Origin of the sequence: Janthinobacterium paucivorans, assembly GCF_051380805.1 — a bacterium.
Lineage (GTDB): Bacteria > Pseudomonadota > Gammaproteobacteria > Burkholderiales > Burkholderiaceae_D > Janthinobacterium > Janthinobacterium lividum_D.
Genome location: NZ_JBNYXR010000013.1, coordinates 114,285 through 164,265 on the forward strand (window position 1 = coordinate 114,285; position 49,981 = coordinate 164,265).

Below are 49,981 nucleotides of genomic sequence, written 5' to 3' on the forward strand. Positions count from 1 at the left end.
TTTGTGTTTTCCGTTTTACATATTCATTTTCGTGGCAAGGTGCGCCTGCCGTTTCGCCGCCAGATTTTCGATCACTCCTCGTTCATGGCGCCGCTGAACCTGTTCATGCATACTTTTTCCAAGGTGCCGGCGACGCCTTATCTTTCCGTGGATCAATTCCCGGAACTGGCGCCCTTGCAGCAGAACTGGCAAATCATCCGCGATGAAGCGCTGCGCATGCAGGAAATGAAAAAGATCAAGGCAGCTGAAAAAAACAATGACGTGGGTTTCAATTCCTTCTTCAAGTATGGCTGGAAGCGTTTCTACCTGAAATGGTATGACGCGAACCACCCGTCGGCACAGCAGATGTGCCCGCAAACCTATGCGCTGCTGCAATCGATTCCCTCGATCAAGGCGGCCATGTTCGCGGAACTGCCGCAAGGCGGCAAGCTCAACCCGCACCGCGACCCATTCGCTGGCTCCTTGCGCTACCACCTGGGCTTGCAGACGCCCAACGACGACCGCTGCTTCATCGACGTCGATGGCGAGCGCCACAGCTGGCGCGATGGCCAGGCCGTGATGTTTGATGAAACGTATATCCACTGGGCCCGCAACGATGCCGACAGCGACCGCGTCATCCTGTTCTGCGACATCGAACGCCCGATGCGCTACCGCTGGGCGCAAGCGCTGAACCGCTGGCTGGGTCGCACCCTGATGACGGCCGCCGCCTCGCCCAACGAACTGGGCGACCAGGTCGGCGGCGTGAGCAAGCTGTTCCAGATTTCCTGGACCATGGGCCAGTACCGCCGCCGCTTCAAGGCGTGGAACAAGACTGCGTATCAAATCACCCGCGTGGCACTCGTGGTGGGCGTGGCCGCGCTGATCTACTTTATTTAGCTTATTTAGTTGCTGCACTGTCTCGCATACAAAAAAACGCCTTAGGGCTAATGCCGTTCAGTTAAGGGTTTTGGCGTGATTGATGAGCGCCAGTAAATTCGCTAACCCCAGAGGCAAAGAGCTGGGGTCGGACCCTCAGGGTCCGACCCCAGTCCTTGTTCTTGGGCTAAAAATAGCATCACTAACACTAACTTAACGGGATTACCGCCTTAGGGCGGTTTTTTTGTATCGAGAATACATGTTCGACCAGGGCTGGGGCTGGGGCTGGCAGCACTATGCTTGCCTCGCCCCGGAAAAATGGAGCGCCTGCAACGGCCCGGTCGACGCTGTACCACGCCAGGCAATAGTCCCCGGCGCGGTTGAATGACTACCCTAGCTGATTACCACATGATCACGCGCTGCTCGGGCGGCAGATACATCGGGTCGCCCGGCTTGATGCCGAACGCTTCATAGAAGCCGGGCTGGTTCTTCACCGTGCCCTTGGCGCGAAATTCGCCCGGCGAATGCGGGTCGCTCTTGATCTGCGCAATCGCCGCTTCGGGACGCAATTTTGCGCGCCATTTCTGCGCAAAGCCGATGTACAGCCGCTGTTCCCCGGTCAGGCCGTCGAGCACGGGCGAGGCCTTGCCACCGAGCGAACGCTGGTAAGCCTTGTAGGTGATCGACAGGCCGGAATTGTCGCCGATGTTTTCACCCAGCGTCAGTTCGCCATTGATGTGGTAGCCAGGCACGGGACTGTAGGCGCCATATTGCTTGACGAGACCGGCGGCCAGTGCTTTGAAGGCCGCGCGGTCCTCAGCCGTCCACCAGTTGCGCAAACGTCCCTTGGCATCATATTGGCTGCCCGAATCGTCGAAGGCATGGCTGATTTCATGGCCGAAGGTAATGCCCAGCAAGCCGTAATTGACGGCATCTTCGGCTTTCACATTGAAAAATGGCGGTTGCAGGATGGCGGCCGGGATGGTGATGGCGTTCAGCGACGGGCTGTAGCTGGCGTTCACCGTTTGCGGCGTCATCGACCATTCATCGCGGTCCACCGACTTGCCCAATTTCTCCAGGTTTTGCTGGCGGCTCCACACGCGCGAAGCGCGCACGTTGGCGATCAGGTCGTTCGGCTGCGTCTGCATGCTGCTGTAGTCGCGCCAGGTGTCCGGATAGGCGATCTTCGGCTTCAAGGCTGCCAGCTTGAGCTGGGCTTCCTTCTTGGTTTCCGGACCCATCCAGTCAAGCTGCTCGATGCCATCCTTGAATGAAGCGACGAAATTGTCGAACATGGCCATCACGCGGGGCCGGGTTTCAGGCGGCAAATACATTGCCACATAACGCTTGCCGACGGCATCGCTGATGGCGTTGTCCGTAAAGCGCAGCGCCAGTTGCCACTGCGGTTCGCTTTGCGGCACGCCGCGCAGCACCGTGGCGTCGAAGGAAAAGCGTTCCTTGACACTAGCGCTGTCCAGATAGGACGCATAACTTTCGATGATGCGCCAGTTCAGATAGCTCTTCCACGATGCCAGCGGCACGGCGGCCACGGTGTCGGAAAAGCCGGTCATGAAACTCGGTTGACGCACCACGGCCGAGGAGGCTTTGGGCGCCAGGCCGGCGGCGGTAAAGTAAGCGTTCCAGTCGAAGGCCGGCGCCAAGGCGGCGAATTTATCGAAATCGACGCGGTTGTACGATTTGACGGGGTCGCGCATTTGCACGCGCGTCCACTGCACGGCCGCCAGGCGCGTTTCGAGGTCGAGGATTTGCGCCGCGTGTTCGGCCGCGCCCTGGTCGCCGCTCATGGCCAGCATGCTCTCGATATGCTTGAGGTATTTGGCGCGCACGGCTTGCAGCTTGGCGTCGTCTTCCTTCAGGTAGTAATCGCGGTCAGGCAAGCCCAGGCCGGACTGGCTGATATTGACCGTATAACGCTCGGGGTCTTGCGCATCGGGCGCCACATAGGCAGAAAACGGCGTCGCGATGCCATTGCCTTGCAAGTAAGCGAACAGCGCCGGCAAGTCTTTTTTGTCTTTCACGCTAGCAACGCGGGCCAGCTCGGCGCGCAAGGGCTTGAAACCGGCCGCATTGCGCGCCTTGTCGTTCATGAAACTCGTGTACAGATCGGCGATCTTGTGCGCTTCGCTGCCGGGCTTGCCGGGGTTCTTGACGCTGGCATCGATCAGGCCGCGCAATTGGCCCTGGGCGATTTCGCGCAACTCAATATACGTGCCCCACACGGATTTGTCGGCCGGGATGTGCGTATTGCGGGTCCAGACGCCGTTGACGTAGCCGTAAAAATCATCGCGGGGGCTAACTGCCGGGTCCAGCGTTTTCAGGTCGATGCCGGAGACCGGCGCGGCGGCGGTAGCACCTTGCTGGGCGTACAGTGAGGGCGAGGATAAGGCGAACAGGGCGCAGCAGGCGGCGCTGATGAGTGAGCGTTTCACGAAGATTCCTTTAATTGTTTTAACTTCATATTGGGGAACATGCTGTGTCCAGGCATGGGAGGCCGGATTATAGTCGGCCTGCCAGTGGGCAACAATAACAGTTAAACAATTCCAGTAATCCGATGGGCGCCTAGGCAAAGCTCAAGCCCGCGTCGCTGGCGGCAGGCTCGATAGTTGTCGATAGTGAGCTAAATAGATACACCAGCCGCACGCCACATTTCTTCTAGCTTACTTTACCGGCTCGAACGTCACGGTCAGCCCATTGCCTGTCGTCCTGATCTGTGTGGGCACGAATTGCACGCCTGCGTAGCGCAATTCATCGGGCTTGAAGGTGTAGATCGGCGTTTCATGCATGAGCTGATCGGCCACCAGGCTGGCCACCTTGGCGAACTGGCGCTGCTGCGCTTCATCCAGGCCGTCGATGCTGACCTTGTCCACGCTCGCTTCACTCAGGTAGACGGCATTGCGCCGGGCGTCGAGCACCAAACGGCCCGACATGGCCAGGCTGCCGCGCCAGCTCTGGCGTATAAACGGCGGCAAGACGCTCGCATCCACGCTCAGAGCGACTCTTTCACGCTCGGGCTGCAGCGACAGTTGCGGGTGGGTCAGCTTGACGTCCAGCACCGACAGCACGCGCTTGTCGATGGGAAAGCGGCGCTCCAAGCCTTGCTGCATCTTGCTCAGCGACACATTCACGTCGCGCGGGCCGATCAGGGTGGAGCACGAAGCCAGCAGCGTGCAGGCCAAAGTGGCAATGGCGAAGGTTTTCAGCAAGGGATGGATAGCAGTCACATTCATGGATAGTCTCGGTGCAAAGATGGCGCCATCTTACACATGCGCCCGCTTCAACACAAACGGCGCCAGCTTGCGGCGGGCGCCGTTTCCTTACGTCAGCTTATGCCTACTCAATGCACGAACAAGGCGACGAGTATGACGATGGGCAATGGAATGCCCAGCAGCAGCAAGAGGATGGAACGCATGGCACTCTCCTAGATTGAAATGGGGGATTTAATACATGCTCACATGGCGCGCAACACGCGCTCATGATCGCGCTGGCGTCCACCGAATGTTGCTGCCAGGCTGGCGACGAAAGCGCCCAACAGCAAGGCGACGAACATCCACAGCGCCGTGTGGGCACCGGCCTTGCGGGCCGTCTCGGCCGCTTGCTGGACACCGGCCTTGGCATCGGCGGCGGCCTTGGCGGCGCGGCCGTAGACGGCGTCGACTCGCGCTTCTGCGTCCCGCTGCGTCAAGCCGGTGCGGCTGGCCACGACCTGGCCCAGGTAGACGCGGTCATCGGCGGCCAGACTGCCCGTAGACAGGCCGCTGGCAAAGATCTTGCCGATTTCCACGCGCCGCTCGGCCAGCGTGACACCAGGGTTCTCTAGCGTAGGCGTGCCAGTCGCAGCAGCGGACACGGGAGCTGCGCGCAGCAGCATGTCCGAGTAGTAATCGAGCGCATTGGCGCTGCTGCCGCCCTCGCCCGCCCTCGCCCGCCTTCGCACCGGCCGCTGCGGCCGGCGACACTGCCGCCGCCACGCCGCTGCCCGCATCGATGGCGCCGCTGAGTACGGCGCGCGTGCCACCGGCCAGGACGGCCACGGTGATCAGGCTGGCCACGGCCCAGGCCAGCAAGCCGTGCGCCGTATCGCGAAAATGCACTTCATCGGTGTGGATGGAACTCCATTTCACGCGCAAACGGCCCGCCATGTAGCCGCCGATACCGGACGCGGCCAGCTGCATGAAGGCCAGCCAGGCGATGCTCGACACGCCGATGGCCGTGGCGTTGAACGACCACGGCGACACGGACGACAGGCCCAGGCCCACGCCGAGGATCAGTAAAATGAAGGATAAGGCGGCCGCTGCGGCGGCGCCGGCCAGCACGGCGCCCCAGGACACGCCAGGATTGTTCAGGTCCGAGACGGACAATTGTGTCGCTTGCATGGAATTCTCCGTTGATTGTTGATTTTTAAGCTGTTCCGGCGGCCATGCCCGTCAGTTGTTCCTTACGCGCGGCCATTTCCTGGCCCAGCGCATCAAGGTCGACGGCCGTATGGCGCACTTTGGGAAACATGTCGCCTTCCTCTTCCTTGACGTGGTGCTCGATCTGCTCGGACAGCACCTTGACCTTGGCGTCGTACAGGTCGTCGGCGGGGTCCATCGCTTCGATTTGCGCAATGAGTTCTTTGGCGCTTGCGTGCTCGACGAGGGCTTCATCCATCAGGTCGCCGTCGTGGATGGGGCGACGCACGGCCGGGTAGAAGATGTCCTCTTCCAGTTGCGTGTGCACGGTCAATTCCTGGCAAATCTGGTCGGCCAGCTTTTTCTTAGTGGCAAATGAGCGGTCGCTCAAGCCTTCATATTGAGCAAACAAGGCTTTGACGGCCTTATGGTCTTGCATTAATAAACTGATCGCATTCATGGCGCCTCCTTGTTGTGGATGAGACAAGGATGCGTCATGGCGGCGCCAGCGTATGTGCGCCGCCATACACAATATTGATTTTTAATACACTCACTTATTTACCTGCCTACTTGATGCCGTGGTGGCCCATCAAGTCGTACAGCGTGGGCCGGCTCACGCCGAGCAACTCGGCGGCGCGGGCGATATTGCCATCGGCCCGCGCCAGTGCGCGCACCATGACCTTGTATTCGGCCACTTCGCGGGCCTGGCGCAGGTTCAGCGGTTCCTCTTGCGGTGCCGCCTGGGCGCTGGCGGGCAAGTCCAGGTCAAGCAGCAAGACGCGCCGCCCCAGCGCAGCCAATTCTGCAGCCAGATTGACTGCCACCGTGGTCTTGCCTGCACCACCCTTGCGGTTCGATACAACGATCGTAACGGGCATCAGAGTGTCCTCAGAAAAGCTCAATCGATGGCCGTTCATTGTTGACGGCGATGGCATAGCCGCCAGCGACAGCGTCATGGGTCGTGTGCTGCGACTGCATGGTGTAACTGACACGCAGCGTTTCGATGACGCCATAAAGGGGCGCAATGTCGAGCGGTACCGTCCAGTCGCCGGCCACACCTTGCTGCGCGTCGCTCATGCACTGGCCGCACATGGCCAGCCCGCTTTGCACATGTTCGATCTGCTGGCGGCTCGCATCTTGGAACTGGGTATGCCCCAGCACGTCGATGACGGCGTTGCGGATCGAACTGACGGCAACATGGGTGTGCCGGGTTACTCCGTCGAGCTCGCTCACCGAGGCCTGGAAGTCGTCGGACAGGCGGCTCATCGTTGAACTAAGCGTCGCCAGCCATCTGGTTTCGTCGTCGTTGCGACGTTGTTCGACCATCGAGACAAATTTATTGCTCACCGTATCGGCGACTTGGCCGATGCTCTTCTCGATCTGCACGGCGGCCGTTTCGATCTGCTTCGAGAGATTGCGGACCTCGGCGGCGACCACAGCGAATCCTTTTCCGGCGGTACCTGCCCGGGCCGCTTCGATGGCGGCATTGAGCGCCAGCAGATTGGTCATCCTGGTGACTTCGCGGATCGCGTGTGTAAACGCTTTCAGTTCCGCAACTTGTGCAACGATGCACTTGATGGCGGCCCCCTCCTCCTCGACACGTTGCACGCGCTGGCCACGGTGAATTTCCATGTCCTTGATGTGCTGCGTGCTCTCGTCGATCAAGCCCCTGGCCTCGCCATACAGCGACGCCGCCCGCAGCTTGCCGGCATCCTGGATAACCAGCAGCCGCGCCGCTTCCGCTTCCACCTCGGTGAGCCCGAGCAGGATCGCCAGTGCAGCCGCTTCGGTGGTACTGTTGGTTACGCCAAGGTGCGCCTGCAAGATGGCGGTCAAATCGGGTACCGAGGCCAGCAGCGCCTGCAGTTGGTCGATATTTTCCTGCGCGATGCGGGCGCCTCTTACCTTGCTGGTCACCAGTGCGCATATGCAGACCATCATCAACACGAGCAAGCTCACGCCGAACGATGTCGTCCATCTCAACACGGCTGGCGCATGGCTGAACAAGGCCACAAAGGCCGAATTGAACCACAGGGTGAGGCCGAACGCGAACAGCGTCAGCCCGATTCCTGCCAGGCAGGTGTACAGATCGCGCAGGGATCGTACGTGGCCGAATCTCATCATCACGCTCCGGGCACCACTTGTTTGATGACCTTGACCAAATCGTGACCTGCAATCGGTTTCACCAGCCAGCCGGTAGCGCCCAGCTTCTTGCCTTCGTCGCGCTTGGATGCCTGGCTTTCCGTCGTCAGCGTCAAGATCGGCGTAAAACGAAAACCGGGCAGTGCCCTGACATGTTTGATCAGTTCAAGCCCGCCCATATTGGGCATATTGATGTCGGTAATGATCAGATCAGGCTTGACCCCTGCTTTCAGCTTGGTCATTGCCTGCATGCCGTCGGCGGCAGTTTCGACTCTAAAACCGCTCATTTCCAGGGTGGCCTTGACGCTCATCAGCATCGTGGTCGAGTCGTCGACAAGCAAGATAGTTTTAGACATGGCAGTTCTTTCTTAATCAAATTTCAAAGCAGCTTCGAGCCAAACGCGCAGTTGCGTGTCGAGCGGCCAAGTGGCGATGCGGCAGCGCGCCGCCATCAGCACTTGCAGGTTGGCCGGGTGCAGGTGGGTGCAGGCGCCTAGATAGACCCGGGCGCGGGGCTTGCCCTGCAGCCATTCAAGCAAACCCTCAGCTTCGTCCACGCTAGCCATGTCGCGAAACAGCGCCTGATTTTTCTTGTATTCGATAGGCATCAGATAATCTCCCTTACATTGAGCATCATGAGCACCGAGCCGTCACCCATGAGGGCCGAGCCTGAATAAACCGACAAGCCCGCCAGCACCCCGGTGAGCGGCTTCTGGATCACGTCCACGGTCTTGCGGAAGTCGTCAACGATCAGGCCGACCGACTCGCCACCCACCCGCGTCACCAGCACCGCCATCTCATCGTAGGCATTGGCGTGCGGCGCGGCGGGAAGGCCGAGCAAGGCGTTGAGCGCTTTCAGCGCGATGATTTTTCCCCGCAGCACGATGCTCTGACTGCGCTTGATCGTGTATATGTCGCTCGAAGGGATGCGCACGGTTTCCACCACATGCTCCATGGGGACGCCAAAAAGCTGCCGGTCCGATTCGACGATCATGACCTGGGTCACCGCCATCGACAGCGGCAGCGAGATGCAAATGCGGGTGCCCTTGCCCACCTCGCTTTCCAGTACGATGCTACCGTTCACCTTCTCCACAGCGGTGCGCACCGCATCCATGCCCACGCCCCGTCCGGATAGATCAGAGACGACTTCGGCGGTGGAAAAACCGGCGGCAAACACTAGGCTCAGCGCATCCCGGTCGCTGATGCGTTCTAGCGTGGCCTCATCGATAATGCCTTTTTCATAGGCCTTGCGCTTGATCACTTCAGGATCGATGCCCTTGCCGTCGTCGATAATCTCGATCAGCACCTGGTCGCCTTGTTGTATGGCGCGGATCGTGAGGCTGCCCTGGACAGGCTTGCCCGCAGCGCGCCGCAGAGCCGGCGTTTCAAGACCGTGGTCAAGACTATTGCGCACGATATGGACCAACGGGTCTGCCAGCGACTCGATGATATTCTTGTCCGCTTCGGTCTCCTCGCCCTCCAGCACCAGTTGTACTTCTTTACCCAGCTTGCGTGAAATATCGCGCACCAGGCGCGGGAAACGCTGGAACACGAAGGAGACCGGCATCATGCGCACCTGCATGATGGCGCTCTGCATTTCCTCGGCGATACGGTTGATGACAGCGTATTGCGCCTTGATCTCGCGCGCCAGTTCGCGCACGCCGAACTGCTCTTCGGCCCGCTGAGCAAGATAGGGCAGCGCATTTTTGGACACCACCATTTCACCGATCAGGTTCATCAGCAGGTCGATCTTGGCCTGGTCGACCTTCAGGCTCTTGGTGCTGAGATTGGCGTCGTCGGCACGGCGGCTTAATTTACCCCCCTCATCGGCCGCTACCAGCGGGGCTTCTGACGACAAGGCCAGCGGCGCCTCGTCACCCGAGTCTGGCGCTGGCCCGTTCGCGCGCCCGTCCAGCCATGCCAGCAATGGCGCGCTACTGCTTGTCGCCAGCGCGAGCTGCAGCGCTGCTGTGACCTGCTCCTGTGCCAGCCGATCATCAGTGGCCTTGCAGCAATTGACCAGCACTGCGCCAACTGCCTTGAGGCGCCCCGCGTGCCAGGCCGGATGGTCGTCCGACATCAGGATTTGACGCTGCGCCGCAAAGATGGCCTCAAGCGCGCCGCCATCTTCTTCACAGAGCCGTGGGAGCGGAAGCGCCACAACGGACAGCGTGCCGGTGTCCGCATCGTGCGCCGGCTGCGGCGGCTTGACGGCGTTCCACTGCGGCGCCGTCAAGGTCAGCAGCGACTCGATGAGGCTGCGCAATGCCGCTTGGTCGTCCGGCGCGCTGTCGATCAGCTGCAATAGCCAGCGCAAGGCCGACGAGAGCCACAAATCGGGGGTGCTCAAGTGCAGCATGGTCAGCGTGGCCTGCTTGAGCGCGGCAAGCTCGCCAGCGTCCAGATAATGCAAGGCATCGGCGACAAAATCGTCATACACCGGCCCGCCGCTAGGATTGCCCTGGGGGATGACGACGCAGCGGGCATCGAGCGCAACGATGTTCACTTGCTCCGGCACGTATCGGTAGTGTTCGGTCAACGCATCGTGCGAAGCGCACGTCAACAGCTCGAACTCCAGCACGCAGCGGTAGGCATCGAGCTCGGCCAGCGGCAGCCAGGCTTCGCGCGCGACGATGCGGCACCATAGGATGTCAGGCGTCTGACGCGCGGTAAAAAAGGGATCGTCGCCCTGGAAGAAGCATGCCTCCAGCGGCCGGTAGGTGATCCAATGCACCGCCTGGCCGTCCATGACGCGCGCATAGGCATTCAGGCGCACCGCTTCGGCTACCTCGGCCAGCGGCAACTGATCCGGCGTCAGGCTTGGCGACGCTGCCTCGTGCGCCGCCGGCGCGCCGTGCGCAGCGTCGACGCAGGCCTCCTGCAGCGCGATCAGCGCCCGCAGCGCCCTCGCCAGCTTGGCCGAATCGGCTGCGCGCGCGGCATCGATACGCCCCGCCGATTCGATCTCATCGCACAGGATGTCGACAAAATCCATGGCATCGAGCAGTTGATCGGCCAATTGCTGCGAGTAAGCGATACGGCCGTTCCTGAAGGCATCCATCAAGTCCTCACTGGCATGCAGCACACGCGTCATATCGGGGAAATCAAACAGGCCGCTGTTACCCTTCAAAGTATGGACCAAGCGGAACAGCTCTATCATCAGATCGGCGTCATCGGGCGCCTGTTCCAGTTGCATCAGCTTTTCGCCTATGCCTTGCAGAAAATCGCGCGCCTCGGCAAGAAATTGCGTGAGCAGCGGGTTCATGGCCGCACCTCGCCGAGCAGCAGGCGCACGTGAGTCAGCAGTTGTGCTGGCTTGGCCGGCTTGACGAGGTAGCAGTTCGCTCCCGCCCGGTAGGCCTCGCTCTGGTCATTCATGGCCGCCTCGGTCGAGACCATGATGGCCGGCGCCTGGAATATATCCTCGGCGCGCAACTGGCGCAAGAAACCGTAGCCGTCGAGCTTGGGCATATTGATATCGACGATATACAGGTCGAACGGGGCCTGCAACGCTTTTTCAAGCGCCTCGATGCCGTTCATCGCCTCTTCAACGAGGTAGCCGGCGGCGCCGAGGATGCTGCTGTAATACATGCGCACGGTCGCGGCATCATCGACGATCAGGATGCGTTTCATCAGCCCTCCAGGGGTTTTTGATAAATAATGGCTTCAGGGAATTTACGAATCTTGTACAGCGAGGAGATGCGGCTCATCGATTCCGAATGGCCCAGGCAGATATAGCCGCCCGGCTTGAGGGCGTCATAGAAGGTTTCTGCGGCCGCCTTGCGCGACACGTCGTCGAAATAGATCAGCAGGTTGCGACAAAAGATCACGTCGAAATTGCGGTAGGGCCGGGTATCGCCAGGCTCGGCCAGGTTGACGCGGGTAAATTCCACCGCTTGCCGCAAGTCCTCGCATATTTGATAGTCATCGCCCATGCGGGTGAAATATTTCGTCAGCCATGGCGCTGGCACGTGTTGCACCGAACGTGTCGAATAGCGCCCCACGCGCGCCTTGTGCAAGATGCCGGTATCGATGTCGGACGAGATGATCTCCACATCCCACCTGACCAGGCCCGGCCAGCGCTCCATCAAGTACATCGCTACGGTGTACGCTTCTTCACCGGAGGACGAGGGAATGCACCAGATGCGGATCGGGCTCTTGTCGCTCTTGCTCTGGACGATCTCGGGCAGCACGGAATCGACCAGGCACTTGAACTGGTACTCTTCGCGCAAAAAATAGGTTTCGTTGACCGTCATCAGGTTGGTCAGCTGTTGCAGCTCGGCGCCCGATACTTGGAAGCGCAGCATGCTGAAGTAACTGCGGAAGCTGTCACTACCGGTAGCCTCGACCCGCTCGACCAAACGCTTATCGACGAAATAGCGCTTGGTCGTCTCGAAGTTGATCCCTGTCTTGCGATAGAAATACTCGCGAAATTTTTGGAAATCATCATCAGTGATGGCGATCTTTGTCATGGCGTATCAGTCTTCCTTGTTACGGCCGAGCGCCAGGTCCGCGGCGAACTGGATGTATGGTTCATCGGCAAAGCGGCCCTTGAGCCTGACCAGCGCCGCCACCATCGCGCCGCTGCCGACCTCGCTGAGCAGGTCCAGTGCGGCGGCGCAGACATTCACGTGCGGCTCCGTGTCGATGACCGCGATCAGCCACGACTCGACATCGGGGTGGCACAGCGATTCAAGGATATTGACGGCGAAGATGCGCACATCCGGGTCAGCGTCGATCAGCAGGACCTGCATGATCGGCGCCACTGCATCGGGCATCTGTTGCATTGCCTCGATCGCCTCGTTGCGCAGGGCCGCGTCCTCACTGCGCAGGCAATCAATCAGTCCGGCGACTGCCGTTGCGTCGCCCAGACGGGTCAAGGTGGTGAGGATCACTTCGCGTACCGCCAGGTCGCTCTCGCGCTTGAGGCGCCCCACCAGCGCGGCGGCGGCCCCCTTGCACTCAAGCAGATCGCGCGCGGCCCAGCGCCGGGCGCTGGCGTCAGCATCGTCCAGGGCCGCAATCAGGTCAGGGCATGCGCGCAGATGCCGGCGATCTTCGCGCGCTACGGTTTCGGTAAGCTGCGTCTTGATGAATGCCATTCCCGTTCTCCTTTAACGCCCGGCCCAAGCATTGAGCTGGGTGGCTATTTTTTCCGCCGCCAGAACCAGGCTGGCGCCGCGCTTTTCGATCAATTCCCGGGGCATGCCGAACACCACGCAGGACGCTTCCGATTCAGCGATAGTGCGCCCGCCGCGTTGCTTGATCTGGGCAAACGCATCGGCGCCATCGTTTCCCATGCCTGTGAGCATCACCGCCGTTACCCGTGCCGGGTCGCAGTGCTCCAGCACCGAGCGGCCCAGCAGCTCGACCGAGGGATGCCATAGGTGCTGCGCATTTTCCGGCTTGGGCAGCACGGTGAGCTTGCCGGCCCGCAGCGCCACCACCATGTCGGCGCCGCCCTTGGCGATATAGATGGTGCCCGGCTCGACCGGCATCGGCGAGGCGGTCTCGACCACCCGCAGCGCGCACAGCTTGTCGAGTCTTTCGGCAAAAGACTTGGTAAATGCGGCCGGCATGTGCTGCGCCACCAGCACCGGCCATGGGAAGTCGGCCGGGAATTGCGGCAAGATCAGTTCCAAGGTGCTCGGTCCGCCGGTCGACACGCCGACCAGTACCAGGCCTTCCGCTGCCATACTGCGGCCCGCAGTGACGGGGCGCGCCGCGATTTGTTCGCGCTGCTCGCGCAGCGACTCGGCCAGCGCTTTGACAGCCGATCTTTGGCCCTTGAAGCGCGCGCGCGCGGCGGCGCGCACCTTGCCTACCAGCTCTTCGGTAATCTTGTCGATCGACAGCGAGATGCTACCGTCCGGTTTGACGATGTAATCGACCGCCCCCAGGTTGAGCGCCTCGAATGTGGCAAGCGCCCCTTTTTCTGTCAGCGATGAGACCATGACCACCGCCACCGGGCGCTCGACCATGATGAGAGAAAGGGCTGTGAGGCCATCCATTTCCGGCATGTTGATGTCGAGTGTGATCACGTCCGGCTGAAATGCGCGATTTTGCTCGACTGCCTCGCGGCCGTTCCTCGCTTGCTTGATCTCGAATCCGCCAGTTGTCGCGAAGATTTGCGTCAGCTGGCGCCGCATCAGCGCAGAATCGTCGACGATGAGAAGCTTAATCATCGCCTCACCGCCCCACTGCCGCGAGCGTGGTCAAGTCCTCGCCCTCCACAAGATAGGCCGGCTCAAGCAACTGCACCATGCGCTTTTGCTGCTCCATGTTGGCAATGCGCGACAGCAGCCGCCCTTGCCCGCTCGACAGTTGCGGCGACGGCTCGATCAGCGACTTGGAGATCTTCAACACCTCGGCCACCTGGTCGACAATGAAACCGGTACGCACGTCGGCAATCAGAAACACCATGATGCGCTGGTTGTCGGTGCGTTCCACCCGCGGCAACCCCAAACGCATGCGCAGGTCGATCACCGGCAACACGCTGCCACGCAGGTTGATGACACCTTCGACGAACGCCGGCGCTCGCGGTACATGGATCAGTTCTTCCGGCACGCGCACGATCTCCTGCACGCTGTTGATGGGTACGCCGAACTCTTCCTTATTTAGACGAAACACCACCACCTGTTCATCGTCGTCCAGATGCTCATCCAGGTCGGCAGCGTCAGCGCCGGTGTTGTGATCACTATCGTTCACAGTAGTCAATGCCTCCTTGATGGCGGAATGGTCGAACAGGTTGCGCACGGTGATGATGGAGACCAGCCGCTTGCCGTCGTCCAGCCGGCAGATATCGGAAATGTCGGCGAGGTCACCGTCCCTGGCGAGCAAGGCGGGCATGACGTCAACGCAGCTCTTGGCCACGCGCAGTACTTCGCTGACGCCATCGACCGCCACACCGACCGACTTGCCGCCCAGCGCCAGCACGACGATGCGGTTTTTTTCGTCCAACGGCAGGTCGGGCAGGCCGAACATACGGCGCAGGCTGACCAACGGCAACAAACGGCTACGCAGCGTCATCACGCCGATGACGTGCGACTGCGAGTGCGGTACATGGACGATCGTGTCCGGCACCTGGACGATCTCTTGCACGTCGGCGATGGCGATCGCGTACTCCTGCCCAGCCACGTGAAAGCTCACCAGCTGTAACTCATCGCTCGCCACCGCTTCTTTAGCATCATCGGTGCTGCCGGCGGTCAAGCCAGCTGCCATGGCACTGCCTTTGGCGATGCCGGCGATGTGCGCGAACTCGCGCGCGATGAGCTTCTCAAAATCGAGCACCATGATGATGGCGTGGCCGCCGACACCTTTGATGAGTCCGGAAATGAGGTCGGTATCGACCGTGCTCCGGATCGCTCCGACATTCTCGATCTGGCCGGGGTCGACCCCGACCACGCTGGCCACCCGGTCAACCACGAATCCGAGCGACTGACCGACATCGATCACCACCGCGCGGGTGGTGTCGTCAGGTGCCTTTTCCGGAAAACCAAACATGCGGCGCAGCGAAATGATGGGCAATACCTTGCCGCGCAGGTTGGCCAGGCCATCGAGCGAGGCCGGCGCCAGCGGCACCCGTACTACCTCGGGCAGGCGGATGATTTCCTGTACCGGTGCCATGTCCACGGCAAACACTTCTCCGCCAGTGATGAAGGTGACAAACTGCCTTGTCTCGGAAACCATGTCTTCGAGGACATCATCCCCGGCGTGCGTCTGTGGCACCCGCTCTTCAAGCGCTTCGGTTGTCATGATGGCGCCCCTTTACGCTGCACTTTGCAGTTCATCGGCAAGCGAGGAAATCTCCTCGATGGCGGCGGCCAACTCTTCGGCGCCCTTCGACTGCTGGGTTGCGGCGCTGGCCGCTTCGGTGGCTGCTTTCTCGGCTTGCTGGGACGCGGTGGAAATCTGCTCGATACCGCACTTCGCCTGGCCGATGGCCGCAGCAATTTTCAGGGAGGCAGAGAGAATTTCGCGCGTCCCCTGATCGACGACGAGGATGTCCGCTTCGATCTGAACCAGGTTCGCGGTCGAGGCTTTGGCCCCTTCCACTTCGCGCAGCGCGGACTTGACGATGTCATCGAGATCGGCGCTCACGGCGGCGATCTGATCCTGTACCGCCTTGACCAGATCCTTGATGCGGTCTGCGTTTTCTGCCGAATCGCGGGCAAGGTTGCGGATATCGGTCGAGACTACCACGAAGCCCTTGCCGAATTCGCCGGCGCGCGCCGCTTCGATCGAGCCGTTCACTGCGAGCATATTGGTCTGGATCGATACGGTGGTGATCGCTTCGACAATCTTGTTGATGCGGCGCGATACCTGCTCCAAGGCTTTGACCAGCTTGATGCTGTCCTGCGTGCCCATGACCGAGGCGGTAATACCGTTAATCAACTCATCGACCGAGGTCTTGTTGACGGCAAGGGTTATCAACACGTTCTTGACCTTTTCGCCGCCATCGGTGGCGCGCTGCTGCGCCAGCTCGACATCGCGTTCGATCTGAGTGACCGCAGCGGCGGACTGTTCGCATGCAGCGGCCGAGGTTTGCGCGCCTTTTCGGATCTGCTCGATCGCGGCCATGATCTGGGCGCTCGCGCTATTGATCTCCTGCACTGCGGAGGAGAGCTCTTCTGCGGAAGAGGCAACCTCCTCGGCACTCTTGGCCACATCGGTGGAATGTTTCAAGTCTTCGGCCAGTTCCGCCATGGCTTGGGTCGCATGCTCGGACTCGGCCAGCGCCTGGGATTGCTGCTGGACGGTCTTGGCAGTTTCCTCGGCAGCGGCCGATTGCTCCAGGGCTGCGGCGGCGATTTCCACCGAACCCTTCAAGGCTTGCTGGGCGGCGGCGTCCGATTGCTTGGCGCCGGTGGCAATTTCAGTGATGCCACGCACCACTTCGATCACGTCGGTACGGATAGCCTCAAGCTGTAAGGTGATCACCTTGCCTTTTTCGACTTCGCCTTCGATCGCCTTGGCTGAAGAGTTGATGCCATCGGCGATCGCCTTGACATCGAGCTGGATCTGGCCCACCAAGTCCTGAATCTGCTTGGCGCTCATTTCCGAGGTTTCAGCCAGGGTCCGCACTTCGTCAGCGACCACGGCAAAGCCTTTGCCATGCTTGCCGGCACGGGCGGCCTCGATAGCCGCGTTCAGGGCCAGCAGATTGGTCTGGTCGGCAATGCGCGCCACCGCCTTGACGATGTCGCCGATGTTGGCGGCCTGCTTTTCCAGCTCCACCACCATCGCCACGGAGGCAATCTGGCGCTCCCCGGCCACTGTGACGTTGGTGATCAGCGTGGCAACATCCGCAGAGGTCTTGGCCACGAGCAACTGGGAGACCTCGGCCTTGGTCTGGCTTATATCTGCATTGCGCAACTGGAGTGCGATAGCACCGATGACTTGGTTGAAAGCAGTCATCGATTCCTGCGCCGCACCCGAGGCCTGTTCGGCGCCGGTGGCGATCTGGTCGGCAGCGCGCTTTAACTGCTCGGCGGCAGAGGCAGCCTCGTTGATGCCGGACGACAACTGCCCGGTGGCGGCGGCGATACGCTCGGCCGCCTGTTGCTGCTTGCCGAGAGTACGCGCCCGTTTGCGTTGGACTTCTGCATCGCGCGCCGATGAGGCACCCGACTTGCCGCTGTCGCGTTCGGACGCGACGGGAATCATGCTGGTGAATTTCTTGACGATGGCCATGGGGTAATTCCTTGAGGTTGCTTATACACGACGAACAAGATGACTATTGCAACAACAGACTGAGGCCGTAGAACCTCTTTCCCCCAGACGGATTTAGGGCATACCGACAATAGCAATGCCAGGCCCGCTAGCATCACCGCGCAACTCTTTTACGTTCTAGTTTGAAGGAAATTCACAAGTGTGAACCTCCGGCACAGCAGCCATTTTGTGGCCTACTTTTGGTCGGAGAAGCTGGGGTCGCCAACAGCAAGACAAGCTTTGTGTCCACTGGGGCTGATTGCCCGGTCCTGCCATTGCGGCAGAGCAACCGGTCGCGTCAAGCAGGGTTTAGGCTTGGCGCTTGGGGCGGTTCGATTGACAACAGCGTGTTACTTTTTGCTTGCTTTCGCAATGCTGTGCCCAAGAACCGATCAACCTCAATGTGGCATCACTAAGCCTTGCATTCACCTTAGATGAGAAATAGTTACTGAATTGCAAAACACCAATGAAGCATATACCAAGACTAGATATCTACTCAGGTCAATCGTGATTCAAAGTAGAAACATTAATACCATCTGTTGCGGTACGGCAACAATCGGCTTCTCAATGACCTTTGGCAGTCAAGCTGGGCGAGCTGAGCAACAGCAAGAGGATGAAACACATGCCACTTTGCTGGCTTTATCTGCTGGCTTTATCTGCTGGGGGGGGCAGATGATGACGTGGCGCAGCACGTGCCTATGGTAGCGCTGGCCGCCGCCGAACGTGGCTACCAGGCGCGCGACGAAAGCGCTCAGCAACAAGGCGACGAACATTCACAATGCCATCTGCTTACCGCACTTGCGTTGCGGGCCATATGGCCGCTTGCTGAACACGCGCATTGGCATCGGCTGCCGCCTTGAGTAGGTACGCCGCCATACACAATATTGATTTTTAATACACTCACTTATTTACCTGCCTACTTGATGCCGTGGTGGCCCATCAAGTCGTACAGCGTGGGCCGGCTCACGCCGAGCAACTCGGCGGCGCGGGCGATATTGCCATCGGCCCGCGCCAGCGCGCGCACCATCACCCTGTATTCGGCCCCTTCGCGGGCCTGGCGCAGGTCCAGCGGTTCCTCTTGCGGTGCCGCCTGGGCGCTGGCGGGCAAGTCCAGGTCGGCGGCCGCGATTTGCGGGCCATCGCTCATGATGACGGCACGCTTGATGCAGTTTTCCACCTCGCGTACATTGCCGGGCCAGCCATGGCTTTCGATCAACTGCAGCGCCTCGGCGCTGAAATGCAGGCTGCTCCTGCCTTCGCTGGCACAAAACTTATTCTTGAAATGCTGGGCCAGCAAGGCGGCATCGCCGGCACGCTCGCGCAAGGGTGGAATGCGCAAGATAATTTCGCCGAGGCGGTAAAACAGGTCTTCGCGGAAGCGTCCCTGCTGCGCCAGCATGTTCAAATCCTGGTGCGTGGCGCAGACGATGCGCACGTCAACGGCGATCTCGGCGCGTCCGCCCACCCTTTCGATGACTCTTTCCTGCAAAAAGCGCAGCAATTTCGCCTGCAAGGCCATCGGCATGTCGCCCACCTCGTCAAGAAAAAAGGTGCCGCCGTGGGCCAACTCGATTTTGCCCAGGGTTTGCCGCGCCGCGCCCGTAAATGCTCCCCGCTCATAGCCGAACAACTCGCTTTCCAACAGGTTGTCAGGAATCGCCGCACAATTGATGGCCACGAAGCGCTGGGCGTGGCGGCTCGACAGCGCATGCAAGCCGCGCGCAATCAGTTCCTTGCCGCTGCCCGAGTCGCCCAGCAGCATCACACTGGCCGACGAGGGTGCGACTTTTTCCACATTGCGGCACAGTTTCAGCATGCCGGGGTCGCGGCTGACGATGCCGGCCAGCGGCGAGTCCGCCTGCGTCTGCAGCATGCGGCGGTTTTCCTGCTGCATCGCGTGCAGGTAGAACGCGCGCGCGATGACCAGGCCCAGCATGTCGGCGTCGAACGGTTTCTGGTGGAAATCGTAGGCGCCCAGTGCGATGGCCTTCAACGCATGCGCGCGCTCCTGGTTACCCGACAGGATGATGACTTTCGTGTCCGGCGCCATCGCGAGGATGTGCTGCAGGGTGGCCAGCCCTTCCGTGGCGCCGTCCGGATCGGGCGGCAAGCCCAGGTCCATCGTCACCACGGCCGGCTGGTGGCGCCGCACCAGCGCCAGCGCCGCCTCGCGCTCGCCCGCCAGCAAGACTTCATAGCCGTCAAAACTCCAGTGCAACTGCCTTTGCAAGCCCGGATCGTCTTCGATGACCAGCAGTTTTTGCTTGCCCATGGCACTCCTTTGCTAGGCCGCATGCAGCGGCAGGATCACGCGAAATGTCGTACCGATGTCGGGGGCGCTGCGCACTTCCAGGCTGCCGCCCACTTCGCGCAAGTATTCGCGGCTTTCGAACACGCCGATGCCCATGCCGGCCGTCTTGGTGCTGTCAAACGGTTTAAATAGACGTTCGCGGATGAATTGCTCGCTCATGCCTTGCCCCGTATCGTCAAGCTCGACCACGGCCGTGTGCTGCTCGCGGCGCAGCCGGACGGCCACCTTGCCATCGCTGGCCGTGGCCTCGATGGCGTTCTGGATCAGATGACCGAGCACCCGCTCCAGCCGAGCTCGGTTAGCCAGCACCGTCAGCTCGCCATCGACGATTTCCAACCGTGGTGCTGGCGCCAGGCTGGCTTTGGCGGCCACGGCCTGACGCAGCAAGCTATCGAGCTGCAGCGGCGCCGGCGCTTCCGGCGCCTCGCCGCGCGCCAGTTTTTGCAGCAAGGTCCTCATTTTCTGCACGGAATGGTCGAGCGTGCCCAACATATCTTGCTGGAAAGCAGGATTGGCGCGGTGCTTTTCGGCATTGCTTAATAATAAGGACAGCTGGGACACCAGATTCTTCAAGTCATGCACGATGAAGGTGGACAGGCGGTTGAACGAATCGAACTGGCGCGCCACCGACAAAGTGTCAAGCGATTCGCGGTGCGCGAGGTAGCTGGCGGCCTGGCTGCCGGCAATTTTCAGCACGTCGCGAATTTCCCAGTTCAAGCCTATGCGCGTGCGCGGCCGCGCCAGCGCGACAAAGGCGAATAGCTGGCCATGCAGCATCAAGGGCACCAGCAGCCACACGTCGGGCAGCGCCAGCAGCGCCGGCGGCAAGACCAAGCCGCCGTAATGGCCGGGATTTTGCTGGCAATCGGGCACGTCGATCACCCATAATTTTGCTGCCAGGAACTGGCATAGGCTGCCGGACGCGGCTTCGCTCCACGTGCTGGGCGGCCAGTTCCAGTTGGCGGCCGCGACAAACTGCCCCTGTTCGCGCAAGATCCACAACGCGCCGGCGCGGCTTTCCACCAACTGCGCCATGGCCTGTATCGCGCGTTCGCCCAACGCCGGGCCATCTGCGGACAAGGCACGCGTAAAACGCAGCCATTCTTCGCGGTAATCGAAGATGGCCTTGTAAAAATGTTTATTGATCGTGACCTTGAGCTTGGCGCGCAGGCTACCGGAAAACAGCGCGCCGGCCAGCAACAGGGCCGCGCCACCCAGGTAGGCCATCTGCATCAAGGCGCCCCAGGTGCCGCCGAAATAGCGTAAATAATAGGCGCTGGCCGCCATGGCCAGCAAATAGATCGCCGAGCCCAGCAAGGCGGCCGAGCGATACATCATCTGGCGCGAGACGGACAGGCCCAGCGCCCAGCCCGGATTGCGCGCCGCCGAGACGGCCAACAAGGGCGCGCACAGGGCGTCGACGATGCCGCGCGCGGCCCAGATGTCGTCGTTGATGGCGCGAAACAGCAAGGCGTCGCTGTACAGGTAAAAGTCGTAGGCAAACAGGCCGCCCACGCCCAGGCAGGCGAACTTGATGCCCCAGCGATTCAAGGGCGGCGTATTGCGATACCACTGTTCCACCAGCAGCATGCCCAGCACGGCCAGCAGCAAACGGCAGGCACTGGCGATAATGCGCGCTGGCAAAGGCAGCGCCAGCCAGGCTGAGGCCATGGAGCACAACCAGGGCGCGAGCGTCGTCACGGTGATGCCCACCAGCACCAGGCGCAAGCGGGGCCGCGACGGTTCGATCAGCAGCAGCAAAAACACCAGCCAGGCCAGGGTACGCAACAGTTCCAGCGCATCGCCGGCCAGCGCGATGCGCTGTCCCAGCAGCACCAGCACCACCGTGCCCGTGGCCCAGCCGCCCGTCGCCAGGCAAGCCGCCAGCAAGGCGCGCGCGTTTTGTCGCGCGCGCCAGTTGCTGATCAATAGCAATGCCAGCACGAAGAAGGCCAGCGACGCCAGGCCATGGCTGAGCGCCGCAGCATCAGTTGCCGCCAGCCAGTCCGATTGCGCCCGCATCATCGGCTACCCTTGCCAAACAGCACCACCTGCACCGTGTCGAGCAGGATCAGCAAATCGAGAAACAGGCTATTATTTTTCACATAATACAAATCGTATTGCAGCTTCTTTACGGCATCGTCGACGGAGGCGCCATACTGATAGCGCACCTGCGCCAGTCCCGTAATGCCTGGCTTGATACTGTGACGGATGTTGTAGTACGGCACTTGCTGCTTCAATTGTTCGACAAAGTAAGCGCGCTCGGGACGTGGCCCGACAAAACTCATCTCGCCGCGAAACACATTGAGCATCTGCGGCAGCTCATCGATGCGCAGCTTGCGGATCAGATTACCCACACGCGTGACGCGCGCATCGTTGGCCAGCGCCCAGATGGGCTTGCCGTCATGCTCGGCATCGCAGCGCATGCTGCGAAATTTCAGCACCTTGAAGGGCAAGCCGTCGCGCCCTACCCGCTCCTGCTGATAAAACACCGGGCCACCGTCTTCCAGGCGGATGCAGATCGCCGTCAGCAGCATCACCGGCAGCGCCGCCAGGCAGATGACGCTGCTGGCCGCGAGGTCGAACAGCCGCTTCGAGGCGGCGCGAAGAAAACTCTGGTCGAAGCCGCCGCCATAGATCAGATAGCTCGGTTGCAATGAATCGATGCGAATCTGGCACGCTTCGCGCTCGAAAAACGTGGCCGCGTCGATCACCTTGACGCCGCCCAGCGCGCATTCCAGCAGTTGCCTGGCAGGAAACGCGCCATTGCGCCGGTCGCTGACAGACACGACGATCTCATGCGCGGCATGGCGCTGGGCCATGGCCAGCAGCGAGGGTTCAGCCGGCAACAAGGCCGAGACCGGCACGCAGCATTGCTCGCCCGCTACATCGATGCAGCCGACCACTGTAAATTGGTGGAAACCGATCTTGCTGGTGGCCAAGTCCATGCATTCGCGCGCCAGCGCGCCGCCACCGACCAGTATCAGCCGGCCTTGCATCAGCGCCGATTGCGAGGATTTGAACACCACCAGGCGCGCCAGCAACACGCCGATGGCACCGAGGCCGAAGATCAGCACGCTGCCGCGTCCGAAATGCAAGGACGGCACGAAACGGATCAAGACGCTGAGCACGGCAAAACCCAGCGCAAACGATGGCAAGATGCGCAGCAAGGTGTTGCGGATATCTTCGCGCGAGCGGTGCTGGTACATGCCCAGCGCGCTCATGCACAGCACGATGACCAGCGCAAAGATCGTCGATGACAGGTAGACCTCGCCCACCGGCAGTGGCCGCCTGCCGTCCGCCAGCCACAGCAGCGAGGTCAGGGTGGCCGACAGCAACAGGATCAGGATTTCCAGCAACAGCAAAATGAACGCTGTTTTCGACACATAATGGCTGAAGATGCGGATCATGGCTGCTCCTGCGGCAAGAGCAGCAGGCCGCGCACGGGGCCACTTGCTGCTGTCTTACCATAATGGCCAACTGTTGCGCGAAGACATTGATGCGCCACAAGCTACAGCCCCCGCCATCTTTCGCTGGCAGAATTTATCTCAACACATTACCGAATGTGGGGAAATGGCATATAGTATGCTTCCCCCAAAAGAGATAGATGTCATGAAATTTGATGTAGCGATTGTCGGCAGTGGCCTGGCAGGTTTATCGGTTGCACTGCATTTAGCTGAAACGCGCACTGTCGCGATCATTTCCAAACGCGCGCTGCTCGATGGCGCCAGCAACTGGGCGCAAGGCGGGATCGCGGCCGTGCTGGACTCGGGCGACAGCCACCAGCAGCATATCGAAGACACCCTGATCGCGGGCGGCGGCCTGTGCGACGAGAGCGCCACGCGCTACATCGTCGAGCATGGCCGCGAAGCGATCGAATGGCTGATCGAACAAGGCGTGCCGTTTACACGCGACGCCACGGCTGAACTGGGTTTCCACCTGACCCGCGAAGGCGGCCACAGCCAGCGCCGCATCATCCACGCCGCTGACGCCACCGGCCACGCCGTGCAAGTGACGCTGGAAGAAAAGGTGCGCTCCCACCCGAACATCAGTCTGTTCGAACACCATTGCGCGATCGACCTGATCACCTCCGACAAGCTGGCCATGAAGCCGACGCAGCGCAATGCGCAACCGCATTGCCACGGCCTGTACGTGCAAGATGAGCAAACGGGCAAGGTGCACACCTTTGCTGCCGAGCACACCGTGCTGGCCACGGGCGGTGCGGGCAAGGTGTATTTATACACAACCAATCCCGACACGGCCAGCGGCGACGGCATCGCCATGGCCTGGCGCGCGGGCTGTCGCGTCTCAAACATGGAATTCATCCAGTTCCACCCGACCTGCCTGTACCACCCGTATGCGAAATCTTTCCTGATCACCGAAGCCATCCGTGGCGAAGGTGGCTTGCTGAAACTGCCGCCCGAAGCGGGCGCAGCAGCGGGCACGCGCTTCATGCTGGCCCACGATGAGCGGGCCGAGCTGGCACCGCGCGACGTGGTGGCGCGCGCCATCGACTTCGAGATCAAGAAACGCGGCCTCGATTACGTGCACCTGGACATCAGCCACAAACCGGCCGAGTTCCTCATCGAACACTTCCCGACAATTTATGCGCGCTGCCTGGAACTGGGCATCGACATCACCAAGCAGCCGATTCCCATCGTGCCCGCCGCTCACTACACCTGCGGCGGCGTCGTCACGGACCTGTCCGGTCGCGCCGACTTGCCGGGTCTGTATGCCGTGGGCGAGACGGCCTGCACGGGTTTGCATGGCGCCAACCGCCTGGCGAGCAATTCCTTGCTGGAATGCATCGTCATCGGCCGCGCTTGCGCACAGGATATCGAAAGCAAGGAAAAGCTGGGCACGCCGTACCTGCCCGACTGGGATGAAAGCCGGGTCACGGATGCGGACGAGGAAGTGGTAATTTCTCACAATTGGGACGAACTGCGCCGCTTCATGTGGAATTACGTGGGCATCGTGCGCACGACCAAGCGCCTGGAACGGGCCCAGCATCGCATCGCCCTCTTAAAAGAGGAAATCGACGAGTACTACCGCAACTTCCGCATCACCCATGATCTATTGGAATTGCGCAACCTGGTCGACGTGGCCTCGATGATCGTCAACAGCGCCCTGTCGCGCCGCGAAAGCCGTGGCCTGCACTTCAGCCGCGACTATCCTGAAACCTTGCCAAAGGCCATCGCCAGCGTACTGACGCCGCCGCATAGGTAGACGACAAAGCAAGCGCCTGCTTTCTCAAAGCAGGCGCATTGTGCGATCCGTCATTGCCGTGTTCTGCTTTAAGCCAAAAGCGGCCTTCAAGTAGCGTCAGTGAGATTCTTTACGCTCCGCTATGTCAGATTCTCGCGCATCAGCGATGCATCACCTGTCGACTATCTGCCGCAGTCGCACAATTTTCCTGCACGCTTTCTATAGAGAGAATCGAAATGACCTTGCGGCCGCAATATCTGCTTCTTGCCACTCTCGCCTGCATAACTGAGCCAAGCTATGCCGATGGTGGGCAGACACAGACCACGATTTCGTTTTACGCTGACGGCAAACCCGTTGCCGGGATGATATTTCCGATCGGTGCCAAGGTCGAGCTATCAGCCATGGCCAAGCGTATTGACACCGGTGTGAAGGAAGCGCGCTTCATGGGCAACGTGCAAGGCAGGTTCACGCCGCCGGCCGGGCAAGCAATCGTTCTGTTTGGACAAGAAGTTGTGCTAAGCACCGAAGCGATTAGTGCTGAGCGTGTGAAAGCCGTACAGGACATCGAGGCGATGGCTGGCCCCGATCAGTTGTACCGCGGACGCTAAGAAAACGGCGACCTGACCCCGGACGAGTGGAAACAGCAGACTGCAATCGACGTCGCCAACATGAAACGGCTGGCGGAAATTATCGATGCCTACGGCTGGCCCGGTCTGCGTTTTGCCGGCGCCGCTTCACAGACCGCTTTCCTGGTCCTGCAGCACGCCGACCACGCTAGTCAGAGCAAGTACCTGCCGCTGCTGCACGATGCGGTTAAACGCAGTGATGCCCTCGGCAGCCATTTCGCGATGCTCGATGACCGCGTGCGTATCGCCGACGGCAAGTTGCAGCGCTACGGCAGCCAATTGAGCACTAATCCGCTGCGACTCCAACCAATCGAAGACGAAGCCCATGTCGACGAGCGCAGACGCAGCATCGGCCTGGAGCCACTGGCTGACTATGCCAAACGGTTCGGGTTGACCTATTCCCCTAACGCAGCCAAAGGTAGTGGTCTAGCCAATTAAGGAATGGATGCCGTCAAGCCGTTGCCGAGTAAAACGCAAAATGCCCTTCTTCAATCAAGCACGTCTACCGAATTCCAATTCATGAGTAACCTTGGAGGCCTGAAATGACCGCTTTGGAGCGGAACCTGACAACGGCAGCGATGAGCCCTAAGCAGTCGATGACGTCACCATTCACGTATTTTTATTCAAAGGAATAAACGAAAAAGATTTTAGGATCTATGTCTTGACTGCCCTTGGAGCGATTTTCGGCAATCTGCTCTAGGCCCACGCTCTCGGCGACCCAACCGATTACCACTGGATGCGCACATTCATGTCTGCGATTTTTTCTGCTACAGGTTTTGTTTTGCTTAGAAAGCAATGGAATACGAGCGCGGAAAGTTTTACATTCCACGCCGCGATTTCCCGCCCGCGTTTGCAGATTGCCTTATACCAATAGAAATATTGCTGAGAGCACCCTGCCATGGCTGACGTTGCCTGACGCAAGAATCTGTCCTATCTTGATGTGGAGCCGCAAGAGCGTGCAAGAGCATGGAGGCATTCCACACACCAGCACCCTGCAAATATCGATCCCCATCTCATTCGGATGAATGATGCGCCGCAAAGTGCCCTTGCCTAGAATGACTCCTGCCTCAAGCCGTCCGACCGGGCGACACGTCAGGGGCACTCAACCATAGAGGGACAACATCATGAAAACCATTATTCTGAGCACGCTGTTGGGCCTGGTCACCGCCGCCACCATGCCGGCCACAGCGCAAACCATACCGCAAGGGAGCACCGTGCAAGTGCCGGGCCATGCGCTGCGCATCGACCTGCCGGCACAGCCCCGTTACATGCTGCACGAAGAGTTCAGGCAATTCGCCGGCGCCTACGACCTGTCGAATGGCGATACACTGCAGCTACGCCGTGCCGGCACCATCATGTATGCGCGCATAGGCAACCAGGACGAGCACCGCATCGTCGCCACGGGCCGCAATTCCTTTGTCGCACTGGACCGCCAGTTGAAAGTACGCATCGACCATCACGACGATGGCAGCGTGGGTGGCGAGGTAGTGATGGTAGTGCCGGCGCGCCAGTTGGCGGACGGTAGCACGCAGGGCGAACATATCGCCGTGCTCGGTTCGCCAAGCCGCTGACGACGTGGCACAAGCTGGCGCACGCCATGAGCATGCCGATGACAGCGCAGCAAGAGGCATTGATCGCCCGCCTGTATGACGCGGCGCTCGATGACGCGCTGTGGCCGCCGCTGTGCCGCGATTTGGCCGAGGCGTTCGGCGGCGCCAGTGACACCAGCCTGATCCTGCAAAGCGACAGCGGCGCGCAGCTGCTCAATCCTGTGGGGCGCTTCGGCAAGGAGACCGTCAGCGCGTATGAAGCGTATTACTGGCAGCACGACATCTGGGCGCAGCTGGCTTACCGGCTGGGCGTGGGCAAAGTGTACTGCAGCGCGGATCACATTCGGCCTCACGACTTCGAGCGCACGGAATTCTATGCCGACTTTTGCCGCCCGCATGCGCTGTACCACGTCATCGGCGCAATCTTGCCCATGGCGCCCGGGCAAGTTGCCCTGCTGGGCGTGCACCGCCAGTACACGCAGGGGCCGTTTGCGGACAGCACATTGCTGCAGGTGCAATTGCAAGCGCTGCTGCCGCACCTGCAGCGCGCCCTGCGCATCCGCGCCCGCCTGGCGCTGAGCAGCATGCGGGAACGCACCACGCGCGCGGCGCTCGACGCGCTCGACACGGCGGTGCTGCTGCTCGACGCACAGCTCGGCGTGCTCTACGCGAATGCCAGCGCGCTGGCCTTATTCGGCCCCAGCCTGGAGCGCAGCCTGCATTGCCCGGCTAGCGGCAGCCCCCGCTGGTGCGCGCTGCCGCAACTGGAGCAAGCCGTACGGCAAGCCATCGGCACCAGCCGCGGCAAGCGGGTCGTCGCGCCCGTGGCCAGCGCCCTGCGTTTGCCGCGCCCGGGTGCACCCGGCCTGTGCCTGACGGTGGCGCCCTTCCAGCCGCAGCAAAGCCCGGTCGGCCAGCGCCCGTGCGCCCTGGTGCTGGCGCGCAATCCGCAGGCGCCAGCCATCGCCGCGCCTGCGCTGCAGCAGCTGTTCGAGCTGACGCAAGCCGAATCGCTGGTCGCGCAAGCCCTGGCGCAAGGCGCTGCCATCGAACACATTGCCGCCGGCGGCGGCGTCTCCATCAACACTGTCAAGACCCATTTGCACCATATCTACGAAAAGACCGGCACGGCACGCCAGGGCGAACTGATCGCACTCATACACCAAAGCGCAGGCGGTGCGCGTGCTGGCACGTCCACACCTGGCATGGCCGCCAGCAATGCAGCAAGAGCAACATGATGTCAGAACCTTGCCATAGACAGCGCTACGCGACCCGTTTCGCCGCGGCCAGCCGGTCGAAATCTGCTAAAGGATGGGCAAAGTGACGATGGCGTGCCCTACGTCGGAGGGCACGCCGCGGTGGGGGTGCAAGGGTTAATCTAGGCAACCGGGGCCGGCTGGCCTGGCAGTTATTGCAGCTCGAACTCCGCAGGAGTCAAACCCAGTTCGCGCGCGATCTTGCTGGCCACGCGCTGCTCGTTGGCATCGAAATTGCCGTCCGACGACGCGACGGCGATGATCATGCGCACCAGCAGGCGCGACGCCTCGACATTCGACTTCATCTTGCCCAGCGCCTGATAGGCCTTGGCTTCGCCGATATCCTTGTCGAATTCCAGCTGGCCGACATAGTCCTGGAAAGCCTTGATCACGTCCGTGGTGGTAAACACCGACAGAGCATCATTGCTTTCAATAAACTTCACCATCTTCTGCTTCTCTTCCGCACTGACGTTGCCGTCGGCCATGGCGATCAGGGCAGAGCCGGCCATGGCGGCATTTAGGAAATCCTTGTTCTTGTACTTCAGGGCTTCCGTTTTCAGTTCACTCGCTTTGGTCTTCAGTTTGGACAAAAAGGAATCGAAACTCATGGTGTATCTCCGGGTTGGTGTAGGTGCGGCAGCGCTACGCTGCCACTCCGACCTATATAGGGGTGAGTGCCTGAATTGCAAGCATTGACCGGCCGCCGGTAACGGCACCAAGGCACGCCGCGCCGGCAGGCGTGCAGGCAGCGCCTGCATGGCCCCCGGTGTTACTCGCCCTCCTTGCTGGGCAGGCGCTTGCCCTGCAAGTCGAAATTCATCAGTGTATGCGCCACGCCCGGGGTATGGGTCGATGCATACCAGTTTGGCAACGATTTGAAGGTCAGCACCATGTCGAAGTCGCCGGCGATGTTGCCTGCATCCATCGGCACGTCGCCTTTGCGGTTTTGAAACCATTTCATCCATAGCGCCGAACCGGGCGCCGGCGTGAGCATGAAATCGGTGCCGTTCTGCGGTTTGGGCAGCTGGATGGATCCGGAGTTCAGTATTGGCAGCAAGAACGACTGCATGGAATGGCTGGCCAGGTTCCATTGCGCGGAACTGTGGCAGCTCATGCAGGACGAGCTTTGTGCGTTGCGCGCATATTTGAGGGTGGGTTTCTTCCCTACTGGATAGGCGATATTATTTATCGCACCATCGTTCGGGCCGGAAAGGCGTCCTCCCCAGCCCAGGGTAGCGCTGCCATAAGCGGGCGCATTCGGGTTCATCCAGTTTTCCTGCAGCACAGGCTTGACAATGGCAGGGTCACTGGCCTGCGGATCATTACCCCATTGTGCGCCCAGTACCACCATCTTGTCCCAGATGTCGCCGGTCTTTGCCACGCGAGAATCGTATACCAGCGTGGTGAAGACCCAGCCTGTCTTTGGCGCGGCAACGCTGTCCTTGACGATGATATCAAACTGCATCAAATAGGTATTGGTCAACATTGGCGCCGTAGGTGGCTTGGGGAGCGTGGCGTTGACGCTCACATACGCGGGCCAGGAGACAGTGCCCTGCATGACGGGCCAGAGCGCCGGCCCGGCCGTGACGAACGCGGCCTTGATGATCACCGATCCTTCGGCAAATTGCGTCGATTGCGCCGTCAGATTGGGTTCCTGCGCCGTCGCACCCCACACCTTGTTGAGCGTCACGGCGGCGGTCTTGTCGTAGTAAGTCAGGACATAGGTGGTGATCGGTCGTTTCAGGCCGCTCGCCTTGAACAGATTAGCATCCAGCTCATCGGAGCCCACATACATGCCGCGCAGGGGTTCTCGCATGCGCACGCGCTGCTTGGCAACCGAGGTCGCGCCCATCCACGGCTCGTTGTACCAGCCGCGCTGGCCGGCATTCCAGTTCTTGTAGTCGAGTAACATGACGCGCATATCCGCCCCGATGGCAGCCTTCAGCGCCTCAGCATAGACGCCCGCATTCGCTGTCGTGATCTGGCCGTTGTTGATGGCTGCGCGCCAGGGCATCGCCGGGATGGTCTGGCTAGCCGGATAGGCGTGGCTCAAGGCAAACACGGGGCCGCTATAACCGGCAGGCGGCGGCAGCTGCGAATTGGCGAACGGATCAATGGTTTGCGCGCTGGCATTGGCAAATATGCCAGCGCATAAGGCCAACATTGCAATTTTTTGCATGACTTTCTCCAGTTGAAGGACGACGAAAAAATCGATAGCCGGGCAGCCATGTGGCCTAGGCAGGCGTGCTGCGCACAAAACCGTGCACCCGCGAGAGAAACGCCACCTTAGTAAAGGGCCGCCCCTCAGAAGCAATAAACAGATGACCGTGCTCGGCGACGAACGCCTGAAACACCGGCCCATTCAGATGTCGCAGGAACGCAGCGTCGTTGCGATAGATTTCAAAAAACAGCAGAGACTGGGGACTGGCTGGCGGCAGCGATTGAAACTGGCTGGTCGCCGCGCGCGGGCGGTGAACGAGATAAGCCAGCGTATCGGGTTCCTGCGATAGCACGGCTTGCACCAGCACGGGCAGCGCTTGCTCCACCTGCGCCTCGCAGCCAGGCAGAATAAACCACTCGGACGTCAGATGTAGCGCATCATCAGGATATGGCGTCATCATCAATGCTCCTCATGCAAGCGCTGCCCACGAATCTCGGTTAAGAATCTTGCTGCTGCCAGCAGTGCCGCGGCCCTAGCCCTTGCCCTTGCCAGCATAGATCAGACGATATCAATGAAGAATTATTGAATTTGCAAAATATACGATGCCCGATTCTGCACCGTTTAATGTTGCCAAAAATTCACCAATACTCACAAATTGAAAATATGTCTTTTTTTTGACCTTACCGCTCCATTCATCCAAGGAATCGGGTGTCTCCGTCTCCATGACCGCCAGTCGGCGGTGGTGATTGTGGGGATGGCGAAGGGCTTGTAACGCCAGGAGATGATGCCCACTCCCCTCGTCGCAGCACTTTAATTACAAAAAACAAAAAGCCGCTGTCTCCCGACAGCGGCTTTCTCATTCCTAGTCCAGCAGCAGCGCCTTGAACTCCAGCGCTGCCCTGCAAGCTAACTAATTACCCCACAAACTTCCGTGCATTCCTGAACATGCGCATCCACGGCGAATCCTCGCCCCATGCTTCAGGGTGGTACGACTGCTGCACCGATCGGAACACGCGCTCTGCGTGCGGCATCAGTACCGTGAAGCGGCCGTCTGGCGTGGTCACGGAGGTGATGCCTTCCGGTGAGCCGTTCGGGTTGTACGGGTACGCTTCGGTAGCGGCGCCCTTGTTGTCGACGAAGCGCATGGCTTTGCTGACTTGGGTGATGTCGCCCGTTTGCGAGAAGTCGGCGTAGCCTTCGCCGTGGGCGATGGCGATGCCGGCTTGGGTGCCGGCCATGCCGTTGAAGAAGATCGATGGCGAGTCCATCACTTCGACCATGGCAAAGCGGCCTTCGAATTTCTCCGACTTGTTGCGCGTGAATTTAGGCCAGGCGTGGGCGCCGGGGATGATCGATTTCAAGTTGCTCATCATCTGGCAGCCGTTGCAGATACCCAGGCCGAAGCTGTCCTTGCGGTTGAAGAAGCGCGCAAACTGTTCCGCCAGGCTGGCGTTGAACAGAATCGTTTTCGCCCAGCCTTCGCCCGCGCCCAGCACGTCGCCGTACGAGAAGCCGCCCACGGCGATGACGCCCTGGAAGTCGTCGAGTTTGACGCGGCCCGCAATCAGGTCGCTCATGTGCACGTCGACAGCGGTGAAGCCTGCCTGGTGCATCACGTAGGCCGTTTCGATATGCGAATTAACGCCCTGCTCGCGCAGGATGGCAACACGCGGACGCACGCCGGTGGCGATGAATGGCGCGGCGATGTTGTCGTTCTGGTCGAAGGTGACGACAGGCGACATGCCCGGATCTTGCACATCCAGCAGGCGGTCGTATTCGGCGTCCGCGCAGGCCGGATTGTCGCGCAGGCGGGCGATGCGCCAGCTCGTTTCGCTCCACAGGCGATGCAGCGCTGCGCGCGGCTGGGTGTAAATCAGCTTGGCGTCGCGCATGAATTCGATCACGTCGCGGTCATTCAATTTGCCGATGATATGGCTGCAGGCGCCCAGATTAAACGTGCGCAGCACGTCCATGACCAAGGATTTTTCTTCCGCGCGCACCTGGATGACGGCGCCCAGCTCTTCACTGAACAAGGCGCGCAAGGTCAGTTCGTTGCGGCGTTCGGCTACCTGGCCGGCCCAGTTCTTGGCGTCGCCCCAGTCGCTCGAATGCTCGCCTTCCATGGTCAGCATGTCCAGGTTGACGGACATGCCCGTGTGGCCGGCGAAGGCCATTTCCGTCAGCGTGGCGTACAGGCCGCCGTCCGAACGGTCATGGTAGGCCAGCAGCTTGTCGTCGCTGTTCAGCTTTTGAATGGCGGCGAAGAAGCCTTTCAAGTCTTCCGCGCTGTCGACATCCGGCGTCTCGTTACCCAATTGCCCCATGACTTGTGCCAGCGCAGAAGCGCCCATGCGGTTCTTGCCGCGACCGAGGTCGATCAAGATCAAGGACGTATCGCCCTGGTCCGTCTTCAGTTGCGGCGTGAGCGACTTGCGCACGTCTGTCACTGGCGCGAACGAGGAAACGATCAGCGACACTGGCGACGTGACGGCTTTCGCCGCGCCCGTGCTGTCGTCTTTCCACGTCGTGCGCATCGACAGCGAATCCTTGCCGACGGGAATGCTGATGCCCAGCGCCGGGCACAGGTCCATGCCGACAGCTTTCACCGTATCGTACAGCGCTGCGTCCTGGCCAGGCTGGCCGCAGGCGGCCATCCAGTTGGCGGACAGCTTGATGTCGGAGATGTCGGCAATCGCTGCGGCGGCGATGTTGGTGACGGCTTCGCCCACGGCCATGCGGCCCGAGGCGGCGGCGTCGATGACGGCCAGCGGCGTGCGTTCGCCCATGGCCATTGCTTCGCCCAGATAGCCTTCAAAGCTCATGGTGGTGACGGCGCAATCGGCCACCGGCACTTGCCATGGTCCTACCATCTGGTCGCGCACGGTCATGCCGCCCACGCTACGGTCGCCAATGGTGATCAAGAAGGATTTGTCGGCCACGGCAGGCAGCAGCAGCACTTTTTGCGCGACATCGGCCAGGTCCATGCCCGTCAGGTCGATGGCAGGGAAATCGTTGGCCACGTGGACCACGTCGCGCTGCATCTTCGGCGGCTTGCCCAGCAAGACGTCCATCGGCATGTCGACCGGCTCATTGCCCAGTTGCGGGTCGATCAGTTTGAGTTGACGTTCTTCGGTGGCCACGCCGACGGCGGCGAACAGACAGCGCTCGCGTTCGCACATGGCCTGGAACAATGGCAGGCTTTCCGGTGCGATGGCCAGCACATAGCGTTCCTGCGACTCATTGCTCCAGATTTCTTTCGGCGCCATGCCCGATTCTTCCAGCGGGATCTTGCGCAGGTCGAAAATCGCGCCGCGCTTGGCGTCGTTGGTAATTTCCGGGAAAGCGTTCGACAAGCCGCCCGCACCCACGTCGTGAATCGAGATGATCGGATTGTCGACGCCCATTTGCCAGCAAGCGTTAATGACTTCCTGGGCGCGGCGTTCCATTTCCGGATTGCCGCGCTGGACGGAATCGAAGTCCAGGTCGGCGGTGTTGCTGCCGGTGGTCATCGACGAGGCGGCGCTGCCGCCCATGCCGATGCGCATGCCCGGGCCACCGAGCTGCACCAGCAAGCTGCCGACGGGGATGTCGTTCTTGTGCGTGTGCTGCGCCGAGATATTGCCGATGCCGCCAGCGATCATGATCGGCTTGTGGTAGCCGAATACGGCGTCAGGGGCGCCCGCTTCTTTTGCGCCGACGTTCTGTTCATACGTGCGGAAGTAGCCGCCCAATACGGGACGACCGAATTCGTTCGAGAACGCAGCGCCGCCCAGCGGGCCTTCGATCATGATTTGCAGCGGCGAAGCGATGCGCTCCGGCTTGCCGTATTGAGTCGCTTGATCGGCCTGATCCGCCGCCAGACGCGATGTCATTGGCGCCGTCACGGAAGCGGCCGTTTCCCAGCTGCGCACGGCGTTCGGCAGCGACAGATTCGATACCGTGAAACCGGTCAAGCCAGCCTTGGGCTTGGCGCCGCGGCCCGTCGCGCCTTCGTCGCGGATCTCGCCACCCGCGCCCGTGGAGGCACCGGGGAAGGGAGAAATCGCCGTCGGGTGGTTATGCGTTTCCACCTTCATCAGGGTGTGCGTCAGTTCGGTTGAAGCCGCATATTCATGGTTTGCACCGCGCGGGTAAAAGCGCGAGACAGTCGCCCCTTCCATGATCGAAGAATTGTCGCTGTAGGCGACGACGGTACCCTTCGGTTGCAGTTCATGCGTATTCTTGATCATGCCGAACAAGGACTTTGGCTGCGCCACGCCGTCGATGGTCCAGTCGGCGTTGAAGATCTTGTGGCGGCAATGCTCGCTGTTCGCCTGCGCGAACATCATCAATTCCACATCCGTCGGGTTGCGGCCAGCCTTGGTGAAGGCGGCGTCCAGGTAGTCGATTTCGTCTTCCGACATCGCCAGTCCCAGTTCCGTGTTCGCCGTCTCCAGCGCACGCTTGCCCTGCCCCAGCAAATCGATCGATTCGAGCGCACGCGCTTCGAGGGTGCGGAACAGGTCCTGTGCCTGGTCGGCGCTGCGCAGCACGGATTCAGTCATGCGGTCATGCAGCAGGTCGGCCACGGCGTTCAACTGCGCGTCAGTCAATTTGCCGGCTAGAATCGCGCTACCCAGGATGCCCGATTTCAGGTTGATGCGGAAAGCGATGCCGCGTTCGACGCGCTTGATGTGCGCCATGCCGCAGTTGTGCGCGATGTCGGTGGCTTTCGAGGCCCACGGCGAAATCGTGCCGAAACGGGGGATGACGAAGAACTCTTCGGCAACGCCTTCCGTATTGTCAGCGTGGGCCGGCTCGCCGTACGTCAGCAAGGCGCCAAGGCGCGTGCTGTCGTCGTCGGTGAGAGGCGCACTGGCATCGATGAAATGGACGTAGCGTGCTTGTACGGCAACGATCGCAGGCGAAACGGCTTGCAGTTGGCTTAACAGACGGTGGCTACGGAAAACGGACAGGGCATTGGAACCCGGCAGTATCAACATGATTGGAAGGTGGTTGATGCAGCGTGGCTGCGGGTTAAAGGTAGGTATGACAATATCTTTCGTACGGCAAATTTCCTTTGCGCGCATTATACCCGTTTTACCCCTGCCTTATGACCGCGACTTGGCGCTGCGCCCCGCTTCTGCCCGACAACGCGGCAGTTTTTGACACGCCAACAACACCCTCAGGCCATCATCAGACGATCACATAGCGGTTCTTGCCCTGGCGCTTGGCCAGGTACAGCGCTTCATCGGCCAGCCGGTAGCTGTGGGCCAACTCCTTGCTTCTGTCCAGTTCGGTCACGCCCACGCTGATCGACACGAACTGCGTCGCATGGAAAGCCTGGCCGACGGCCTCGACCAGGGCGCCGGCAAAGACGCGCACGGCCTCGCCGCTGCCCGTGTAGATGACGCCGAACTCCTCACCACCCAGACGGCCGCACAAATGGCCTTGCGCCTTGTCGGCGATGATGGCGGCTGTGCGCACCAGCACCTCGTCGCCCACATCGTGACCCTGCTGGTCGTTGATGACCTTGAAATCGTCGATATCGATCATCAGGAAATGCAGCATGGCGCCATCGGATGCGCCATGCATCTGCTGGGCGCACTGCGTGAACATGCGGCGGTTATTCAAGCCCGTCAGGCTGTCCAGGTAAGCGAGGCGCGTCAATTCCAGTCTGGATTGATACTTCCGCAATCGCAATAAGCTGGCACTGCCATTGAGGGCCAGCCCGAACAGCACGCTGGCGGCGATCATCAGCGGTGCCCACGACTGGTCGGGCGAGCCTGCATTGACGGGACACAGGTCACGGCCGACGATCCACCACACGCCCACCACCACGACCAGATAGCTGAGGCCGCCGTTAAAGATGGAGGCGATCACGAGCGTCAGGAATACGCCCAAGGGCAAGACCCAGAAGCTGGCAGTGCCAACGGCGTCGGTCATGGTGCGCAGGCCGAAGGTCAGGGTCAGCACGGCGCAGACACCGGTGATATTGAGCGCGAGCAAGCCGGTGCAGCGGTAACGCATCAGCAGGCTGGCCAGCATGCCCAGCAACGCCAGTACGGCGTGCGCCAAGTTTGGGTGATAGGGTTCTGGCATCATCAGCCAGCTCAGCCCATAGGCGATGATACTGAGCATCTGCAAGACCATGACGGGCCGGCACACTTCTGCAAAATAGGCAAGCTGCTGCGCGCGGTTGCCGCCAAGCACAAGCGCAACGGCAAAGCGGTGCAAGGTAGCCAGATCAGGTATGCGCATGACGGTTATCGACACCAGAGTAGGATAAAGCGCCCGTGCAAGCTTGCGCATGCCTTCATGCGACATGACGCGGCGAGCAACAAATGTTGTATTTTTTCAATGCTATCACGCCAGTCCAGGGATGGATGTAAAAACAGGTGTCGCCACCGCCGCATGCGGCCCGCGCGTCACTAAATACAACGTCGGACGGCGCCGGGCGCGCCTGCCCTCGCGCAGCACGTCAGATTGCCTGCATTTTACTGGCCGTATCGAGGGGCTTTGCAGTATGCTAAGAATAAATAATGCTGCAGGCAAATACAGACAAGAAAAGCTCCAGCAAACGACCAAACGGATGAACGAGAATTGAACCATGCCAGAAGCTAGCGACTTATCTGTCCTGATCGTCGACCCGAACCCGAGCATGCGCGGCAATCTGCAAAACATGCTGAGTCAGGCGGCCATCACCAAGGTGGAGTATGCCGTCAATTCGGGCGCGGCGATCCGCTTGCTGATGAAGAAACCGTTCGACATCATCCTGTGCGAATACGATCTTGGTAGCGGCACGGACGGCCAGGATGGCCAGCAATTGCTGGAAGACTTGCGCCATCACAAGCTGATCGGCCTGTGGACCATCTTCATCATGCTGACCTCTGAAGCCATCCACAGCAGGGTGATCGGCGCGGCCGAACTGACCCCGTCCGACTACATATTAAAACCGTTCACCGTCGATGTGCTGAGCGGACGCATCACCCGGGCCATTGAGCGGCGCGGTATTTTCCTGCCCACCTATCAACTGATCGACAAAGGCGACTTGCGCGAAGCGGTGAAAAGCTGCCGCGCGGCCGAGTTGCAGTATCCGCGCCTGGCGGGCGATTTCACACGCTTGCGCGCCGAGCTGCACATCGCCCTCGATGAATGGGAGGAAGCGGAACAGCTGTACGCCGACATGCTGGCCACACGGCCGATGGCATGGGCCCATCTGGGCTTGGCGAGCACCCTGTTCAAACAGCAGCGCCATGAAGATGCGCAGCAGGAGCTGCTGGAACTGGTGGAAACCTATCCCCGCTTCATGGCCGCCTACGACCTGCTGGCGCAAAATTATGAGGCCATGGGCCAGCAGATACAGGCGAAGCAAATCCTCGAAGACGCGGTGGCGATCTCGCCGCACATGGTGCGCCGCTGGCGCCACCTTGGCAGCATCGCGTTTGACACCGGCGATCTCGGCGTAGCCGAACGGGCCTACAAGCAGGTAGTGAGCAAAGCAAAGTACTCTGAATTCCGCGACCCCGAAGACCATGTCAACCTGGTAAAAACGCTGGTCAAGAAGGGCGATGCACCGCAAGCGAGCACTGTGCTGCGCGACATGGAGCGCTCCCTGCGCAGCAGTGCCAACGTACAAGCCTGCCGCGCCATTTCGGCTGCCATGTTGCATGAACTGTCGGGTAACGACAACGCCGCCGCCAGCGAACTGCAACTGGCCGCCGCCGCCCTGGACACAGCGCAAGGTCTGTCAACGCAGCTGAAAGTCGGCCTGGTGCAAAGCTGCTTGAAAAACAAGCTGGAACAGGCCGCCTCCGACGTCATGATGAAGCTGGTCAACGAGGCCGACAGCGACGTGACGATGGAAGCGGCCGTCGACGTGTTTGAAAAGGCGGGTCGCCACGACCTGGCGCAAGGCATGGGCCAGCAAATTACGCACCAGGTGCAGGAATTGCTACACGATGCGGCCAGCAAATCGGAAAGCGGTGAGCTCAAGGGGGCAGTATTCGTGCTGCGCCAAGCCCTGCGCAAGACGCCGGGCAACCTGCCCGTGCTGTTCGCCTCCGTCGAGGCCATTTTGCGCCAGCTCAACACGCTGGGCTGGGAAGCTCCGCTAGCGGAACAGGCGCAGCACCAGATGCAAGTGATCCGCAAGATCGACCCCAAGCATCCGAAGCTGGAGTCGCTCAAGCAGCAATACGCTGGCACGCAGCAAAAGTATGGTATCGCTACCTGACTCCTACCTGCGCCCTTCCCCCTGCCAGACGAACGTGCACGTGCTTTGTGCAAGTAAGGCAAGAGATTCAGCTATACTTTCAATGCGATTAATCTGGCAATCATGATTATGAGTAATACGCACGGTGAAATACCGTGCAAGGCGACGCCGCCGGCATGCCCGCCAAGGTGCGCACCGAATGACATGCCCCTCTCCGCTTATGACTATCGAACTAAGAAAAATAATTCTCTCCTCCCTGCTGGCGTCGCCAGCGTTGGCCATGGCCGGCGAACTGGAACAGCAAATGCAGCGTTGCGCCGTGCTTGGCGATGCCAGTGCTCGCTTGGGTTGCTTCGACACCTTGGCCAAGGCGGCGGAAAAGGCCACCATCGCCGCCGGCGGCAACCCCGCCACGGCGGCCACCACTTTGGCAGCTGCCGCTGAAGCCGCCCCCTTTACGCCAGTCAGCCCGCCTGGCGTCGCCACGCCGGCAGCGGTGAATGCCGCCATTCCGGCGATCGCGCAGGCTGGCGCGACGCCACCGGAAGCACCGATTTCGCGCACGCAACAATCGTGGGAACTCAACGAGGCATCCAAGCGTGGCCTGTTCAACTTCCGCCCGCACCGCGACACCTATCTGCTGCTGGCCAACTACAGCGATGCCTCGAACGACGAACCGTTCCAGGATTTCACGCCGGCCGGCATCAAGAGCCAGCACGTGGAACTGACCTTCCAGCTGAGCTTCAAGATGAAGATGCTGGAAGACATCGCCGGTACACCGATCGACATGTGGTTCGGCTATACGCAGCAAAGTTTCTGGCAAGCATATAACCGCAAGGCATCGAGCCCTTTCCGCGAGACCAACTATCAGCCGGAATTCATGCTGGTCGTGCCGATCAACAAGAATTTTGCCGGTCTGGAATTCAATTACCTGAACTTCGGCCTGGTGCACCAGTCGAACGGCCAGACCTCGACCCTGTCGCGCAGCTGGAACCGGGTGTATGCCGAATTGGGCGTGGAAAAAGACAATCTGGCCGTCACGGCCCGCCTCTGGCACCGCCTCGACAATAGCGCAAACAACAACGACAATATCGACATCACCGATTATATGGGCCATGGCGACTTGCGCCTGAGCTACCGCGACAAGGGCCATGAATACGCCGTTACCGCGCGCCGCAATTTCAGCAAGAAACATGGTTCGCTACAGGCAAGCTGGGCTTTCCCACTGAAGGCCAACCTGAAAGGCTATCTGCAATTGTTCTCAGGCTATGGCCAGAGCTTGATCGACTACAACTATTCGCAGAAATCGATCGGCGCCGGCTTCATGGTTGACCTGTAAGCGAGGCCGTGTAGCAAACAAAAATGGCGCCGAAGGCGCCATTTTTTTGTGCGATATCCAATTTAGCGCCGTGCGCCACCGAGTACGCGCGCCGGCAGCATGACGATGGCGCGCAGCAGTTCGAACACGCCATCGACGCCGATGCCGATCAAGCGAAATGGCAGCAACAGCAGCCAGGCCAGCGGATACAGCAGCAGTGCCAGCAAGGCCAGGGGCCAGCACAGCAGCAAAAGCAGCATCCATAGCACAAATCCCAGCATCGCATTGCCCTCGAATAAAATGTGCGGAGCAAGCCGTGCTTGCCCCGCTACCGTGACAGCACTATATAAAAGCGCCGTCGTGGCGGCAACGAGCATGCGATGAAATGCAGAATACGGGGATGAACGGCGTAAAAACGGGAATAAACGGTAGCTTGCAAGCAGCTTATTGGCCAACTATCGACCGACTATTGACCGACGCAAATCACTTTCGTGATGTATTCATGCGCGTTGGGCTTCTTGCTGGTGGCCCATTTGATGGCCTGATTGGCCTCTGCGATGGTCATGATGGTGGCTTTATCCTTCGACTTGATGAAGGACACGCCTTCAAACACGCCTTCCTTGCTGCGCATTACCTTGGCAAACACCGGTGGCTTGGTCTCGCCATCGCTGATTTTGTTCTGTTGCACGAGGTAACGCTGATCGATCTGTTCCATGATAATAAAGCTGTCCAGTGGTAAAACACGAAATATACCCTGAATGGACGAACGCCGCAGGATGAAATCGCTGCGGCGTTGCACAAATAGCCATCGGCAAGCCCGACAACACCGTTACACAAGCATTCAGGCGTAGACGGCGTTCTGCGTCGCGGGCTGCAGATTGACATCGTAAATCACCTGCGCGCGGATCGACGCTTCCAGCGAGGGTATCGAGCCGCCCGCGCGGTACTGGAAGCTCACTTGCAGCACGTCGCCAGCCTTCACGGACACCGGCGTGGCCAACGGCAAACACATGTAGTGATTCAGCCAGTCGATGGTGCTCGAGCGCTCGGGTACGACGGCCAGGATGTTCTTGGTGACGAAACGCAAGGCGTTCAGCGTACCGCTGCGCTCGACGACAAACTTGCCGTCAAAGCCGAACACGCTATCCGTGGGCTGGCTGAAGTCGATGATGCTGTACACGGACGGCGCTGCCAGTTCCTGCACGCCCGGATGGATGGCCGTGGTTTCCTGGAATTGCACGATGGGTGCATAAAAGCCTTCGAAATCGTATTCCTGCTGCATCGGTTGCACGGCCATGATAACGGCTTCAGGCAGGAAGATGGGCAGCGGGCCGCCAAAGCGGGCCAGGTAGCGGCGCTTGAACGATTCGATCACTTCCACCTGCTTTTCACGCAGCATGCCCACATGGATCATTTCGCAAATGACCACATCGACGGGTTCGGGCGGCAGGTACTCGAAGGCATCCGCGTGGACGACTTCGACTTTTTCTCCGTTCGGATTGAGCGCGAGCATCTTGCGCGCTTCCTTGACCATGTCCGGATTGAACTCCACGCACCAGACCTTGTCGGCGCGCGCGGCGGCGAACCACGACAGCACACCGGTACCGCCACCGAGTTCCAGCACCTTCATGCCGGGTTTCACCGCGTAATCGATCGCCGACTTGAAGCCGTGCATACGGTTCTGATCCATCAACATATTGTGGTGATAATGGACGGGGATAAATTGCCCCAGGTAACAACTCTCGATTTCTCGTTCATTCAGCATGTCTGTCCTCTTGGAGTCTGGCTCCGATGGCCTATCGGTTTTGTCATTCCAGAAAGCAGTGATATCGCACGGGCTGCGTGAGGGGCGGCAACACAGCAGCCGGCGCCTGGGATTGGCTTTAGTGCCCATGCAAAAAATCTCCTGATTAATGCGACAAGATCATTATCGTTAATAGGCAGGGAGAACAAAGGGCTGAGGTGAGAGGCAATTCCATGCCAGTTTCGGCGCTGGCATGGAAAATATTGCTAGAAAGATCAATTACGCGCGGCGCGCGCCTTTTGCGCCGCTGCGATGATGGCCGCCACGCCGGGCTTGTCGGCGGCTTGGGCGAACTGCGTCGCCGTCCAGCCGTGGTCGCTCTTCACACTGGCGTCCGCGCCCCAGGACAGCAGCAGCTTGACGGCGTCTTCCTGCCCTTCGCGGGCGGCAAACATCAGCGGCGTGATGTTGGCAGGCGCGCGCGCATCGAGCACGGCGTCGCGCTGCAGAAAAATCTTCATGCTGGACAAGTCGCCGGCCGCAGCCGCATAGTGCAGCGCCGTCCAGCCGCTCTGATTGACCTTGGCGCCCTTGGCCAGCAGGGCTTGCACGGCGTCTTGCTTGTGCATGTAAGCGGCCATCATCAGCGCCGTGTTGCCATTCGCAGAACGCGCGTCGATGTCGATGCCGGGCGTATCGAGCAGCAGCTTGAAGACCTTGTCCGCATCATCGCGCAGGGCCAGCACGAGCGCAATGTCGCCGCGCTGCGCGTCCAGCTGGTTCGGATTCATGCCTTCGGCCAGCATGCTGCGCACGCCACTGACATTGTTGACAGAGACGGCGCGGAAGAAGGCATCGGGCTCCGGCGCCGCTTGGCTGGCAGTGGCGCAGCACAAGAGCAGCGCCAGGACGAGTTTTTTCATCATGCTTAGCCTTACAAAGTTATTGCAGCTGATTAAGTTACTGCAGCTGATTGTGCTGGCAGTTGACTAAATAACTTGAAGAAATTTTCCGTCGTCTGACGCGCCACCTGCTCCAGCGGGATGCCTTTCAGGGTCGACAAATACTCGGCCACGTGGGCCACATAGCCGGGTTCGTTCATGCGGCCACGGAAAGGCACGGGCGCCAGATAGGGCGAATCGGTCTCGATCAGGATGCGTTCGAGCGGTACCTCCAGGGCCACGGCTTGCAAGTCTTTCGCGCTTTTGAAGGTGACGATGCCGGAAAAGGAAATATAGAAACCCATGGCTATGGCCGCGCGCGCCACTTCGAGTGATTCTGTAAAGCAATGCATGACGCCGGCCACGCCGCCGTCGGACACGCCAGCACCCTCTTCACGCATGATGCGGATGGTGTCTGCACTGGCTGCCCGCGTGTGTATTATCAGGGGCTTACGCGTGATTCTTGAGGCCTTGATGTGGGTCCTGAATCGTTCGCGCTGCCACTCCAGGTCACCCGTCAGGCGGAAATAGTCGAGGCCCGTCTCGCCGATGGCGATGATTTTCGGATGGTCGGACAGGCGCACCAGGTCGTCCACGGACGGTTCAGGCGTGTCTTCGTAGTCGGGATGCACGCCAACGGAAGCAAAAATATGCGGATACTGCTCGGCCAGGGCCAGCACCTGTGGGAAGTCCGGCAAGTCGACCGACACGCACAGGGCGTGCGTCACCTTGTTCTGGGCCATCTTGGCAAGAATTTCGGGCATGCGAGCAGCCAGCTCGGGGAAATTGATATGGCAATGGGAATCGATATACATAGGGCACGATTGTACCGGAGAGTGCAAAAACTGGCAGGGGAAACGCTGCGCCATCCCCTGCCGAGGCGCTACGCACGCTTGCAGTCGATTACAGCTGCGAGGCAGGGTGATGTGCCAGCGCAACGAAATTGCCGCTCGATTCGTCGAGCGCATCGAGCGAGCCGTTCTCGATGTCGTACACCCAGCCGTGCAGGGTCAGCTTGTTTTGCGCCATGGCCAAGGCTACCGAAGGATGGGTGCGCAAGTTATTGAGTTGCGCCACCACGTTGGCGCGCACCATGCCGTCAATGCGCGACTGTTCCGTCGGATGCTCGACCGATTCGTTGATCATGCGCGCCGCATCGGCATGGTGCAACCAACTGCGCACGGCCGGCATGTGATCCAGGCAGGCACAGGTGGCAATCGCCTTCATGGCGCCGCAATCGGAATGGCCGCAAATAACGATGTCGCTGACGTTCAAGGCCGACACGGCAAACTCCACGGTGGCGCTCACGCCGCCCGGTTCGGGACCATACGAAGGCACGATGTTGCCGGCGTTGCGGATAACGAAGAGCTCGCCGGGCTCACGCTGGGTCACCAGTTCCGGCACCATGCGGCTGTCGGAACAGGAAATGAACAAAGCCTTGGGGGTTTGGCCCGTGGCCAGCGTCTTGAACAGCGCACGGCGCGTGGGGAAAACATCTTTTTGGAAGCGTAAAAATCCAGCAATTATGTCGCGCATAAGTAAATACGGTGGTTGGCAAGCCGATATTATCGCTGATCTGGTACCGGTTCGCGCCTATTGCCCTGCCGCAGGCTGCCAGGGCACCCGCGCCCACACGAACGATAGCGCGACGAACTGCTCATGCGCCGCTACAGGCCCGTTTTACAGCAGCGGGCAAGCCTCGACCTGGCACTTGGCATGGCGCCGGGCAGGACAAACAGTACGACGCACTAGGCAAAAAGAGTTATCAAGATGTATAGTGGATGGCCGCTGCGTCGCCATGGGGTTGCGCGCGGAAACGTGGAGAGTGTTGATGCTGAAATTTGCCGGCCCTTTGATATTACTCGCCTGCCTGGCAGTGACGACGCCTACGCATGCCCAAGTGCAAACGCAAGCACAAGCACAAGCGCAAGACCGGCGCGACGCCCCCAAGGCCAGCCCCGTGGCGGGCTTGTGCGCACCGATGTGTGCGTCGGCGCGCCAGGATTGCCGCGCACAAGTGCAGCACGCAACAGAAGACGACACCAACCCGCTGCTGTCGATGAAGCCCAGTAGCAACCCCTACGTTGCCGCAAGCGGCGAAACGCGAGCACAGTCGCAGCAGTTGCAGCCGACGCAAGCCCAGGCCTTCCGCACCCGGCGCGCCGAACGCCAGCAAGCGTGTGAAGTGCAATACCGCAGTTGCACGCGCGCCTGCGGCTAAGCCATGACTGGCGCCTCAAGAACTAAACAATCTGGCTTAACTTGGCAACGCAACGGTTTGATTCTATTGGCAACTTGATGCATAGTCGAGCAGCATGTCTTCCAGGAACAGCTTGGGCGACAGGGGATGCTCGGCAATCGCCCGGCGCTCGTTGGCCGCCTTGATGGCGGCCATCAAGCGGCTGACGTTGATGCGTGCAGCCAGCGCTTCGAGCTCGCGCCGGTGGCGCGGATAGTAGCGGATGGTGCCAGACAATTTGACGCAAAACACATCGTACAGCCAGCGCTGCAAGGACGCCACCAGCGGCGCCAATGGCGCCTTTTGCAATTTATCGGCCGCCTTCAGGGCCGCTTCCACACCGGGATTAGCGAGCACTTGCAGCAACTGCTCCGTTTCATCGCGGCCACCCGACTCGGACTGCGCCAGCGCAGCCAGTGGTGCACCACCCTGCTCGCGCAGCCAGCTGTCGGCATCGTTCAAGCCTTGCTCCTTGAGCCAGGTCAAGGCCTGCGCGTGGCTGGGCATGGGCAAGGCAAATTTCCTGCAACGCGAGAGGATGGTCGGCAGCAAACGGTCCAGGCTATTCGATGCCAGCAGGAACAAGGTGCCCGGCGGCGGCTCTTCCAAAGTTTTCAGCAAGGCGTTCGAGGCCGGCGTATTGAGCGCCTCGGCCGGGTACAGCACCACCACGCGCAAGCCTTGGCGGTGCGTGGAAATGTTCATGAAGTCGGCCAGGTTGCGGATTTGCTCGATCTTGATGTCTTTCGACGGCGTCTTGGTCTTGGCGCTTTTCTTTGCACCCTCGCCCTCTTCGCCGTCATCGGCTACCTCGTCTTCCAGTGCTTCCGGACGCACGCGGCGGTAGTCGGGATGGTTGCCCTGGCTGAACCAGCCGCACGAGGCGCACGCGCCGCAGGCATGGCCGTCCGCGCGCACGTCTTCACACAGCAAGGCTTGCGCGAAATGCTCGATGAAATCGGCCTTGCCGATGCCTTGCGCGCCATGGAACAAAATGGCGTGCGGCATGCGCGGGCGCAAGGCTTGCAATTGCTGCCAGGCATCCTGTTGCCAGGGATAGAGAGAGCTAGTCATATCATTTTCTTTTATTCATCTTCTTTCAAATCCACGCCTTGCAAGGCCTGGCTCAAGCACTTTGCTCAAGCAGAACATCAAGCAATTGCGCGAGCTGGACTTGAATGTCAACGATGCTTTGCGTGGAATCGATAATGCGCAGGCGTTCAGGGAACTGCGCCGCGCGGCGCAGGTACTCGTTGCGCGTGGCGGCAAAAAAGTCCGATCGCTCCTGCTCGAACTTGTCTAGCGTGCGCGTGGCGTCCAGGCGGGCTCTAGCCACGGCCAAAGGCACGTCGAACAGGAACGTCAGGTCGGGCTGCAGATGCGGATGCACCCACGTTTCCAGCGCTTCCATCTTGCGCAAGTCCATGCCCCGGCCACCGCCCTGGTAGGCGAAGCTGGCATCGGTAAAGCGGTCTGAAATAACCCACTCGCCGCGCTCCAGGGCAGGTGCGATGACTTGCGCGATATGTTCGCGGCGGCTGGCAAACATCAGCAAGGCTTCCGTTTCCAGGTGCATTTTTTCATGCAGCAGCAGTTCGCGCAGCTTTTCACCGAGGCTGGTGCCGCCCGGCTCGCGCGACGACACGAGGCGTACGCCGCGCTGGCGCAGGTAGTCGGCGACAAAGCCGATATGCGTCGACTTGCCCGCGCCATCAATGCCTTCGAAGGTAATGAAGCGGGCTTGATAGTGTTGTGTCATGAAACTCTTACTCTGATGATAATGAATGCCGGCAATTACCGCTGATACTGGTTCACGGCGCGGTTATGCTCGGGCAGGTTGGTCGAAAACTGGCTGGTGCCGTCGCCGCGCGCGACGAAATACAGTGCCTGCGTGCGGGCCGGCGCCAGCGCCGCCGTCAGCGATTGCGCACCAGCCAAGGCGATCGGCGTGGGCGGCAAGCCACCGCGCGTGTAGGTATTGTACGGGGTGTCCGCTTCCAGGTCGCGTTTGCGGATCTTGCCGTGGTAGTTATCACCCATGCCATAGATCACGCTTGGGTCGGTCTGCAGCAGCATGCCTGTTTTCAGGCGGTTGACGAAGACGCCGGCGATCATGGCGCGCTCCGACTTTTGCCCCGTTTCCTTTTCCACGATGGAAGCCATGATCAGCGCCTCGTACGGGTTTTTATAGGGCAGGGCCGGATCGCGCTTATCCCACGCTTCGGACAGGCGAGCGATCATGGCCGTGTGCGCCTGCTTGAAAATCTGCATTTCGCTGGCGCCCTTGGCAAACAGATAGGTATCGGGAAAGAACAAGCCTTCCGGCAAGCGGTATTCCGGGCTGATTTTCGCCATCAGTTCCTTGTCGGACAAGCCCACGGTATCGTGCTTGAGGCCCGCGTGGCTGGCCATCGCCAAGCGCATCTGCTTGAAGGTCCAGCCTTCGATGATGGTCAGCGACTCCTGCGCAAATTCACCGCGTACCAGCTGCGTGATCAAACGCTGCGGCGTGGTGCCCGGCTTCAACTCATAGGAGCCAGCCTTGATCTTCGAGGTCTTGCCTTCGATACGCGCCAGCATGTTGAACAGGATGGGCACAATGGGCACGCCTGCGTCCGCGATCTGCTGGCCGGCCGCATGCGCGCCGCTGCCGGGTGTGATCGTAAACGCGATCGCTTCGCCTTGCGCAGTGATCGGTTGCTGCGCCCAGTACACAAAAGTAGCACCGACGCCGATGGCGGCGATGAGCGAACTGACTACAAGTTTTTTAAAGAAAGCCATTGTTCCGATTCTTGTGATGCGGTCGCTGGCAAACAGCGCCCGCTTGTTATGCTCGTTCATTTGTGAACAAAGTGCGCGCAAAGCGGCTCGATCACTGGCAATTTTGCCGCTGCCGACGCAATTTGCGCGAGATCACTATAATGAAGCCGTAATGATAATGCTTAATCGCTGATCTAATGGAAATTATGAATAACTGGAATCAATTTTTAACGGCACAAGGCGCCCGCTCCGCTACCCTCGATGGCACGCCGGACAGCAGCGCTGTGCTCACCGGCGTCGCCACCACTGCCGCCCCCATCGCCGATTTTGGCCAGTCCCTGTCAGTGTCCCAGCTGCAAGAAGGTTTTGTCGCGGCCATCACGGACCAGGGCTTGATCGGCCTGAGCGGCGACGATGCAGCCAGTTTCCTGCACGCCCAGCTGACCAACGACGTGGAGCACCTGAGCCAGGAGCAAGTGCGCCTGGCCGGCTACTGCACGCCCAAGGGCCGCTTGCTGGCCAGTTTCCTGATGTGGCGCAACGCCACCACCATTTATCTGCAATTGCCGCGCAGCATACAGCCAGCCATCCAGAAGCGCTTGCAAATGTTCGTGCTGCGCGCCAAGGCCAAGCTGCACGATGCCTGCGCCGATGAAGCGAATCAGGTCATCCTGGGACTCGGTGGCACGCAAGCGGGCGCGGCTCTGTCCACCTGGTTCAGCAGCTTGCCCGCCACGCCGTTCAGCAAGGTCGAACACGCGCTGGGCACCCTGCTGCGCGTGGCCGATGCATGCGGCAGCGCCCGCTATGAGTGGCTGACCTCTGCCGCCACGGCGTGCGAGGTGTGGCCGCAACTGGCCGCGTCCTTGCACAAAGGCGGCAACGATAGCTGGCGTTTGTCGGAAATTCATGCCGGCATCGCGCAAATCACGGCGGCCACGCAAGAGCAATTCGTGCCGCAAATGGTCAACTTTGAGCTGCTGGGCGGCGTCAATTTCAAGAAAGGCTGCTACCCGGGCCAGGAAATCGTCGCGCGCAGCCAGTACCTGGGCAAGCTCAAGCGCCGCACCACCCTCGTCAGCATTGATGATGCGGCGGCAGTAGCCGGCGGCGAACTGTTCGCCGTCAGCGACCCGGAGCAGCCTTGCGGCATGCTCGTCAACACCGCGCCTAACGGCAACGGTGGCATCGACGCCCTCGTTGAAATGAAGTTGGGCGCGATCGCCGAGGGTACAAGCGCAGCCGGCGCCGTGCGCTACGGCTCGGCCCAGGGCGTGTCCGTGCATTTCCTGCCCATGCCTTATGCGCTCGACGCACTCGACTTGTGAGAATGCCATGAAAGATTTATACATTTACTACCAAGTAAGCGAAGCACACGCCCAGGCGCTGGAGGCACGCGTGCGCGCCATGCAAGCCAAGCTGGCGGCCGCGTCCGGCGTGGCGCCACAGATCAAGCGCCGGCCGGAAGTCAAGGATGGCTTGCAGACGTGGATGGAAATCTACCCCGTGGTCGGCGAAGGTTTTGCCGAACAGCTCGCTGCTGCTGCCGCCGCGGCGGGCTTGTTGGCCCTCACGGCCGGTACGCGCCATACGGAAGTATTCATGGATTTACCTCCATGTGCCTGATCGTTTTTGCCTGGAAAGTCAATCCGCACATACCGCTGATTGCCGCCGCCAACCGCGATGAATTCTATGCACGCGCCAGCGCCCCCGCCGGCGCTTGGGCGGAACACCCGCAAGTGTATGCGGGCCGCGACCTGCAAGCTGGTGGCAGCTGGATGGGTATCACCCAGGCCGGCAGCGGCAGCTCGCGCTTTGCCGCCATCACCAATATCCGTAGCCCGCAAGAGCGCAACCCGGACGCCCCCTCGCGCGGCGCCCTGGTGGCGGACTATCTGGCCGGCACGCTGTCGCCGCAAGATTACATCGCGCAAATTCGTCCCGGATGCAAAGCCTACAACGGTTTTAATCTGGTGCTGGGCGACGCGCATACGCTGATCTGGCTCTCCAATCGGGGCGATGACGATGCGCGCAATGGCCAACCGTTGCAACCGGGCATCTATGGCTTGTCGAACGCCCTGCTCGATGCGCCGTGGCCGAAAGTGCTGAAGACCAAGGCCCAGTTCGCCAGCCTGCTATGCCAGGGCGCGCCCGACGATGCGTATTTCGACATGCTGGCCGACACCACGCGCGCGCCCGACTTCCGCTTGCCCGACACCGGCGTGCCGATCGACCTCGAGCGCGAGCTATCGGCCGTCTGTATCGAAACGCCGGGCTATGGCACGCGCACTTCCACTGTCGTGAAACTGTTCCCGAACTCACCCGGCGAACTGCATGAGCTGGTAATTCAGTAAGCCACTCTGGGGTCTCGCCCTAATGCCGTTAAGCTAGTGGTAGTGATGCTATTTTTAGCCCAGGAACAAGGACCGGGGTCGGACGCCAATCCACCCAAGTTAAGGAGCAAGCCCGCGCAATTGATGGCAAATCAATGAAATAGTGCTTGACGTGGCACCGGCTTTGCGCGGCCGCCGCCTTGCTGACCTCTCTTTTTTCGAC

The 49,981-nt window shown here is 60.5% G+C and carries 45 protein-coding genes (1 of these 45 running past the window's edge); 12 read left to right on the forward strand and 33 right to left on the reverse strand.

Annotated elements, in window-relative coordinates; translation table 11 throughout:
• Nucleotides 1-876 carry the 3' portion of a lipid A hydroxylase LpxO gene (lpxO, locus tag ACQ4V8_RS16185; RefSeq protein ID WP_010398083.1) on the forward strand. The gene continues 24 nt to the left of window position 1, outside the view, so 876 of the gene's 900 nt are visible here — the last part of the coding sequence; its start codon lies off the left edge, out of view; its stop codon occupies nucleotides 874-876.
• Between the two features lie 380 nt (nucleotides 877-1,256).
• On the opposite strand, the gene ACQ4V8_RS16190 is transcribed toward lpxO, so the two are convergent.
• The 19 genes from ACQ4V8_RS16190 to ACQ4V8_RS16280 form a co-directional block, all read right to left on the reverse strand.
• Nucleotides 1,257-3,305: a M13 family metallopeptidase gene (locus ACQ4V8_RS16190; protein ID WP_436571835.1), complete on the reverse strand. Its 2,049-nt coding sequence runs from the start codon at nucleotides 3,303-3,305 to the stop codon at nucleotides 1,257-1,259.
• Between the two features lie 228 nt (nucleotides 3,306-3,533).
• Nucleotides 3,534-4,103: a DUF1439 domain-containing protein gene (locus tag ACQ4V8_RS16195; protein WP_436571836.1), complete on the reverse strand. Its 570-nt coding sequence runs from the start codon at nucleotides 4,101-4,103 to the stop codon at nucleotides 3,534-3,536.
• A 221-nt stretch (nucleotides 4,104-4,324) separates the two neighbouring features.
• On the reverse strand, nucleotides 4,325-4,657 hold the full coding sequence (locus tag ACQ4V8_RS16200; RefSeq protein ID WP_436571837.1) for a hypothetical protein: 333 nt from the start codon (nucleotides 4,655-4,657) through the stop codon (nucleotides 4,325-4,327).
• The gene (locus ACQ4V8_RS16205; protein ID WP_436571838.1) at nucleotides 4,599-5,249 is read right to left on the reverse strand and encodes a hypothetical protein; all 651 of its coding nucleotides are present in this window, start codon (nucleotides 5,247-5,249) and stop codon (nucleotides 4,599-4,601) included. The genes ACQ4V8_RS16200 and ACQ4V8_RS16205 overlap by 59 nt, the downstream gene beginning before the upstream one ends.
• A 25-nt stretch (nucleotides 5,250-5,274) precedes the next feature.
• Nucleotides 5,275-5,727, reverse strand: a complete 453-nt coding sequence (locus ACQ4V8_RS16210) for a hemerythrin domain-containing protein (protein WP_436571839.1) — start codon at nucleotides 5,725-5,727, stop codon at nucleotides 5,275-5,277.
• A gap of 106 nt (nucleotides 5,728-5,833) precedes the next feature.
• Nucleotides 5,834-6,145: a ParA family protein gene (locus ACQ4V8_RS16215; protein WP_070347271.1), complete on the reverse strand. Its 312-nt coding sequence runs from the start codon at nucleotides 6,143-6,145 to the stop codon at nucleotides 5,834-5,836.
• A gap of 10 nt (nucleotides 6,146-6,155) precedes the next feature.
• Nucleotides 6,156-7,391, reverse strand: coding sequence for a methyl-accepting chemotaxis protein (locus ACQ4V8_RS16220; RefSeq protein ID WP_436571840.1), 1,236 nt, complete (start codon nucleotides 7,389-7,391; stop codon nucleotides 6,156-6,158).
• Nucleotides 7,391-7,765, reverse strand: a complete 375-nt coding sequence (locus tag ACQ4V8_RS16225; RefSeq protein WP_010398075.1) for a response regulator — start codon at nucleotides 7,763-7,765, stop codon at nucleotides 7,391-7,393. The genes ACQ4V8_RS16220 and ACQ4V8_RS16225 overlap by 1 nt, the downstream gene beginning before the upstream one ends.
• A gap of 12 nt (nucleotides 7,766-7,777) precedes the next feature.
• Complete coding sequence (locus ACQ4V8_RS16230; protein WP_010398074.1) at nucleotides 7,778-8,017, reverse strand: hypothetical protein; 240 nt, start codon at nucleotides 8,015-8,017, stop codon at nucleotides 7,778-7,780.
• Complete coding sequence (locus ACQ4V8_RS16235; protein WP_436571841.1) at nucleotides 8,017-10,674, reverse strand: chemotaxis protein CheA; 2,658 nt, start codon at nucleotides 10,672-10,674, stop codon at nucleotides 8,017-8,019. The genes ACQ4V8_RS16230 and ACQ4V8_RS16235 overlap by 1 nt, the downstream gene beginning before the upstream one ends.
• Nucleotides 10,671-11,042, reverse strand: a complete 372-nt coding sequence (locus ACQ4V8_RS16240) for a response regulator transcription factor (protein WP_010398072.1) — start codon at nucleotides 11,040-11,042, stop codon at nucleotides 10,671-10,673. Before ACQ4V8_RS16240 ends, ACQ4V8_RS16235 begins: the two co-directional genes overlap by 4 nt.
• The gene (locus tag ACQ4V8_RS16245) at nucleotides 11,042-11,881 is read right to left on the reverse strand and encodes a CheR family methyltransferase (protein WP_010398070.1); all 840 of its coding nucleotides are present in this window, start codon (nucleotides 11,879-11,881) and stop codon (nucleotides 11,042-11,044) included. Before ACQ4V8_RS16245 ends, ACQ4V8_RS16240 begins: the two co-directional genes overlap by 1 nt.
• 6 nt (nucleotides 11,882-11,887) lie before the next feature.
• Complete coding sequence (locus ACQ4V8_RS16250) at nucleotides 11,888-12,511, reverse strand: HEAT repeat domain-containing protein (protein ID WP_436571842.1); 624 nt, start codon at nucleotides 12,509-12,511, stop codon at nucleotides 11,888-11,890.
• Nucleotides 12,512-12,523: 12 nt separating this feature from the next.
• Entirely contained in the window at nucleotides 12,524-13,594 is a 1,071-nt protein-coding gene (locus ACQ4V8_RS16255; protein ID WP_436571843.1) for a protein-glutamate methylesterase/protein-glutamine glutaminase, read from the reverse strand.
• Between the two features lie 4 nt (nucleotides 13,595-13,598).
• Nucleotides 13,599-15,164 carry a chemotaxis protein CheW gene (locus tag ACQ4V8_RS16260; protein ID WP_436571844.1) on the reverse strand — a complete coding sequence of 522 codons (1,566 nt, stop codon included), beginning with the start codon at nucleotides 15,162-15,164 and terminating at the stop codon, nucleotides 13,599-13,601.
• A gap of 12 nt (nucleotides 15,165-15,176) precedes the next feature.
• Nucleotides 15,177-17,102, reverse strand: a complete 1,926-nt coding sequence (locus ACQ4V8_RS16265) for a methyl-accepting chemotaxis protein (RefSeq protein WP_010398061.1) — start codon at nucleotides 17,100-17,102, stop codon at nucleotides 15,177-15,179.
• A 934-nt stretch (nucleotides 17,103-18,036) separates the two neighbouring features.
• Nucleotides 18,037-19,392, reverse strand: coding sequence for a PEP-CTERM-box response regulator transcription factor (gene prsR / locus ACQ4V8_RS16270; protein WP_436571845.1), 1,356 nt, complete (start codon nucleotides 19,390-19,392; stop codon nucleotides 18,037-18,039).
• Between the two features lie 12 nt (nucleotides 19,393-19,404).
• A complete protein-coding gene (prsK, locus tag ACQ4V8_RS16275; RefSeq protein ID WP_010398057.1) occupies nucleotides 19,405-21,456 on the reverse strand; it encodes an XrtA/PEP-CTERM system histidine kinase PrsK in 2,052 nt (683 codons plus the stop codon).
• Nucleotides 21,453-22,841: a TIGR03013 family XrtA/PEP-CTERM system glycosyltransferase gene (locus tag ACQ4V8_RS16280; protein ID WP_436571846.1), complete on the reverse strand. Its 1,389-nt coding sequence runs from the start codon at nucleotides 22,839-22,841 to the stop codon at nucleotides 21,453-21,455. Before ACQ4V8_RS16280 ends, prsK begins: the two co-directional genes overlap by 4 nt.
• 202 nt (nucleotides 22,842-23,043) lie before the next feature.
• On the opposite strand from ACQ4V8_RS16280, the gene nadB reads away from it, so the two are divergent.
• The 5 genes from nadB (at nucleotide 23,044) to ACQ4V8_RS16305 (ending at nucleotide 28,050) form a co-directional block, all read left to right on the forward strand.
• Complete coding sequence (nadB, locus tag ACQ4V8_RS16285) at nucleotides 23,044-24,657, forward strand: L-aspartate oxidase (RefSeq protein ID WP_070347262.1); 1,614 nt, start codon at nucleotides 23,044-23,046, stop codon at nucleotides 24,655-24,657.
• A 215-nt stretch (nucleotides 24,658-24,872) separates the two neighbouring features.
• Complete coding sequence (locus tag ACQ4V8_RS16290) at nucleotides 24,873-25,244, forward strand: hypothetical protein (protein WP_436571847.1); 372 nt, start codon at nucleotides 24,873-24,875, stop codon at nucleotides 25,242-25,244.
• Between the two features lie 12 nt (nucleotides 25,245-25,256).
• The gene (locus tag ACQ4V8_RS16295; RefSeq protein ID WP_436571862.1) at nucleotides 25,257-25,700 is read left to right on the forward strand and encodes a DUF6624 domain-containing protein; all 444 of its coding nucleotides are present in this window, start codon (nucleotides 25,257-25,259) and stop codon (nucleotides 25,698-25,700) included.
• Nucleotides 25,701-26,386: 686 nt separating this feature from the next.
• Nucleotides 26,387-26,833, forward strand: coding sequence for a hypothetical protein (locus ACQ4V8_RS16300; protein ID WP_436571848.1), 447 nt, complete (start codon nucleotides 26,387-26,389; stop codon nucleotides 26,831-26,833).
• Nucleotides 26,834-26,859: 26 nt separating this feature from the next.
• On the forward strand, nucleotides 26,860-28,050 hold the full coding sequence (locus ACQ4V8_RS16305; RefSeq protein ID WP_436571849.1) for a helix-turn-helix transcriptional regulator: 1,191 nt from the start codon (nucleotides 26,860-26,862) through the stop codon (nucleotides 28,048-28,050).
• A gap of 170 nt (nucleotides 28,051-28,220) precedes the next feature.
• Here the strand turns inward: ACQ4V8_RS16305 and ACQ4V8_RS16310 are convergent, their stop codons facing one another.
• The 5 genes from ACQ4V8_RS16310 to ACQ4V8_RS16330 all read right to left on the reverse strand — a co-directional run bounded on the left by ACQ4V8_RS16310 (nucleotide 28,221) and on the right by ACQ4V8_RS16330 (nucleotide 36,469).
• Nucleotides 28,221-28,676: a tellurite resistance TerB family protein gene (locus ACQ4V8_RS16310; RefSeq protein ID WP_436571850.1), complete on the reverse strand. Its 456-nt coding sequence runs from the start codon at nucleotides 28,674-28,676 to the stop codon at nucleotides 28,221-28,223.
• Nucleotides 28,677-28,837: 161 nt separating this feature from the next.
• Nucleotides 28,838-30,247 (reverse strand): hypothetical protein, encoded by a 1,410-nt coding sequence (locus ACQ4V8_RS16315; RefSeq protein WP_436571851.1) that lies wholly within the window; start codon nucleotides 30,245-30,247, stop codon nucleotides 28,838-28,840.
• A 55-nt stretch (nucleotides 30,248-30,302) separates the two neighbouring features.
• Nucleotides 30,303-30,689 (reverse strand): putative quinol monooxygenase, encoded by a 387-nt coding sequence (locus tag ACQ4V8_RS16320; protein WP_070347257.1) that lies wholly within the window; start codon nucleotides 30,687-30,689, stop codon nucleotides 30,303-30,305.
• 454 nt (nucleotides 30,690-31,143) lie between these two features.
• Nucleotides 31,144-35,211, reverse strand: coding sequence for a phosphoribosylformylglycinamidine synthase (purL, locus tag ACQ4V8_RS16325; protein ID WP_436571852.1), 4,068 nt, complete (start codon nucleotides 35,209-35,211; stop codon nucleotides 31,144-31,146).
• Between the two features lie 193 nt (nucleotides 35,212-35,404).
• Nucleotides 35,405-36,469, reverse strand: a complete 1,065-nt coding sequence (locus ACQ4V8_RS16330; RefSeq protein ID WP_436571853.1) for a GGDEF domain-containing protein — start codon at nucleotides 36,467-36,469, stop codon at nucleotides 35,405-35,407.
• Between the two features lie 349 nt (nucleotides 36,470-36,818).
• On the opposite strand from ACQ4V8_RS16330, the gene ACQ4V8_RS16335 reads away from it, so the two are divergent.
• On the forward strand, nucleotides 36,819-38,444 hold the full coding sequence (locus ACQ4V8_RS16335; RefSeq protein WP_010398034.1) for a tetratricopeptide repeat-containing response regulator: 1,626 nt from the start codon (nucleotides 36,819-36,821) through the stop codon (nucleotides 38,442-38,444).
• Between the two features lie 199 nt (nucleotides 38,445-38,643).
• Nucleotides 38,644-39,762: a phospholipase A gene (locus ACQ4V8_RS16340; protein ID WP_436571854.1), complete on the forward strand. Its 1,119-nt coding sequence runs from the start codon at nucleotides 38,644-38,646 to the stop codon at nucleotides 39,760-39,762.
• A 62-nt stretch (nucleotides 39,763-39,824) separates the two neighbouring features.
• On the opposite strand, the gene ACQ4V8_RS16345 is transcribed toward ACQ4V8_RS16340, so the two are convergent.
• The 6 genes from ACQ4V8_RS16345 to ACQ4V8_RS16370 all read right to left on the reverse strand — a co-directional run bounded on the left by ACQ4V8_RS16345 (nucleotide 39,825) and on the right by ACQ4V8_RS16370 (nucleotide 43,962).
• Nucleotides 39,825-40,022 carry a hypothetical protein gene (locus ACQ4V8_RS16345; protein ID WP_010398030.1) on the reverse strand — a complete coding sequence of 66 codons (198 nt, stop codon included), beginning with the start codon at nucleotides 40,020-40,022 and terminating at the stop codon, nucleotides 39,825-39,827.
• 185 nt (nucleotides 40,023-40,207) lie between these two features.
• Entirely contained in the window at nucleotides 40,208-40,456 is a 249-nt protein-coding gene (locus ACQ4V8_RS16350; RefSeq protein ID WP_029496388.1) for a hypothetical protein, read from the reverse strand.
• 126 nt (nucleotides 40,457-40,582) lie between these two features.
• On the reverse strand, nucleotides 40,583-41,506 hold the full coding sequence (locus ACQ4V8_RS16355) for a class I SAM-dependent methyltransferase (RefSeq protein ID WP_010398024.1): 924 nt from the start codon (nucleotides 41,504-41,506) through the stop codon (nucleotides 40,583-40,585).
• A 254-nt stretch (nucleotides 41,507-41,760) separates the two neighbouring features.
• The gene (locus ACQ4V8_RS16360; RefSeq protein ID WP_010398021.1) at nucleotides 41,761-42,411 is read right to left on the reverse strand and encodes an ankyrin repeat domain-containing protein; all 651 of its coding nucleotides are present in this window, start codon (nucleotides 42,409-42,411) and stop codon (nucleotides 41,761-41,763) included.
• 29 nt (nucleotides 42,412-42,440) lie between these two features.
• Nucleotides 42,441-43,241 (reverse strand): TatD family hydrolase, encoded by an 801-nt coding sequence (locus ACQ4V8_RS16365; protein WP_436571855.1) that lies wholly within the window; start codon nucleotides 43,239-43,241, stop codon nucleotides 42,441-42,443.
• Between the two features lie 88 nt (nucleotides 43,242-43,329).
• Nucleotides 43,330-43,962, reverse strand: a complete 633-nt coding sequence (locus ACQ4V8_RS16370) for a carbonic anhydrase (RefSeq protein ID WP_010398017.1) — start codon at nucleotides 43,960-43,962, stop codon at nucleotides 43,330-43,332.
• 295 nt (nucleotides 43,963-44,257) lie between these two features.
• Between ACQ4V8_RS16370 and ACQ4V8_RS16375 the strand changes: the two genes are divergently transcribed.
• A complete protein-coding gene (locus ACQ4V8_RS16375) occupies nucleotides 44,258-44,647 on the forward strand; it encodes a hypothetical protein (protein ID WP_436571856.1) in 390 nt (129 codons plus the stop codon).
• A 63-nt stretch (nucleotides 44,648-44,710) separates the two neighbouring features.
• Here the strand turns inward: ACQ4V8_RS16375 and ACQ4V8_RS16380 are convergent, their stop codons facing one another.
• Genes ACQ4V8_RS16380 through mltG form a run of 3 tightly spaced genes read right to left on the reverse strand, consistent with a single transcriptional unit; the run spans nucleotide 44,711 to nucleotide 47,446 of the window.
• Entirely contained in the window at nucleotides 44,711-45,739 is a 1,029-nt protein-coding gene (locus ACQ4V8_RS16380) for a DNA polymerase III subunit delta' (protein ID WP_436571857.1), read from the reverse strand.
• A 52-nt stretch (nucleotides 45,740-45,791) separates the two neighbouring features.
• Nucleotides 45,792-46,424 (reverse strand): dTMP kinase, encoded by a 633-nt coding sequence (gene tmk, locus ACQ4V8_RS16385; protein WP_010398011.1) that lies wholly within the window; start codon nucleotides 46,422-46,424, stop codon nucleotides 45,792-45,794.
• A 35-nt stretch (nucleotides 46,425-46,459) separates the two neighbouring features.
• Nucleotides 46,460-47,446 (reverse strand): endolytic transglycosylase MltG, encoded by a 987-nt coding sequence (mltG, locus tag ACQ4V8_RS16390; RefSeq protein ID WP_010398010.1) that lies wholly within the window; start codon nucleotides 47,444-47,446, stop codon nucleotides 46,460-46,462.
• Between the two features lie 176 nt (nucleotides 47,447-47,622).
• Here mltG and ygfZ point away from each other — a divergent pair, with 176 nt between their 5' ends.
• Genes ygfZ through ACQ4V8_RS16405 form a run of 3 tightly spaced genes read left to right on the forward strand, consistent with a single transcriptional unit; the run spans nucleotide 47,623 to nucleotide 49,779 of the window.
• Nucleotides 47,623-48,753 carry a CAF17-like 4Fe-4S cluster assembly/insertion protein YgfZ gene (ygfZ, locus tag ACQ4V8_RS16395; protein ID WP_436571858.1) on the forward strand — a complete coding sequence of 377 codons (1,131 nt, stop codon included), beginning with the start codon at nucleotides 47,623-47,625 and terminating at the stop codon, nucleotides 48,751-48,753.
• Between the two features lie 7 nt (nucleotides 48,754-48,760).
• Nucleotides 48,761-49,051, forward strand: a complete 291-nt coding sequence (locus ACQ4V8_RS16400; RefSeq protein WP_010398001.1) for a DUF4936 family protein — start codon at nucleotides 48,761-48,763, stop codon at nucleotides 49,049-49,051.
• Nucleotides 49,042-49,779 carry an NRDE family protein gene (locus ACQ4V8_RS16405; RefSeq protein ID WP_070347252.1) on the forward strand — a complete coding sequence of 246 codons (738 nt, stop codon included), beginning with the start codon at nucleotides 49,042-49,044 and terminating at the stop codon, nucleotides 49,777-49,779. The genes ACQ4V8_RS16400 and ACQ4V8_RS16405 overlap by 10 nt, the downstream gene beginning before the upstream one ends.
• Nucleotides 49,780-49,981 lie beyond the last annotated feature (202 nt).

Excerpts from the sequence above, each read along its gene's own strand:
- ACQ4V8_RS16195 (WP_436571836.1), bottom strand. The coding sequence starts at position 4,103 with ATGAATGTGACTGCTATCCATCCCTTGCTGAAAACCTTCGCCATTGCC.
- ACQ4V8_RS16205 (WP_436571838.1), bottom strand. The coding sequence starts at position 5,249 with ATGCAAGCGACACAATTGTCCGTCTCGGACCTGAACAATCCTGGCGTG.
- ACQ4V8_RS16210 (WP_436571839.1), bottom strand. The coding sequence starts at position 5,727 with ATGAATGCGATCAGTTTATTAATGCAAGACCATAAGGCCGTCAAAGCC.
- ACQ4V8_RS16215 (WP_070347271.1), bottom strand. The coding sequence starts at position 6,145 with ATGCCCGTTACGATCGTTGTATCGAACCGCAAGGGTGGTGCAGGCAAG.
- ACQ4V8_RS16220 (WP_436571840.1), bottom strand. The coding sequence starts at position 7,391 with ATGATGAGATTCGGCCACGTACGATCCCTGCGCGATCTGTACACCTGC.
- ACQ4V8_RS16225 (WP_010398075.1), bottom strand. The coding sequence starts at position 7,765 with ATGTCTAAAACTATCTTGCTTGTCGACGACTCGACCACGATGCTGATG.
- ACQ4V8_RS16230 (WP_010398074.1), bottom strand. The coding sequence starts at position 8,017 with ATGCCTATCGAATACAAGAAAAATCAGGCGCTGTTTCGCGACATGGCT.
- ACQ4V8_RS16235 (WP_436571841.1), bottom strand. The coding sequence starts at position 10,674 with ATGAACCCGCTGCTCACGCAATTTCTTGCCGAGGCGCGCGATTTTCTG.
- ACQ4V8_RS16240 (WP_010398072.1), bottom strand. The coding sequence starts at position 11,042 with ATGAAACGCATCCTGATCGTCGATGATGCCGCGACCGTGCGCATGTAT.
- ACQ4V8_RS16245 (WP_010398070.1), bottom strand. The coding sequence starts at position 11,881 with ATGACAAAGATCGCCATCACTGATGATGATTTCCAAAAATTTCGCGAG.
- ACQ4V8_RS16250 (WP_436571842.1), bottom strand. The coding sequence starts at position 12,511 with ATGGCATTCATCAAGACGCAGCTTACCGAAACCGTAGCGCGCGAAGAT.
- ACQ4V8_RS16255 (WP_436571843.1), bottom strand. The coding sequence starts at position 13,594 with ATGATTAAGCTTCTCATCGTCGACGATTCTGCGCTGATGCGGCGCCAG.
- ACQ4V8_RS16260 (WP_436571844.1), bottom strand. The coding sequence starts at position 15,164 with ATGACAACCGAAGCGCTTGAAGAGCGGGTGCCACAGACGCACGCCGGG.
- ACQ4V8_RS16265 (WP_010398061.1), bottom strand. The coding sequence starts at position 17,102 with ATGGCCATCGTCAAGAAATTCACCAGCATGATTCCCGTCGCGTCCGAA.
- prsR (WP_436571845.1), bottom strand. The coding sequence starts at position 19,392 with ATGGGCAAGCAAAAACTGCTGGTCATCGAAGACGATCCGGGCTTGCAA.
- prsK (WP_010398057.1), bottom strand. The coding sequence starts at position 21,456 with ATGATGCGGGCGCAATCGGACTGGCTGGCGGCAACTGATGCTGCGGCG.
- ACQ4V8_RS16280 (WP_436571846.1), bottom strand. The coding sequence starts at position 22,841 with ATGATCCGCATCTTCAGCCATTATGTGTCGAAAACAGCGTTCATTTTG.
- nadB (WP_070347262.1), top strand. The coding sequence starts at position 23,044 with ATGAAATTTGATGTAGCGATTGTCGGCAGTGGCCTGGCAGGTTTATCG.
- ACQ4V8_RS16290 (WP_436571847.1), top strand. The coding sequence starts at position 24,873 with ATGACCTTGCGGCCGCAATATCTGCTTCTTGCCACTCTCGCCTGCATA.
- ACQ4V8_RS16300 (WP_436571848.1), top strand. The coding sequence starts at position 26,387 with ATGAAAACCATTATTCTGAGCACGCTGTTGGGCCTGGTCACCGCCGCC.
- ACQ4V8_RS16305 (WP_436571849.1), top strand. The coding sequence starts at position 26,860 with ATGAGCATGCCGATGACAGCGCAGCAAGAGGCATTGATCGCCCGCCTG.
- ACQ4V8_RS16310 (WP_436571850.1), bottom strand. The coding sequence starts at position 28,676 with ATGAGTTTCGATTCCTTTTTGTCCAAACTGAAGACCAAAGCGAGTGAA.
- ACQ4V8_RS16315 (WP_436571851.1), bottom strand. The coding sequence starts at position 30,247 with ATGCAAAAAATTGCAATGTTGGCCTTATGCGCTGGCATATTTGCCAAT.
- ACQ4V8_RS16320 (WP_070347257.1), bottom strand. The coding sequence starts at position 30,689 with ATGATGACGCCATATCCTGATGATGCGCTACATCTGACGTCCGAGTGG.
- purL (WP_436571852.1), bottom strand. The coding sequence starts at position 35,211 with ATGTTGATACTGCCGGGTTCCAATGCCCTGTCCGTTTTCCGTAGCCAC.
- ACQ4V8_RS16330 (WP_436571853.1), bottom strand. The coding sequence starts at position 36,469 with ATGCGCATACCTGATCTGGCTACCTTGCACCGCTTTGCCGTTGCGCTT.
- ACQ4V8_RS16335 (WP_010398034.1), top strand. The coding sequence starts at position 36,819 with ATGCCAGAAGCTAGCGACTTATCTGTCCTGATCGTCGACCCGAACCCG.
- ACQ4V8_RS16340 (WP_436571854.1), top strand. The coding sequence starts at position 38,644 with ATGACTATCGAACTAAGAAAAATAATTCTCTCCTCCCTGCTGGCGTCG.
- ACQ4V8_RS16345 (WP_010398030.1), bottom strand. The coding sequence starts at position 40,022 with ATGCTGGGATTTGTGCTATGGATGCTGCTTTTGCTGCTGTGCTGGCCC.
- ACQ4V8_RS16350 (WP_029496388.1), bottom strand. The coding sequence starts at position 40,456 with ATGGAACAGATCGATCAGCGTTACCTCGTGCAACAGAACAAAATCAGC.
- ACQ4V8_RS16355 (WP_010398024.1), bottom strand. The coding sequence starts at position 41,506 with ATGCTGAATGAACGAGAAATCGAGAGTTGTTACCTGGGGCAATTTATC.
- ACQ4V8_RS16360 (WP_010398021.1), bottom strand. The coding sequence starts at position 42,411 with ATGATGAAAAAACTCGTCCTGGCGCTGCTCTTGTGCTGCGCCACTGCC.
- ACQ4V8_RS16365 (WP_436571855.1), bottom strand. The coding sequence starts at position 43,241 with ATGTATATCGATTCCCATTGCCATATCAATTTCCCCGAGCTGGCTGCT.
- ACQ4V8_RS16370 (WP_010398017.1), bottom strand. The coding sequence starts at position 43,962 with ATGCGCGACATAATTGCTGGATTTTTACGCTTCCAAAAAGATGTTTTC.
- ACQ4V8_RS16375 (WP_436571856.1), top strand. The coding sequence starts at position 44,258 with ATGCTGAAATTTGCCGGCCCTTTGATATTACTCGCCTGCCTGGCAGTG.
- ACQ4V8_RS16380 (WP_436571857.1), bottom strand. The coding sequence starts at position 45,739 with ATGACTAGCTCTCTCTATCCCTGGCAACAGGATGCCTGGCAGCAATTG.
- tmk (WP_010398011.1), bottom strand. The coding sequence starts at position 46,424 with ATGACACAACACTATCAAGCCCGCTTCATTACCTTCGAAGGCATTGAT.
- mltG (WP_010398010.1), bottom strand. The coding sequence starts at position 47,446 with ATGGCTTTCTTTAAAAAACTTGTAGTCAGTTCGCTCATCGCCGCCATC.
- ygfZ (WP_436571858.1), top strand. The coding sequence starts at position 47,623 with ATGGAAATTATGAATAACTGGAATCAATTTTTAACGGCACAAGGCGCC.
- ACQ4V8_RS16400 (WP_010398001.1), top strand. The coding sequence starts at position 48,761 with ATGAAAGATTTATACATTTACTACCAAGTAAGCGAAGCACACGCCCAG.
- ACQ4V8_RS16405 (WP_070347252.1), top strand. The coding sequence starts at position 49,042 with ATGTGCCTGATCGTTTTTGCCTGGAAAGTCAATCCGCACATACCGCTG.